Origin of the sequence: uncultured Senegalimassilia sp., assembly GCF_934636665.1 — a bacterium.
GTDB lineage: Bacteria > Actinomycetota > Coriobacteriia > Coriobacteriales > Eggerthellaceae > Senegalimassilia.
The window spans coordinates 1-57,545 of record NZ_CAKUAT010000003.1 but is presented as its reverse complement, the minus strand read 5'-3'; the positions used below and the strand labels follow the sequence as shown (position 1 = coordinate 57,545).

The 57,545-nt window shown below is 62.3% G+C and carries 49 protein-coding genes and 1 riboswitch (1 of these 50 running past the window's edge); of the genes, 23 read left to right on the top strand and 26 right to left on the bottom strand.

The features are described 5' to 3' along the window. The 5 genes from Q0G75_RS01665 to Q0G75_RS01645 form a co-directional block, all read left to right on the top strand. A protein-coding gene (locus tag Q0G75_RS01665) for a LysE family transporter (RefSeq protein WP_294414855.1) crosses the window boundary here: on the top strand, nucleotides 1-275 show its end. The gene continues 340 nt to the left of window position 1, outside the view; only the last 275 of its 615 coding nucleotides appear in the window; its start codon lies off the left edge, out of view; it ends in the stop codon at nucleotides 273-275. Between the two features lie 651 nt (nucleotides 276-926). Then, complete coding sequence (locus Q0G75_RS01660; protein WP_294414856.1) at nucleotides 927-1,154, top strand: hypothetical protein; 228 nt, start codon at nucleotides 927-929, stop codon at nucleotides 1,152-1,154. A gap of 302 nt (nucleotides 1,155-1,456) precedes the next feature. Further along, the gene (locus Q0G75_RS01655; RefSeq protein WP_294414857.1) at nucleotides 1,457-1,915 is read left to right on the top strand and encodes a hypothetical protein; all 459 of its coding nucleotides are present in this window, start codon (nucleotides 1,457-1,459) and stop codon (nucleotides 1,913-1,915) included. A gap of 162 nt (nucleotides 1,916-2,077) precedes the next feature. Continuing rightward, nucleotides 2,078-2,833 (top strand): metallophosphoesterase, encoded by a 756-nt coding sequence (locus Q0G75_RS01650; RefSeq protein ID WP_294414858.1) that lies wholly within the window; start codon nucleotides 2,078-2,080, stop codon nucleotides 2,831-2,833. Nucleotides 2,834-2,876: 43 nt separating this feature from the next. Then, a complete protein-coding gene (locus tag Q0G75_RS01645; protein WP_294414859.1) occupies nucleotides 2,877-3,035 on the top strand; it encodes a LuxR C-terminal-related transcriptional regulator in 159 nt (52 codons plus the stop codon). A gap of 398 nt (nucleotides 3,036-3,433) precedes the next feature. Here Q0G75_RS01645 and Q0G75_RS01640 read toward each other — a convergent pair whose 3' ends face one another. Next, nucleotides 3,434-4,420 (bottom strand): DUF5692 family protein, encoded by a 987-nt coding sequence (locus Q0G75_RS01640; protein WP_294414860.1) that lies wholly within the window; start codon nucleotides 4,418-4,420, stop codon nucleotides 3,434-3,436. A 126-nt stretch (nucleotides 4,421-4,546) separates the two neighbouring features. Next, nucleotides 4,547-5,134 carry a TetR/AcrR family transcriptional regulator gene (locus tag Q0G75_RS01635; RefSeq protein WP_294414861.1) on the bottom strand — a complete coding sequence of 196 codons (588 nt, stop codon included), beginning with the start codon at nucleotides 5,132-5,134 and terminating at the stop codon, nucleotides 4,547-4,549. 302 nt (nucleotides 5,135-5,436) lie between these two features. Here Q0G75_RS01635 and Q0G75_RS01630 point away from each other — a divergent pair, with 302 nt between their 5' ends. The 5 genes from Q0G75_RS01630 (at nucleotide 5,437) to Q0G75_RS01610 (ending at nucleotide 10,326) form a co-directional block, all read left to right on the top strand. Beyond that, nucleotides 5,437-6,018, top strand: a complete 582-nt coding sequence (locus Q0G75_RS01630; protein WP_294414862.1) for a cytochrome c3 family protein — start codon at nucleotides 5,437-5,439, stop codon at nucleotides 6,016-6,018. Nucleotides 6,019-6,072: 54 nt separating this feature from the next. Next, nucleotides 6,073-6,564: an FMN-binding protein gene (locus Q0G75_RS01625; RefSeq protein ID WP_294414863.1), complete on the top strand. Its 492-nt coding sequence runs from the start codon at nucleotides 6,073-6,075 to the stop codon at nucleotides 6,562-6,564. A 14-nt stretch (nucleotides 6,565-6,578) separates the two neighbouring features. Next, nucleotides 6,579-8,426 carry an FAD-dependent oxidoreductase gene (locus Q0G75_RS01620; RefSeq protein ID WP_294414865.1) on the top strand — a complete coding sequence of 616 codons (1,848 nt, stop codon included), beginning with the start codon at nucleotides 6,579-6,581 and terminating at the stop codon, nucleotides 8,424-8,426. Nucleotides 8,427-8,444: 18 nt separating this feature from the next. Further along, nucleotides 8,445-9,152 carry a hypothetical protein gene (locus Q0G75_RS01615; protein ID WP_294414867.1) on the top strand — a complete coding sequence of 236 codons (708 nt, stop codon included), beginning with the start codon at nucleotides 8,445-8,447 and terminating at the stop codon, nucleotides 9,150-9,152. 250 nt (nucleotides 9,153-9,402) lie between these two features. Further along, nucleotides 9,403-10,326: an FAD:protein FMN transferase gene (locus tag Q0G75_RS01610; protein WP_294414868.1), complete on the top strand. Its 924-nt coding sequence runs from the start codon at nucleotides 9,403-9,405 to the stop codon at nucleotides 10,324-10,326. Here Q0G75_RS01610 and Q0G75_RS01605 read toward each other — a convergent pair. The 5 genes from Q0G75_RS01605 to Q0G75_RS01585 all read right to left on the bottom strand — a co-directional run bounded on the left by Q0G75_RS01605 (nucleotide 10,323) and on the right by Q0G75_RS01585 (nucleotide 15,434). Continuing rightward, the gene (locus tag Q0G75_RS01605) at nucleotides 10,323-10,997 is read right to left on the bottom strand and encodes a DUF3800 domain-containing protein (protein ID WP_294414871.1); all 675 of its coding nucleotides are present in this window, start codon (nucleotides 10,995-10,997) and stop codon (nucleotides 10,323-10,325) included. The two genes, Q0G75_RS01610 and Q0G75_RS01605, sit on opposite strands and share 4 nt — an antisense overlap. 208 nt (nucleotides 10,998-11,205) lie before the next feature. Continuing rightward, entirely contained in the window at nucleotides 11,206-11,448 is a 243-nt protein-coding gene (locus Q0G75_RS01600; RefSeq protein ID WP_294414873.1) for a hypothetical protein, read from the bottom strand. Then, a complete protein-coding gene (locus Q0G75_RS01595) occupies nucleotides 11,441-12,757 on the bottom strand; it encodes a DNA repair protein (RefSeq protein ID WP_294414874.1) in 1,317 nt (438 codons plus the stop codon). Before Q0G75_RS01595 ends, Q0G75_RS01600 begins: the two co-directional genes overlap by 8 nt. 183 nt (nucleotides 12,758-12,940) lie before the next feature. Continuing rightward, nucleotides 12,941-14,938, bottom strand: a complete 1,998-nt coding sequence (locus tag Q0G75_RS01590; RefSeq protein ID WP_294414876.1) for a 5'-nucleotidase C-terminal domain-containing protein — start codon at nucleotides 14,936-14,938, stop codon at nucleotides 12,941-12,943. A gap of 73 nt (nucleotides 14,939-15,011) precedes the next feature. Beyond that, on the bottom strand, nucleotides 15,012-15,434 hold the full coding sequence (locus Q0G75_RS01585) for a peptide deformylase (RefSeq protein ID WP_042435881.1): 423 nt from the start codon (nucleotides 15,432-15,434) through the stop codon (nucleotides 15,012-15,014). A gap of 124 nt (nucleotides 15,435-15,558) precedes the next feature. Here Q0G75_RS01585 and Q0G75_RS01580 point away from each other — a divergent pair, with 124 nt between their 5' ends. The 3 genes from Q0G75_RS01580 (at nucleotide 15,559) to Q0G75_RS01570 (ending at nucleotide 19,407) form a co-directional block, all read left to right on the top strand. After that, the gene (locus tag Q0G75_RS01580; RefSeq protein ID WP_294414878.1) at nucleotides 15,559-16,539 is read left to right on the top strand and encodes a DMT family transporter; all 981 of its coding nucleotides are present in this window, start codon (nucleotides 15,559-15,561) and stop codon (nucleotides 16,537-16,539) included. Between the two features lie 194 nt (nucleotides 16,540-16,733). After that, nucleotides 16,734-18,053, top strand: coding sequence for a dicarboxylate/amino acid:cation symporter (locus tag Q0G75_RS01575; protein WP_294414880.1), 1,320 nt, complete (start codon nucleotides 16,734-16,736; stop codon nucleotides 18,051-18,053). A gap of 169 nt (nucleotides 18,054-18,222) precedes the next feature. After that, entirely contained in the window at nucleotides 18,223-19,407 is a 1,185-nt protein-coding gene (locus Q0G75_RS01570; protein ID WP_294414882.1) for an MFS transporter, read from the top strand. 110 nt (nucleotides 19,408-19,517) lie between these two features. Here the strand turns inward: Q0G75_RS01570 and Q0G75_RS01565 are convergent, their stop codons facing one another. The 5 genes from Q0G75_RS01565 to Q0G75_RS01545 all read right to left on the bottom strand — a co-directional run bounded on the left by Q0G75_RS01565 (nucleotide 19,518) and on the right by Q0G75_RS01545 (nucleotide 26,337). After that, nucleotides 19,518-21,116 (bottom strand): LuxR C-terminal-related transcriptional regulator, encoded by a 1,599-nt coding sequence (locus Q0G75_RS01565; protein WP_294414883.1) that lies wholly within the window; start codon nucleotides 21,114-21,116, stop codon nucleotides 19,518-19,520. A gap of 218 nt (nucleotides 21,117-21,334) precedes the next feature. Beyond that, complete coding sequence (locus Q0G75_RS01560) at nucleotides 21,335-22,822, bottom strand: flavocytochrome c (RefSeq protein WP_294414884.1); 1,488 nt, start codon at nucleotides 22,820-22,822, stop codon at nucleotides 21,335-21,337. A 16-nt stretch (nucleotides 22,823-22,838) separates the two neighbouring features. Then, nucleotides 22,839-23,456 carry a cytochrome c3 family protein gene (locus Q0G75_RS01555; protein ID WP_294414885.1) on the bottom strand — a complete coding sequence of 206 codons (618 nt, stop codon included), beginning with the start codon at nucleotides 23,454-23,456 and terminating at the stop codon, nucleotides 22,839-22,841. A gap of 135 nt (nucleotides 23,457-23,591) precedes the next feature. After that, nucleotides 23,592-24,386: an HAD family hydrolase gene (locus tag Q0G75_RS01550; RefSeq protein ID WP_294414886.1), complete on the bottom strand. Its 795-nt coding sequence runs from the start codon at nucleotides 24,384-24,386 to the stop codon at nucleotides 23,592-23,594. A gap of 166 nt (nucleotides 24,387-24,552) precedes the next feature. Then, nucleotides 24,553-26,337, bottom strand: a complete 1,785-nt coding sequence (locus Q0G75_RS01545) for a PLP-dependent aminotransferase family protein (RefSeq protein WP_294414887.1) — start codon at nucleotides 26,335-26,337, stop codon at nucleotides 24,553-24,555. A gap of 254 nt (nucleotides 26,338-26,591) precedes the next feature. Between Q0G75_RS01545 and Q0G75_RS01540 the strand changes: the two genes are divergently transcribed. Further along, nucleotides 26,592-27,392 (top strand): SDR family oxidoreductase, encoded by an 801-nt coding sequence (locus Q0G75_RS01540; protein ID WP_294379844.1) that lies wholly within the window; start codon nucleotides 26,592-26,594, stop codon nucleotides 27,390-27,392. 168 nt (nucleotides 27,393-27,560) lie between these two features. On the opposite strand, the gene Q0G75_RS01535 is transcribed toward Q0G75_RS01540, so the two are convergent. Both Q0G75_RS01535 and Q0G75_RS01530 read right to left on the bottom strand, forming a co-directional pair. Next, entirely contained in the window at nucleotides 27,561-29,384 is a 1,824-nt protein-coding gene (locus tag Q0G75_RS01535) for an ABC-F family ATP-binding cassette domain-containing protein (RefSeq protein ID WP_294414889.1), read from the bottom strand. Between the two features lie 244 nt (nucleotides 29,385-29,628). Beyond that, complete coding sequence (locus Q0G75_RS01530; RefSeq protein ID WP_294414890.1) at nucleotides 29,629-31,533, bottom strand: hypothetical protein; 1,905 nt, start codon at nucleotides 31,531-31,533, stop codon at nucleotides 29,629-29,631. 144 nt (nucleotides 31,534-31,677) lie between these two features. On the opposite strand from Q0G75_RS01530, the gene Q0G75_RS01525 reads away from it, so the two are divergent. Beyond that, nucleotides 31,678-32,556, top strand: a complete 879-nt coding sequence (locus Q0G75_RS01525) for a ChbG/HpnK family deacetylase (protein ID WP_294414891.1) — start codon at nucleotides 31,678-31,680, stop codon at nucleotides 32,554-32,556. 139 nt (nucleotides 32,557-32,695) lie between these two features. Continuing rightward, entirely contained in the window at nucleotides 32,696-34,306 is a 1,611-nt protein-coding gene (locus tag Q0G75_RS01520; protein WP_294379840.1) for a peptide chain release factor 3, read from the top strand. On the opposite strand, the gene Q0G75_RS01515 is transcribed toward Q0G75_RS01520, so the two are convergent. The 5 genes from Q0G75_RS01515 to Q0G75_RS01495 form a co-directional block, all read right to left on the bottom strand. Next, nucleotides 34,303-35,256: a Sir2 silent information regulator family NAD-dependent deacetylase gene (locus Q0G75_RS01515; RefSeq protein ID WP_294414892.1), complete on the bottom strand. Its 954-nt coding sequence runs from the start codon at nucleotides 35,254-35,256 to the stop codon at nucleotides 34,303-34,305. The two genes, Q0G75_RS01520 and Q0G75_RS01515, sit on opposite strands and share 4 nt — an antisense overlap. After that, nucleotides 35,253-35,378 carry a hypothetical protein gene (locus Q0G75_RS01510; RefSeq protein ID WP_294414893.1) on the bottom strand — a complete coding sequence of 42 codons (126 nt, stop codon included), beginning with the start codon at nucleotides 35,376-35,378 and terminating at the stop codon, nucleotides 35,253-35,255. Before Q0G75_RS01510 ends, Q0G75_RS01515 begins: the two co-directional genes overlap by 4 nt. A gap of 1 nt (nucleotide 35,379) precedes the next feature. After that, nucleotides 35,380-36,510, bottom strand: coding sequence for a radical SAM/SPASM domain protein, ACGX system (gene acgM, locus Q0G75_RS01505; protein WP_294414894.1), 1,131 nt, complete (start codon nucleotides 36,508-36,510; stop codon nucleotides 35,380-35,382). A gap of 141 nt (nucleotides 36,511-36,651) precedes the next feature. Next, nucleotides 36,652-37,278, bottom strand: coding sequence for a 4Fe-4S binding protein (locus Q0G75_RS01500; RefSeq protein WP_294414895.1), 627 nt, complete (start codon nucleotides 37,276-37,278; stop codon nucleotides 36,652-36,654). 221 nt (nucleotides 37,279-37,499) lie between these two features. Further along, entirely contained in the window at nucleotides 37,500-37,697 is a 198-nt protein-coding gene (locus Q0G75_RS01495; protein WP_294414896.1) for a hypothetical protein, read from the bottom strand. Nucleotides 37,698-37,844: 147 nt separating this feature from the next. Between Q0G75_RS01495 and Q0G75_RS01490 the strand changes: the two genes are divergently transcribed. The 4 genes from Q0G75_RS01490 to Q0G75_RS01480 all read left to right on the top strand — a co-directional run bounded on the left by Q0G75_RS01490 (nucleotide 37,845) and on the right by Q0G75_RS01480 (nucleotide 40,583). Continuing rightward, on the top strand, nucleotides 37,845-38,177 hold the full coding sequence (locus Q0G75_RS01490; protein WP_294414898.1) for a helix-turn-helix domain-containing protein: 333 nt from the start codon (nucleotides 37,845-37,847) through the stop codon (nucleotides 38,175-38,177). Continuing rightward, nucleotides 38,081-38,470, top strand: coding sequence for an LOG family protein (locus tag Q0G75_RS09330; protein ID WP_365910491.1), 390 nt, complete (start codon nucleotides 38,081-38,083; stop codon nucleotides 38,468-38,470). Before Q0G75_RS01490 ends, Q0G75_RS09330 begins: the two co-directional genes overlap by 97 nt. Nucleotides 38,471-38,508: 38 nt before the next feature. Continuing rightward, nucleotides 38,509-39,495 (top strand): DMT family transporter, encoded by a 987-nt coding sequence (locus Q0G75_RS01485; protein ID WP_294414899.1) that lies wholly within the window; start codon nucleotides 38,509-38,511, stop codon nucleotides 39,493-39,495. Between the two features lie 311 nt (nucleotides 39,496-39,806). Then, nucleotides 39,807-40,583, top strand: a complete 777-nt coding sequence (locus Q0G75_RS01480; RefSeq protein ID WP_294414900.1) for an arginine deiminase family protein — start codon at nucleotides 39,807-39,809, stop codon at nucleotides 40,581-40,583. Nucleotides 40,584-40,827: 244 nt separating this feature from the next. Here the strand turns inward: Q0G75_RS01480 and Q0G75_RS01475 are convergent, their stop codons facing one another. After that, nucleotides 40,828-41,160, bottom strand: a complete 333-nt coding sequence (locus Q0G75_RS01475) for a helix-turn-helix domain-containing protein (protein ID WP_294414901.1) — start codon at nucleotides 41,158-41,160, stop codon at nucleotides 40,828-40,830. A gap of 131 nt (nucleotides 41,161-41,291) precedes the next feature. Beyond that, a riboswitch (cyclic di-GMP riboswitch) is annotated at nucleotides 41,292-41,365 on the bottom strand. A 670-nt stretch (nucleotides 41,366-42,035) separates the two neighbouring features. Here Q0G75_RS01475 and Q0G75_RS01470 point away from each other — a divergent pair. The 3 genes from Q0G75_RS01470 to nifJ all read left to right on the top strand — a co-directional run bounded on the left by Q0G75_RS01470 (nucleotide 42,036) and on the right by nifJ (nucleotide 49,628). Then, nucleotides 42,036-43,451 (top strand): alpha-isopropylmalate synthase regulatory domain-containing protein, encoded by a 1,416-nt coding sequence (locus Q0G75_RS01470; RefSeq protein WP_294414902.1) that lies wholly within the window; start codon nucleotides 42,036-42,038, stop codon nucleotides 43,449-43,451. Continuing rightward, entirely contained in the window at nucleotides 43,451-45,943 is a 2,493-nt protein-coding gene (locus Q0G75_RS01465) for an AMP-binding protein (protein WP_294414904.1), read from the top strand. Before Q0G75_RS01470 ends, Q0G75_RS01465 begins: the two co-directional genes overlap by 1 nt. Nucleotides 45,944-46,031: 88 nt before the next feature. Further along, nucleotides 46,032-49,628: a pyruvate:ferredoxin (flavodoxin) oxidoreductase gene (gene nifJ, locus Q0G75_RS01460; RefSeq protein ID WP_294414905.1), complete on the top strand. Its 3,597-nt coding sequence runs from the start codon at nucleotides 46,032-46,034 to the stop codon at nucleotides 49,626-49,628. A gap of 268 nt (nucleotides 49,629-49,896) precedes the next feature. Here nifJ and Q0G75_RS01455 read toward each other — a convergent pair whose 3' ends face one another. From Q0G75_RS01455 to Q0G75_RS01430, 6 genes are all read right to left on the bottom strand, one after another. Beyond that, the gene (locus Q0G75_RS01455) at nucleotides 49,897-51,654 is read right to left on the bottom strand and encodes an ATP-binding protein (RefSeq protein WP_294414906.1); all 1,758 of its coding nucleotides are present in this window, start codon (nucleotides 51,652-51,654) and stop codon (nucleotides 49,897-49,899) included. Between the two features lie 102 nt (nucleotides 51,655-51,756). Next, nucleotides 51,757-51,987: a MarR family winged helix-turn-helix transcriptional regulator gene (locus Q0G75_RS01450; RefSeq protein ID WP_294414909.1), complete on the bottom strand. Its 231-nt coding sequence runs from the start codon at nucleotides 51,985-51,987 to the stop codon at nucleotides 51,757-51,759. A gap of 508 nt (nucleotides 51,988-52,495) precedes the next feature. After that, entirely contained in the window at nucleotides 52,496-54,442 is a 1,947-nt protein-coding gene (locus Q0G75_RS01445; protein WP_294414910.1) for a hypothetical protein, read from the bottom strand. 340 nt (nucleotides 54,443-54,782) lie between these two features. Next, entirely contained in the window at nucleotides 54,783-55,826 is a 1,044-nt protein-coding gene (locus Q0G75_RS01440) for an aldose 1-epimerase family protein (RefSeq protein WP_294414911.1), read from the bottom strand. Between the two features lie 221 nt (nucleotides 55,827-56,047). Further along, on the bottom strand, nucleotides 56,048-57,031 hold the full coding sequence (locus Q0G75_RS01435; protein ID WP_294414912.1) for a TlpA disulfide reductase family protein: 984 nt from the start codon (nucleotides 57,029-57,031) through the stop codon (nucleotides 56,048-56,050). A gap of 31 nt (nucleotides 57,032-57,062) precedes the next feature. Next, nucleotides 57,063-57,545, bottom strand: a 483-nt coding sequence (locus tag Q0G75_RS01430) for a 4Fe-4S binding protein (RefSeq protein WP_294417694.1), incomplete at its 5' end; no start/stop codon positions are given.

Sequence of the window (57,545 nt, the reverse complement as noted above, 5' to 3'; positions counted from 1 at the left end):
CATCGTTTGTGGTGACGTGGCTGAACCCCCAGGCCATCGTCGACGGAACCATCATGCTAGGCGCGTTCAGAGCAACGCTTCCCCCAGGTAGCGACCCGTTCTTCATCGCAGGCTTCGCAACCGCCAGCTTCGTCTGGTTCAACGCCCTGGCCCTCGTGTTCAACCGGCTGGCCGGCAAGATCAACGTGCGCGCTCTCACGTGGGTTAATCGCGTCTGCGGCATCGTGATCACCCTCTACGGCCTAAAACTACTCAGCACCCTGGTGCAGTTGTAAGCGAAAGATCCGGCGAAACAACTATCCGCAAAACCGCGTGTCAACCCGGCTAAGCAAAAGCAAAAGCGATAGAGCCGGTAAAACGCATCCGACGTTTAGGCGGGTGCGCCCGGCATCTGGGCGTGTCGACCGTGCGAATCATGACGCTTGGCAAGGGCCTGACCGCATCCGGAACGTCCATGATGCCCTTGTGACGATGCGAGCCATGGCGTTCGGCAAGGGTTAAATCAAGTTGCTGCAAAAAAGCGCGAGTGCATGCCCTGAGGCCTGATGCAGCGACCCGGCAAGACTTCTAACGAGAACAAATACCGATAGCAACGCCAAAACCGCCAAAATAGCCTGCGCGGCATAGCTAGCACTCCGCATACCCGGTAGCGCCCGCAAATTCACGCGCACTCGCGCAATTTTTGGCAGCAACTCTCGGGAACCCTGCCAGTCCCGCATCGCGCAAGGGCGGGGGGCGCGAAAACCCGGCACCAGCCCCTAAAACCCTGCCGGATTCGCTTTGCGCAAGGATCGCAATAGTGAGTAAGCAAGCAATCGCCGAGTAGCGCACAACCAACAGGTTGCGTTACTCGGCCTAGCGTGATACCATCCCATCAGCGGTTGCTCGTTCGAGCTTCGAGCAGCATCTACTCGCAAGGAGGAGCCATGATCACGCTAAACGCTATTGAGCAGAACACGTACCAGCAACTACGATTGGCTATTTGCAACTTGCCGCAAGGCAGCACTTTCCAGGTTCGAGACATCTTTCGCAACCACCTCGGCCAACCAACTAGCCCGCGCATCGCTCGCAGATTGCGCGAAGATGTCGCCGCCGGCGCGGTCCGGCTTCAGCCGCTAGGGCAACGAAGCAGCGAAGGGTACCTCGTCCCATAGCCACATCTCGTAGGACGTCGCGCTGCGTCCTGGCGGCCCGACATGCTGTGTGTCCGGTGTGCCTGAAGCTTACCGCATCGCTGCCGCGAGCACAGAGCCAGCACCCAGCCTCATCCTTGCCGCGAGTGCCTGTCCGCCGCTCGGCAGGTCACCCACCTCTGTCGCAAGCGTCGACCCCCCGCACCCGCAGGCGCCGATCGCTGGCGCGCTTCAAAACGCTACCGCCTGCACAGCACCCCGTCACGTGGCTGCCAGTCGCCGCAAGCTCAATCCGCCCAACTACCAACGCAAAAAGGACCATCATGCAAATCAACATCGCGTTAACCGACAACAACTCCGAACAGGCGGAAACCCTCAGAAGCCAGTGGTATCCCTCCGCCAGCTCCCAGCAAATCCGGGACTCTTTCATCTTCAACGAAGTGGTCGATCGTTTCCAGGGGGACCCTGTCGAAGTCTTGGACGATTATTTCCGAAACGACGACGACTCCCGCACGGCCCAGCGGCGAATCACGCTAAGGCAGGACACGAACGAACGCTTGAGGACCATCGCGTCGGTGGCGAACAAACCCATAGCCGCCACGCTGCGAGCGCTCATTGCGCACGCGATCGACGACCTTGCCGTCGGCGACGCAAAGGAGCGGGTTGGAGCGCAGGCAGACGCCGCGCAACTCCAGTTGCTCAACGAGAAGATCGCCCAGCTGGAAAAGCAGCTTGAAGCCTGCAGCAAGACTTTGGAAGACATCAAGCTGCTCGCAAAGTAACGGCAAATGCGATCCCGCTAGCTGCGCCGTGGCATCGAAGTGCTCGCATGTCGCAAACTCGCCGAACGCGAATTCCCGCATCAAACGCGCAATCTGCATGCACCTGGCCAATAACGCACGTTAGCGCTCGTGCCAACCAAAACCGCAAACCCAGGAGGACCCATGATCTACGCCATGAGCGACATACACGGCTGCCTTGCGCCCCTGAACGCGGCGCTTGAAACGGTGGACCTGCGCGACGGCCGCTCCAAGCTCATCCTGCTCGGCGACTATTGCGACCGCGGCCCCGACAGCCTTCAGGTCTACGAAAGGATCATGCGCCTGCAGGAAGAACATCCTGGGCAGGTGGTGGCGCTGCGCGGAAACCACGAGGAGATGCTCCTTGAATACTGCGACATGGTTGCGGACCCCGATTATGCTCGCGCGTGGATGCTGGCCGACTCTGGGCTCGCAACAACCAAGAGCTTCCTCGGCGCCAAAGCGTTTCAGCAGGTCGTCCATATGCTGAAGCTCAGGCGCTTCGAGGACGCGTACCGATTCTCCGTCGAGCGGATGAAGGCCGACCACGCGAACGTCCTGTCGTGGATTCGCGGCCTGCCGTACTATTACGAAACGCCCACCCAGGTGTTCGTGCACGCCGGAATCGACGAAGACGCCGGCGACCTCTGGAGGATCGGAACCCCGGAAGAATACTTCACCGCGATGATGCCCGATTACGTGGGCCGGCATTTCGACCTGGACGTCATCGCCGGGCACATCACCACCGAAACCATCTCGGGAATACCCGGCTACCGCGGAATCTGGCACGACGGCGCCTCTCATTACTACATCGACGGCAACGTCGTGGATAACGGCCGTGTCCTCGTGTTGCGATACGACGAGGCAACTGGTAAGTACAGCGGCGAAGGGCTGGAGTGACGCAGCTCGCCGCCAACCATTGTCGTCACCCAGCTACCTGGTTTTGCCGCAGTTTGGACGCAAGGGACGCACGAAGTCCTACATCGCCGAGACGCTGTACCTCACGGAGAACACGGTGCGCAGCCACGCGAAACACCTCTACACCAAGCTGGACGTGCACAACAAGCAGGAGTTCATGGACCGGGTGGTGCGTAAACGGTAGTATGCCGCAGGTGAGTTTTGGCACGATTTCGAGCTTTCCGAATCGGCTGCAACGTCAGACGCTACGGAAAATGCGGAATCGTGCCAAGGTGGCACGAAATGCAAGATTCCGGATACGGGAAGTCGGAAATCGTGCCGCCCTAGGCGCTCAAGCGCGTAGGGATTGTGGCTTCTACCCGGTAAGCAAGGCATCGACGGCCAGCAAAGCGCCTGGTAGTCAGCAAGGCATCGATGACCAGCAAAGCGCCTGGCGGCATCTTGCTTTCGCGACCTTGCGCTCGATCGCGCAACGGGGCGCCCGTAGGGAGTAAAAGGTAACGAAAAGCCCAGCCTGCGTTTGCGGGCTGGGCGTTTACGTTTAGGGTATATACGATTCGCGCGTTACTTGCAGCAGGGCGTTTATGCAGCCACGTCCTCGCGGCGAGCCATGGCGCGCTCGTAGTCCTTCGTGCCTACGAACACCTCGTGCTTGTAGGGGTTCACGCCCAGCTTCTTGGCGCGGTAGGCCACGTAGCCCACGGCGGCCACGTTCGCGGCCAGCGCCAGCACGCTGATGACCAGGTTCACGTCGGGGTTGTTCACCGATTGCACGGCGAAGATGGAGTCGTTGGCGAACATGGGCACCACCTGGCAGAACATGCACCACAGGCTCAGCGTGTAGGCGCGGTTCTGGATCCAGCCGCCCTTGTTCCACAGCATGCCGGCCACGGTGGGGGCAAGAAGCAGCGCCAGGCCGCAGTACCAGGAGTGCGTGGGCAGGCAGTTGTAGGTGTAGCAGAAGTTCCAGATGTCGTAGGAGATGATGAACACCCACGTCATGTCGGGCCACAGCATGTCCTGCTTCTTCTTGGACGTGTAGATGCCCCACCAGCCGGTCATGACGAAGATGTTCAGGAGGCCGGCAATGCCGTTGAACACGTTGTGCCAGCCGCCGTACAGGGTGACGCCCTCGGAGGACACCCAGGTGGTGCCGAACGCGCGCACGGCGCTCTCGAAGTCGCTGACCACGGCGATCAGGATGTTGATGGCCACGATCACGAACGGGAAGCACTTGAACCAGTCGGCGTTGCCCAGCTTGCCCCAGTGATACTTCAAGATCATGAAGCCGATGCATCCGGCGGTTGCCGCGTAGAGCTTCGCGTAGTGGAACCAGCTGTTCATGTACAGGTACGTCGGGTTGTTCAGCGCCCAGTCGGCACCGGTGGCCGCGCCGGCGTAGATGGCGATGAAGTAGCCGGTCAGGATGGCGGGGATCACCAGGAAGCAGGTAATGCCGCCGGCCTTCGTGCGGCGTGCGACCTCGTTGAACCCGATGAGCGCGAGAAACACCACCACCCATCCGATCCACTGGTAGACGGCGGTGTCGCCGTAGACTTGGAACAACATGATGACCTCCCTTGAGTCGATACGCTCTCGCATCCGGCGTTTCGGGCGCACAATGCCCGGGGCCGCTTGCGATGCCATTTTCACCAGGCGTTTTGCCTGGTTGTTCCCTGTGTTAGTTGGTAACCGTTAACCGTTTTGCACCGGTTTTCGCTTGGTTTCACGCTCCATGTGGAGCGTTTGCGCGATGATGTCGCGCAGCACCTCATCGGGTGCGTCGCGGTGCGTTCGCACGTAGCCGCAGATGCCCATGATCAATATGTAGAACGTCTCGTAGACGTGGTCGATGTCGATGGGGTGGTTCTGCGCGTAGTCCTGCACGGTGGTTTCCACGAAGTAGGCGGCCATGCGGTCGGCTACGCGGTTGATGAACTCCAGGTACAGCGACGCGTTCTCGTGCGTGTCGAGCGCGCGGCGGAAGCTCGAGTGCTCGAAGACGCCCACGCGCATGACGGTGACCACGCCCGCCAGGCTGCCCTCGATATCGCCCGGGGTGCGCTGCTCGTTCCACAGCTGCAGCGACTCGATGTAGTCGTTCACGAAGTCGTCGATGACCGCGGAGGTGACCTCCTGCTTGTCGCGGAAGTAGTGGTAGAACAGCGATCGCGCCACGCCGCAGCGCTCGCTGATGTCCTTCACCGTCGTGGCGGACAGGCCCTGCTCCTCGTAGAGCTGCCGCGCCGCATCGACGATCTGCTGCCGCCTTTCGTCGCTCATCCGTGCCACCTCCCCTTGGTGCCCGTTTGCTGCGTTGCGCGCCGTGCGTATTGCGTTCCCGGGTGCGCAACCGCCGCCTGCGGGCGTTTCCCCAGGTGCGAGCTTTGCTTTCCCCTGGCGCGCGTCGCGTTCCCCATTCCCCTTAGGTACTTGCGATGGTCATAGGATACGGGGCGCGTTGACGCAGCGTCAATGAACACATTTGCAGATTCGTCAAACATTTGATGGAGAAATCTTGCTACGATGCGGCCATCACGTTCACGAGTGCAACGAAAAGCATGCAACTGTGAAAGGAGGGCGTGATGGAAACGAACGAACAGGCGAAAGCGAAGGGTGGCAAGCGCCGCCGGGCTCCCATCGTGTGCGCGGTGGTTGCCGTGGTGCTCGTGTGCGCCGGCGGCGGATTCTACGTCTGGCACAACCAGCCCAGTTTCTGCAATGCCGTCTGCCACGAGCCCATGGACTACTACGTGGACGGCTACTACGGCGAGGGCGACACGTCCCACGCGCAGCTGGCCGTGGCGCATCAGCAGGAGGGCGTCACGTGCCTGCAGTGCCACGAGGCAACGCTTGAGGCCCAGGTCAACGAGGGAATGGCATGGGTTTCCGGGTCGTTTGAGACGAACGCCGACGGCAGCCTGGCCCCGCAGCTGATCACCGCGGACAAGCAGCAGTGCGCCACCGCCGGGTGCCACGACTGGAACGACGTGGTCGCCGCCACCGAGAACTGGGGCGGTCAGGCGGGCGTGAACCCGCACAGGTCGCACCAGGGCGAGGCCATCGATTGCAGCAACTGCCACAGCGTGCACGGCCAGTCGGTCATGTACTGCAACACGTGCCATAGCTGGGAGGTGCCGGAAGGCTGGAGCAGCCCGGCCAAGTAGCGCAGATCCGCTTGCCGTATTCGGGCAAGCCGGTTTCGGAAAGGAAGGACCGACATGAGGAAGACGACAGCAGCGGCCTGCGGCGCGACGGCGCTTGTGCTGGGGCTTTCGGGTTGCGGCGCATCGTTCGAGGGTTCGGGGTCCAAAGACGCCGCAAGCGCCGAGCAGCTGGCCATGCACGCCGACGATCCGTGGGACGCGGTAGTGCAGATCGACCCGGTCAAGAAGTGCGACACGCCGTTGCGCGATGGGGTGTACACGGGCACGGGCAAGGCCATGGCCGGCAACGTGACCGTCACGCTTCTGGTCGACGACAACCGCATCACGTGCCTGGAAACCACCCAGGACGGCGAGACGCAAAGCGTCGGAGGCTTCGAGGCGGTGCGCGACGGCACCTTCGCCAAGATGATCGAGGCCGCGCAGGGCTCGGATATCGACACCGTCAGCGGGGCCACCATCACCACCGCGGGCGTGAAGCAGGCGGTCGACGACGCCTTGGGTCAGGCGGCCGAAACGTCCGCTGACCAGGCGAAATCGAGCAACTAGCGAAAGGGGAGGACATGAGCAAGCACGATAGCGAAGCGCGCGGCATCACGCGCCGTGGCTTTCTCAGCGCCGCCTGCGCCGTAGTGGGCGGCACGGCGGCGACGGCGGCCATGCCTGCGGCTGCGCTGGCTGTGGAGCAGGGCGTCATCGGCGATTGGGCGGCAGACGGCTCGAAGAGCGTTGCCGTGCCCGACAGCGCTGCCACCAACGCCAACGGCGCGGACGGCACGTACCGCGAGCACAACGCCGCGGCGTTCCCGGCCAACGACGCCACGCCCATCGCCCCGCGCGCGGTCCCCGAGACGTGGGACTACGAGTGCGACGTGTGCGTGGTGGGCGCTGGCGGCGGCGGGTTGAACGCGGCCGCGCGAGCCGCCGAGCTGGGCGCCGACGTCATCTGCGTGGAGGCGCTGGGCCTGCACGGCGGCAACGCGCAATCCGCGGGCATGTGCGGCATCCTGGGCGGGTTCTCCGGCCAGGACAAGAAGCACTTCGCCTTCCCCAGCTACCCCTTCGACGCGCAGGCGCTGACCGATTGGGCCATGGACGAGTACCATTACGCGGCCGACCCGAAGCTAATCTACAAGATCGCCAGCGAAGGCGGCAAAAGCCTGGACTGGATGGCCGACTGCGGCGTGCGCTGGCGTTTGGGCGAGGTGCCGGTGTACGTGGCGCCGAAGAACTCCACGCTCGACCATCACGTGCTGAAGATGAAGGACGCCACCGACGCCATGTTCGCCTTCGGGCAGAGAAGCGGCGTGCGCTATAAGTTCCAGTGCCCGGCCACGGCGCTCGTGCGCGACGATTCGGGGCGCATCGTGGGCCTGGTGGCGCGCGAGGATTTCGACCATGAGGTGTACATCCACGCCAAGGGCGCCGTCATCCTGACGGCCGGCGGCTTCTGCAACAACAAGGCGCTGCTGGAGAAGTACATCCCCACGGCGGCCATGGGCTGCGCGTCAAGCTACCTGGTGGGCGGCGAGACGGGCGAGTGCTTCCGCATGGGCCTGGGCGCGGGCGCCGACGTGTCGGGCTTCAACAGCTCGGCCAGCTTCGATGGCGGCGTTGATTGGCAGGCGGAAGGCGGCCAGTGGGCGCGTTTCCTGTACGACGGCATGACGCAGCTTTCGCGCCAGCCGTGGCTGACCATCGACCGTTGCGGCAACCGCCTTCGCTACATGGACAGCCGCGTGGCCGAGGACGGCGCGAACGCCATCTACGCCCTGGGTGACCTGGCAACCATCCAGATGACGCCTCCGGGGCATCGCAGCTACATCATCTTCGACGCCGATTACGAAGATCACCTGGCGGGGTTCGCGCAGGAGCATTGCCGCAAGCTGATCACGCCCGACCTGGAACAGATCGACAAGGTGCCCGAGCATTACCGCGACTGGCACCACGGCGTGCAGGACGCCATCGACGCCGACGTGCTCAAGCGCCGCGACACGCTCGAGGAGCTTGAGGCCGACCTGGGCTTCGCGCCCGGCGTGCTCACCGAGGCGGTGGCGAAGTGGAACGAGTGCTGCGAGCGCGGCGAGGACGACTTCATGTACCCCATGCCGCCCGAGTGGCTGCACGCCATCACCAAGCCGCCGTTCTACGGCTGCCGCATCGGCGGCAACCTGTACGGCACGAAGGCCGGCCTGCTGATCAACGACCAGATGCAGGTCATGGGCACGGATGGCCTGGTCATCCCCGGTTTGTACGCGGGCTGGCACACCGCCGGCGGCGCGTGCGGCGAGAACAGCTACATCGGCGACCCCATCTTGGGCTCGCTCATGGGCGATGTGGGACTGGCGTTTTGCGGCGGGTACCTGTGCGGCACCTCGGCCGTCGAGCACGAATTGCAAGGCGCGAAGTAGGGAAGGGGCGTGACGGAAATGAAGGATTCCATGCGCACGATGGCGCGACCGTACGCCATCTTGTTCGCCATCGCGCTGGTGGTGGCGGTGCTTGCCCGCATCGGGCTTGCGGTGATGGACGGCGCCGGGTGGCTGGCGTACGACTACATCTCGGCGTCGGGCGTGCCCATGCTCGACGTGATCTGCTCGATCTTGACCGGCTCGGCGTTCGTGGCATTCATGTTCGCGGCGGCGCTCACGCTGATGGTGTCGGCTGCCGGCGCGGTGCTGCAGGCGGCGCTGTTCGCGAAGGGCGTCGAGGGCGCCGGCAAGCCGGCGGCGGCGTTTCTGTGGGGCTGGGCCGCGGCGGCGGTGTCGCTGGTGTGCCTGCTGGTGGTTGCTAGCGGTATTTTGAGCGGCGTGCAGGTGGGCTCCATGAGCAGCAAGCTGCCGGGTGCGGGTGCGCTCGTGCTGGCGGCGGTGTGCTTCACGGCGTTTTTGGGCACGCTTCTGGGTGCGTCGTCGCAGGTCATATGCGCATGCATCTCGCGTGCCGGCGGGCGTGCGAGCTGGAACCTGGTGGGCGCGGCGGCTGCGTGCGGCACCGTGGTCATGGTGCTGACGGTGCTCACGTTTGCGGCCATCAACACGGCCAGCCCGAACATAGCGGCCGTAGGCGGCCTGCTGGCAGTGGACTGCGTCGTGAACGTGGCGCTGCTGCTGGCGGCGGGCAAGTTCACGAAGTAGGGAAGAAGCGCGAGGGGGGCTTTTGCGGGAGCGCAAAAGCCCCTTTTCGGCGTTGTATAGATGGTTTGGTTGATCGCGGGGCGGGTTTGCGCCGCTTGCGCAAACCCGCCCCGCGATCAACGTGCGAGAAATGACCTACTTGCGCAACCCCCACAGCCCGCACAACTGTAGGGTTTGTATAGCTGGCACCCAGCTATACGCGGCGGGTGATTGCTGGTTTGCGAATCGAAATCTTGGGAGGAGGCGTGTTGTGCGCGAGCTTGGTTCCGTGACGTTTCGGGCGTTTGATACCGTGTGCGCCGTGTCGGCCGATGTCGATGTGGTTGCGTTGCGCGAGGTTGAGGTCCTTTGCGCACGATATGAGCTGCTGCTGAGCCGCTTCAACCCGGAAAGCCGCCTGTTCGCGCTCAACGCCGCTGCGGGTGAATGGGTCGACGTGGGCGAGGAGCTTGCTAGTGTTTTGCGTGCTGCGCTGGGATATTGCGAGCGCACGGGCGGGCTGTTCGACATCACTATGGGAAGCGTGTGCCGCCTATGGGATTTCAAGCGCGGGGTCGTGCCGGACGATGCCGCCATCGCCGAGGCGCTTGCACATGTTGACTGGCGCAGCGTGCAGGTCGAAGGAACGCAGGCGCGCATCACCGACCCGCGGGCAATGGTCGATTTGGGCGGCATGGCGAAGGGATATATCGCAGATAGGGTGATTGACCTGCTGAAATGCCACGGCGCAACCAGCGGTGTGATCAACCTGGGCGGCAACGTGGCCTGCTTGGGCAGCAAGCCCGACGGCAGCGCATGGAACGTAGGCCTGCGCGCGCCCGTCCCTTCGGGCGGCAGCTTGCAAGCCGCATCGTTCGCCAGCGTTTCCGTATGCGGGAAATCGGTAGTGACCAGCGGCGTCTACGAGCGCGCCTTCGTACGCAACGGCCGCGTGCTCCACCACATCCTGGACCCTCGAACGGGCAAACCAGCGGAAACGGATGTGTTGTCCGCAACCGTCATAGCCGACAAATCAATCGACGCCGACGGCTACACCACCGCACTCATCGTCATGGGTGCCGACGAAGCCCTAACCTTCGCCGAACAAACCCCCGGCATAGAAGCCATCCTCCTAACCACCAACGCCCGCCTACTAAAAACCACCGGCATAACCACTGAAGGTACGGGGCATTAGCTAAGCCGTTTACGCTTGATTGCTTTCATATAGTTGTTCTTAAACGCATGAGCATTGCCGAACATTTTTATATCGGTACGCGATGCTTCCTTGTTGCGATACTTTTCCGCCGTTAGCTCCAGCGTGCACAGCATGTCGGCAGCTTGCGCAAGCATGAAATCGGCAGCATTGGTTTTACGAAACAAGATGCTTTCTTTCGAGAGGGCATATTCGACGGCACCGCGCAGCGCGTGCGCGACGATTTCCTGCCCGTTGTCGTAGTAGATTTTCACCTTGTCGTATGACTGGAAAAACTCTAGGTTATCGAAGAGCAGGGTAATGATGTCACGCTTCATTTTTGTGGCAAGCTGAGCGCTGTCGCCAACTTCTTTACGCTTATACAAGAACGTCTGGTATGTGATGGGGAGTTTTTGGACGCTGATGAAGAACAAGGTAAGGTACGACTTCCTTGTTTCGAAGTCCATGTACTCGAAATCGTCGTGCCCAGTCATAATAGGGCCAGCGTGAAAAGGCACTTCGTCAAGGCCGCGATCAGCAAGACCTTTACGATGCCTGGTCAAATGCTCTTCTAGGTTAAATGACTGGTCGTGAAAGACAAGCGTGAGTACGTAGTATTTCGAATGGCCGTCTTGTCCGCCAGATTCATCGACAAAGATACTGATTTCGCGCAATGCCCCCTCCTAAATATAAAAAATGCGGGAGGACACCCCCCCGCTACTTGGAGGAAACATCAAGCGATGTCTCCGATATCTTTTTATCATGCCAGCCATGCTCTTGTCTAGGCTGTTTTATAGATTCATGTGCGCTGTATCGCAATCCCCTCAATAAGTCTTGCATGAGGCGTTTCATCACCGCAAGCTTACGAATGGCATATTCAAATCAGTTCTTGCCGTTCTCGACTTCGGCGATTACTTCTTCGTAGCCTTTTAGCGCTGCGAAGGGCATGAACTGGCTGCCGCGGTCGGGCGAGGGGACCGACACGCGCACGCCGTCGGCGGCTACGCGTTGCGCTATGCGGTCGAGCACTTGCGCGCGGTATTCGCGCTCGTCGGCCGACAGGCCCGGCCACACATCCGGCGTGGGCAGACCGGCAGCAACACGCGCCTGATCAGGGCTAAGCACGATGCCCGCCTACTTGGTTGTTTCGCTCCATGGCGTTCGCCTCTTCCTTCAAACTTGTAGCTTTCAGCAGCGCGTTCGCGCCGAACCGTTTGCGTACGTCCACCATGGCCCGCGACAGGGCGGCTTGCTTGCGCTCGTTCGCGGCGTCGTCGAACAGCGTGGGCTGCACCTGCTCGGCGGGCATCAAATCCGCCAGCGCTATGTTCACGCGGCGGATGGAAAGCCCCGGCGTCACGCGGGCGCGGTAGATCTCCAGCACGGCGTCGGTCAGCGCGTCCGCGGCGTTGGTAGGTTTGGGCAGCTTCGCCGACCCGCCCGCTCCGGCGGCCGCGGCGCCGAACGGCCCGCATTTCTCCCACGACTGGTGGGGGAAATTGCTGGCCGAGTACCCCACGTATACGCTTGCCACCTGGGCGCATAGCCCTTTCTCTACCAGTTCGAGCGCGCTGCTCAGCACCATCTCGCGCAGCAGCGTTTCCGCCTCGCGGCAGCTGTAGTCGCGCATGAGCACCTGCCCGTTGGTCAGCGAATGGCCGCGCGGACGATAGCTGCGCGCCTGCTCGACGGTGCACGCCTCCAGGCCCCACGCGTGGTCGATAAGGTATTCGGCGTTTTTGCCGAACTCGCGGCGCAGCACCTTGGGGTTGACGGCGCAAACCCCCGCAAGGTCGTACGCGCCGTGCTTGGCCAGGCGGCGGGCGATGCCCGGGCCGATGCCCCAGATGTCGGTGATCGGGCGGTGGAACCAGATCTCGCGCTTGAACGATTCGCCGTCAAGCTGGCCGATGCCGTCGCTGGCGTGCTTCGCGCAAATGTCGAGCGCCACCTTGGCCTGGAACATGTTCGGCCCGATGCCGGCCGTGGCGGTGACGCCGGAAACCTCGAAGGCGCGCCGCATCAGGCGTTTTGCGAACGTGCGCGCATTGGTGCGGTAGAGGCGCAGGTAGGGCGCGGCGTCGATGAAGCACTCGTCGATGGAGTACACTTGCAGGTCCTGTGGGCTGACAAGCTCAAGATAGCTGCCCACGATTTCGCCGCTGACCTGCATGTATCGTTTCATGCGGGGGACGGCGGTCAGGTACTCGATGCCCGGCGGGATGTCGCGCACGCGGCAACGGTTGCGCACGCCGGCGGCCTTCATGGCGGGCGTGATGGCAAGGCAAATGGTGTTCGCGGAGCGGTCGGGGTCGGCCACCACCAGGTTGGAGGTGAACGGGTCAAGGCCGCGATCGGCGCATTCCACGCTGGCGTAGAACGACTTCAAGTCGATGCATATAACGCAACCCGAGGTTTTGCGCAAATCCGTCACCCGCCAATCCTTTCCGTTTCTCCATCGTTTGTTCGCTAGCAATTTTCGAACGCGCGTCATTTTTGCAGCTTCGCTACGGCATCACAAGCGCCGCGATAGGGGACGGAGCGCAAAAGCGCGAGAACGAAAGCAGGCCGAAAGGAGAGCGCCCCTCGACCCGCGAGCATTTAGACGAGCTTGTGGCTATGCGCGCTCGTCCTTGGTTTCCGCGTGGGCGGTGGCGAAAGCGGCTGCTCCGACTGCTGCTGCGGTAGCAACGGCTGCGGAGGCTGCCTTCAGGGCGCCGTCATCGCCGGTCGGGGCAAGGGGCTTGGGGTCGCTCGCGTTGTTCGCCGGTGGCTGCGTTTCGGGCTGCTCGGGACCGGGGTCCGGCTTGCGACCGGGGTCCGGATCGGGATCGGGCCCAATCTGCGTCGCGATGCGCCCCTGACCTGCGGCGCCTGCATATTGCTGCCCGATAACGCCGCTCAGGTTCAGCTGCACGTATTCCATAAGGGCGTCGTTGTCCAAACCCAGCAGCGTGACCGGGTTCTTGCACAGCATGCTGTACGAACCGCCGCCTTCCACCAGGTAGTACGAGTGGCACACCAGCGTATACGCCGCTTGCGGGTCGATAGCCTTGCCGTGTAGCTTCGCTCTGCGTACGCGGCGTTCCTTTGCGTCATCTATGCCGACGAACGTGCTGCCCGAGCGCAAAACGGGCGAGTCGATGTCGGTGCGGATGACGAATTCCAGCCCCTCCGAAACCTGGAGGAAGTCGCCGTTGGACTCGGGCAAGCTGCTGGCCGAAAGCTCAAGCGCATCAAGCAGGTCCTGGCCCGAAACGCTGGTGTAGCAAAGCTGGTTATTGAAGGGGTTCACGTTGATGAGGTCGCCCTTCGTCACGTTGCCGCGGTTGAGGTTTGCGCGAACGCCGCCGCCGTTGACGAATGCGATGTCTGCCATGACACCCGCGTTCGTCGCATAATAAAGGTACGCGTCGGTCACGAAGTCGCCAAGGTTCGTTTCGTGCGAACGTACGGCCCAGGTGTAGTCATCGTCCTCGAACGCGTATAGGTCAACCTCAGACGCGCCGATCACGGTTCCCGTTTGAGCTTCGACATCCGCGACCTTCTCGTTGATGGTCGCCTGCACGCCGGCATCGCGCCCGAACGTCGCCTCCTGCACGTATGCGGGATCGTCGCTTTTGCGGGCCTCGCGCAAAAGCGTTGCCTCGAAGGCGGGCGTGCTGGCGGAGATGGCGCCGCTGTCCGGGTTGATGACGACCTGGCCCACGCTGGAGAACTGCGTGCCCGTTTGCGTGATGATGACGTTTTTGCCCTCGGCATCTTGCTTGACCTGCACATATTCCTGATGCGAATGGCCGTCGATGATCACGTCGATATCGCGGCAGCGCTTCGCCAACGCATCGGAGCGCCAGATGTCGGGCGACCCATCCTGGCCAAGGTGCGCCAGCAGCACAACGTAATCGGCACCTGCTGCGCGTGCTTGGTCCACGGCGTTTTGCACCGCCGCGGCAAGCGCTGCGCCGGTATCGTCCTCGCAAAAGCCGTATACGCACGTATGGTCGTCGTCGCTTCGCCAGAACGATTTCGGCGACGAGGCCGTCAGCGTCGCCGGCGTGGTAACCCCTACGAACGCCACGTGCGCGGTACCGCCACCGGCAAGCGGATAAGCCCGAATGGCGTACGGGGCGAACATGAGCGTGGGCACCTCGGGGCGCTTGTCGGTGAAATTGCAGCTCAGGTATGTGGCGCTTGCGCTTCCTACCAGGTGATTGAACTGCGCCATCCCGTAATCGAACTCATGGTTTCCGGGAATCACGTAGTCGTATCCCGTGGCGTTCATGATGTCGACGAGCGCCTGACCCTGCGTCAGCGTGCCCATGACGTTGCCCTGCACGGCATCGCCGGCATCCACAAGCGTGACGTTTCCGCTGCCGAAAACACCTTTGCGGTCGGCAACATAGCTTGCCAGCGCCGAATACCCTAGCGGCGCCGCTCCCGTTTCGTCGGCTTCGCCAACGGCGCAGTGGACGTCGTTGGTGTGCAGGATGACGATGGCGCTGCCCGCCTGCGCATCATCGGCGAACGCGCGACGCGGCAACCCGAACATGGCGCTGCCAAGAGCGAAGGCGGTTGCACCGGCAAGGAACTGACGGCGGGAAAGCTCGTTGCTCATAAGGGTGCTCCAATCTGAAAAACCACGCAAAAGAAAACGAGCCGAAGGGGAGTGCCCTTCGGCTCGTAAGCGCTTAGATGAACTTGCCCTTGCCATGGTCGGCCATGTGCTGGATCAACTGCGCGACCCAGCCGCGGAAGTCGCCCTTGCGGGGGACCAGCTTGCCGTCCACCAGCTCCTCATAGGAGACCTTGATGCGGTCGTAGCGGGTGACCGTGACGGGCTCCTCGTGGGTGAAGCAGCCTTCGACCTGCTTGCTTGCAGCCAAGCCCAGCTTGATGACGGGGTTGAACATGACGTGCTGCTTGTCCTTTTCGTCAACGTAGGCGAACAGGTTGTGCGTCACGCCGATCTGGTTGGCGTGCAGGCAGGCCGCCTCGTCGAGCGACGCCATGGTGTCCAGCAGATCCTGCGCCACCTGGGCATCCTCGGCCGTTGCCTTCTCGCAGGGAGTGGACAGCACCGCTTCGTCGTGAACCAGTTCCTTGATAGCCATAAGACTTCCTTCGCTTCGACGCCGGCGCAAAACACGTGCGGAATGCACGAGCCGACGTATTGCTCTACAATCGCTTTCAACATTTTAACGCATACGATGACGCACATCAGGGAGGGTTTAGGTTATGGCGAAAACGGACGCGCAGCTTGCCGATGGGCAGGCGGCAAACGCCGCACGGCGCCGCACGTTCTGGGTCGGTATCGTCTGCGCGCTTGCGGGTGCCGGGCTATGGGGCGTGTCGGGCGCGTGCGCGCAGCATCTGTTCTCGCATTACGGCATCACTCCCATGTTCGCCACCGCCGTGCGCTCGTTGGTGGCCACGCTGTTCTTCTTCGGCGTGATGGCGACACGCCGCCGCTACATGCTCGAGCTGATCTGGAAGAGCGAGCCGCGCGTGAAGCTGTTCTTCCTGGTGTTCGGCGCTGCGCTGTTCGTCGACCAGTTCGCGTACGCCATGACCATCGCGTTCACCAACGCCGGTACCGCCACGGTGCTGCAGATGCTCAGCACCGTGTTCGTCATGCTGTTCACATGCGTGATGGGGCGGCATTTGCCGAAGGGGAACGAATTCGTGGGCCTGATCTGCGCCTTTGCGGCTACGGTGCTTATTGCCACGCAGGGTGACCTGGGCACGCTGGTGCTGCCGGCGGCCGGCTTGTTCTGGGGCCTTTTGAACGCCGTGTGCGTTGCGATTTACGTGCTGACTCCGCGCGCCGCGGGCTTGTTCGACCGTTTCGGCAGTTTTGCGGCCACGAGCGTCGGCATGCTGGTGACGTGCGTGTGCTCGGGAATCGCGTACGCCATTCAGTTTGCCATGGGCGCGGGAGCTCCTCAGGCGGTTGCGAGCATGGATGTGTTCGGCTGGCTGGTGCTCATCGGAGGCCTGGCGTTTCTGGGGACGTTCGTGTCGTTCGGACTGTATCTGCGCGGCGTGGCGTTCGTGGGCTCGGTCACCGGCAGCTTGCTGGGCGCCGTCGAGCCGATCAGCGCCAGCGTGTGCGCCTGCGTGTTCCTGGGCACGGCGTTTTCCGGCTTCGATTGGGCGGGATTGGTGCTGATGCTGGCCATGCTGGCACTCGTAACGCTGGCCGGGAAGCCAAGATAACATAAGATATATTATCGATAATATAGATTCCTCAACCGCCGTTTTCCCTCGGCAACCGAAAACGATGATTGTTTTGGGCTGATTTCGTAGAGTTTCGGGTACAATGCGCGTTTGTGCCTTATGGCGCTTCAATTGCAGCAGCGCACGCAAGCGTCGGCTGCATAGGAAGGGTTTTTGAGTTAGAGAGGGATCACATGTCCAAGATCAACGACCTTGAGAAAGAGGTCAAAGCAGACGTTAAGGAGGCTACGGAAGCGGTTTCCGCCGAAAACGCCGACAAGCCTTGGTTCAAGCGTCTTTCCCTTACCACGTGGATTTTCATTGCGTTGGCCTTGGGCGTCGTGGCCGGCCTTGCCCTGCAGGGCACCCCTGATATCGCCACCACTTACATCAAGCCCCTGGGCACCATCTTCTTGAACCTCATCAAGATGATCGTGGTGCCGCTGGTCATCTTCTCGATGATCGCCGGCGTCATCAGCTTGTCCGACATCAAGAAGGTCGGCGCCATCGGCGGCAAGACCATCGCGTACTACCTTTGCACCACCGCATGCGCCATCATCATCGGCCTGATCATCGCCAACGTGTTCAACGTCGGCGGCGGCTACACCCTGACCACCGACGAGCTTTCGTATGAGGCAAAGGCCGCTCCTTCCTTTATCGAGACCGTCGTCAACATCTTCCCCAGCAACTTCGTGCAGCCCATGTCCGACGCTAGCATGCTGCAGATCATCGTGATCGCGCTGTTCTTCGGCTTCGGTATCCTGGCCGCCGGCAAGAAGGCGCAGCCTGTCGCCGACTTCGTCAACGGCATGTCCGAAGTGTGCATCAAGATCATGCACATGATCATCTCCATCGCTCCGTTCGGCGTGTTCGGCCTGATCACCCCCGTGGTTGCCACCAACGGCCCCGACATCTTGCTGCCGCTGCTCAAGCTCATCCTGGTTGCCTACCTAGCCATGATCCTGCACATGGTGCTGGTGTACTCCGGCATGGTGAAGGCCATCGCGAAGATGGGCCCGCTGACGTTCTTCAAGGGCCAGTTCCGCGCCATGACGTTCGCCTTCGCATCCGCCTCCTCGGTGGGCACGCTGCCCATTAACATGGAGTGCTCCGAGAAGCTGGGCGTGCGCCGCGAGATCTCCAGCTTCGTGCTGCCGCTGGGCGCCACCATCAACATGGACGGTACCGCCATCTATCAGGGCGTTTGCGCCATCTTCATCGCCCAGGTCTTCGGCATCGACCTGACCCTTGGCCAGCAGTGCGTCATCGTCATGACCGCCGTGCTGTCTTCCATCGGCACCGCCGGCGTCCCCGGTTCCGGCATGATCATGCTGGCCATGGTGCTGCAGTCCGTCGGCCTGCCCGTCGAGGGCATCGCGCTGGTCGCAGGCGTCGACCGCGTGCTCGACATGATGCGCACCGTCGTCAACATCACCGGCGACCAGTCCGCTGCCGTGTGCGTCGACTCCCTGGAGAAGCGCAAGGAGGCCCGCCAGGCCGCCAAGGCTGCGTAAAGCGCACCGAGTCGAACGATCGAATCTTTCGGGATGGTTGCAGAAAATATCTGCTGCCATCCCTTTTCTTTTATGGTAACATCGAACACGCGTTCGTTTCAAGACCAATATGAGCAAGCTTTACCGGTTGGGCTCACTTCAATCAAGAAGGAAGGAGGCAGGCGGGTCCATGGCTACCATGACCGCACATCCATCGCGAAATGGCGATCGGGTTTCAAATTATTTGGCGATGCTCGGGCATGCGTGCTCGGACATCAACCAAGGTGCGCTTTCCGCGGTACTGCCCTTCCTGGTGGTGGACGGGTACTCGTATACGCAAGCCGTTATGCTGGTGTTCGCAGCCAATGTGGTCTCGGCCGTGGTGCAGCCGCTGTTCGGCTGGATAAGCGACCGTCGCGCATGCCCGTGGTTCATGGGGCTCGGGGTGTTGCTGGCCGGTGCGGGCATGGCAGGTATCGGCTGGTCCAGCTCGTATCCGCTTATCGTGGCAAGCGCTCTGGTATGCGGGTTCGGCGTGGCCATGTTCCATGCGGAAGGCGGTCGCATCTCCAACCTGGCAGCCGGTGCGCGCAAGGGCAACGGCATGAGCATCTTCGCCGTCGGCGGCAACGTGGGCTTCTTCATCGGGCCGATTATGGCCGCTGTTTCGCTGTCGTTATTCGGCATGCACGGGCTTGCCGTGTTTCTCGTGCCCACGATGTTGTGCGCGGCGGCGCTCTTCTTGCACAACGGCCGCTTCAAAGCGCTCAACGCCGTCGCTGTGTCCGATGCGGCGGTCATGGAGCGTCCCGAACGTTGGGGATTGTTCGGGCTGATCATGGTCACGCTGTCGCTTCGATCCGTCCTCAGCTACGGCTTCATGGCCTTCATCCCGCTGTTCCTTATGAACGTGCTCGGGCAAACCGAGGCGGCAAGCTCGTTGGCAATCTCGCTGTTCTCCGTTGCCGGCATGGTAGGCACCGCGCTTTCCGGCCGCACCTCCGAAGCAATCGGCGCGCACAGGCTCACCATTGCCTGCTTAACCGTTACCGCTCTCGCCGGGGCCGCGTTCGCGCTGAACGGCTCCTCGGTCGGGCTGGCATTGGCGCTGACCGCGGTGTTGGCCATCGGGGTTGACCTGTTCTACCCTTCCGCGGTTGCCGTGGGTATGGGGTATGTGCCGCAGCATCTGGGCATGGCGTCTGGCTTGACGTACGGCGTGGCCATCTGCCTTGGAGGCGTGGCGGAGCCGTTCCTAGGCATGGCCGGCGACGCTTTCGGGCTCACGCCCGTCATGCTCACGCTTGCCGCCATTGCCCTTGCGGTTGCACTGCTGTCCATCGTCATCAAGAAGCTTGACGGCGCGCAGGCTTGATCGGGGCATCGCCCGCGTTCTCGGGCCGGCTGTCGGCAGTCCAATTCGGTTGGGCTGCGATGCTGCTCTTTGTGTGGTGCAGCAGCGGCCAACTTGTTTGCCAAACGCTTCTAGCTGGTCTCGCTCAACACATCGAGCAATTCTTGTTTGGAGTGGATGCAAAGCTTCGAGTACACATTGCGCGTATAGCTTTTCACGGTGTTTTCCGAGAGGTGGAGTTCTTGGCTGATAAACGCCTTGCTACGTCCTTGCGCCAAATACCAGACCATATCGGTTTCTCGATCGGTCAAATCGAAACGCGCTTGCAGCGCAGAGCAGCGAGCGCGCAGACCATCCTCGAACGTCGTGCCCTCAACATCAACATCGTGGACATCTTGCTCGTTGGGCGTTTCCTCGGGCGCAGCGGCAACCGACATCGGCTGCATCTCTCCGGAGATGCAGTGCCCAGGCGCAGCTTCCGCCACCACGGTGCGTTCCAAAGCATCCTTGCGCGCATCGGGCGTGCCGAAGGTGGCGAAGAATCGCCGTGCTTTCGGCTGGCTGCCCCGCAACATCACAGCCATGCTCAGCGCAAGCAGGCACACCAATGCGGCTATGACGAGCATCGACTGCCCAAGTTGGGGCCCAAACAGGAAAATCAGGTAGCGGCCAGCTTCGCGCGGAAGCAAATGGGTCGCCCAAACGGCGGCGAGAACCAGATACGACGGAATGGAGCTATGACGGCAATAATCATATACGCCATACCACAACAGCCCGATCATGAACGTATTCGATACGGTGATGAGCATCGCCCCGAATTGTGCCTGGTCAAGGGATACGATAAGCAGCACGCCGGTGACCATGAGGGCAACCTCGAGCCACCACATCGCCCCGAAGCTCAAACCACGGCCCCGCACGAGCACCCACCAGATGATGCCGGTGCACAGCGCTGCCACGGCGATCTGGTGAGCAAGTTGGAACGAAGGCGCCAAAACGATGGAAGTGCCCTCCGGGAACCCGCGCGCCACGCCAAGCGCGAAATCAAGCAACGCAATGGCGATAAGGATTCGCAGGGAAAGCGTTTTGCTCTCGTGGTCGTAGACGCGGTCGCGTTTCGGTTCGGGAATGACGTTCTCCCGCGCATCGAGCGTGTCCATAGCTTGTTTGAACAACACGAACGACAGCGTAGGCATGAACAAACCGATGGCAAACACGGCAGGCAACGGCAAGAATCCTAGAACGAAGCCCAAAAGCGCGCTGATTCCCAGGCATGCGAACGAGTAGATAAGCGCCTCGCCCTCGTCCAAGCGGTCGAAGAACGTGATCCACATGCCGCCGCCCCACACGATGCCCAATCCTGCAAGCATGGATGCGGGAATGCCGATCGGCAACGTCGGATATTCTATTTGCACAAGCAAAAGCGCAGGCGCCAGCGTCATCGCCGTCATCGATAGCACGTCAAGAGCCCTTCGGGCGCGCCCGCTCAGCGGGATACGGGAGAACACGAGCATGAGGACGAAGATGAGGGCGACGCGCGTCATGTTGCCGATAATGGTGACGGCGCCCGAATCGGTTGCCGTATACCGATCGTACAGACAGCATTGCGTCCATACGCGAATGGCGATCAAGCCCATGAAGCAGGCGGCGAACCTCGGCCCATACGTGGACCTGAACTCTTGCCAGCTTGTCGTATGAACGCGCCGTGCGGCCATGGAAATCTCGTCGTTCATGCGCCCCTCCCTCTTTCAAGCGCATAATTATAGCAAGCGTACTTGTCGGATCGATGCAAGCACGTTGTCGTATTGGCGATGCAGGCGATCCTCAACGTTTCCCACCTCCGAAGCAAAGCCTCGCGCAAGCCCCGCATCGTCCACTGGCTGATTACGCGCAAAAGCCGGAAGAGCGATTGCGCTTCCGGCTTTTTTGCATACACGCTCAACGTCTTCTATTATGCGAAAACGTATGCGCACGCGGTTTCCTGCGCCTGACGGCCGTTGACGTTGATGTCGCACACAGCGTTGCCGCCAAGACGGTTGCCGCCATGGATGCCGCCGGTAACCTCGCCAGCGGCGAACAGGCCCGGGATCACGTTGCCATCGGCGTCGAGTACCTCGGCTGCGGCGTTCACGCGAAGGCCGCCCATGCAATGATGCACGCCCGGTGCGACGGGAAGCGCATAGTACGGCGCCTTTTCCAGGGGGTTCAGGCTCTTCGTGCGCCCCATGGGGTCGTCCACGCCGTTGGCGATGTTGTCGTTGTACGACGTCACCGTGGTCACGAACGCATCGACCGGCACGCCCATCTTCTGCGCCAGCTCCTCGAAGGTGTTGGCCACGTGGATAAGCCCGCGCGAAACGAACTTCTCCTCAACCGACAGGTTGTTGTCGTGCACCGACTGGTCGAACACGGCGAACGCGCCGCGCCCGGGCTGCGCCCATTCCGCTTCGGACACGCGGTCGCGCGTGAGCAGCTCGTTGGTGAAGCGCACGCCGTTGGTGTTCACCAAAATGGCGCCGTCGCCGCGGATGTTCTCGGACAGCAGGGTTGCGGTGGTCTGCTCGACGGTCGGATGCACCTGGATCTGGTCGATATCGACGGTGTCGGCGCCCACGGCCTGGGAGAACAAGATGCCGTCGCCCTGCGTTCCCGGCTGGTTGGTGGTCACGGCGTCGCGAAGCTCGGGACGATACTGCGCCAGCATCTCGCTGTTGGCGCCGAAGCCGCCCGTTGCCACGATGAGCGCACGGCAGCGATACTCGATGGGCAGGCCGTTGGGGTCGGTGGCACGGACTCCCGCCACCTTGCCGTCGTCCATGACGATCTCCTCGACCTTCGTGTTGCACACGGCGGACACGCCGCGCTGACGGCATTGCTCGGTCATGCCCTTCACGATGTACTTGCCAACGGCCTCGCCCGACTCGGGGCGATGGATGCGCTTGACCGACGCACCGCCCGACGTGCCAAGCTTCGACAGCGTGATCCCCATGGAATCAAGCCAGTCGATAGCGTCGCTTGAGCCGGCGCACATGTGGCGGATGAGCTCCATGTTGCCCTTCTCATGACCGCCCGCGTAAGTATCGGAGGACATGAGATCGACGCTGTCCTCGATGCCGGCGGCCTTCTGGAACTTCGTGCAGCATGCGTTCATACCGCCCTCGGCGAAGCAGGTGTTGCCGCCTGCTACCGGCATCTTCTCCAAAAGCAGCACTTTTGCGCCCTGATCGACCGCACCCACGGCCGCAGCCATGCCTGCGCCGCCTGCGCCTACCACGACGATGTCGTACTCTCCGCCGTCGATGGTGTTCTTCGCAGCTTCCGCCTCAAGGGTTCGCGGAGTGCCGCAGCCCGTCAGGCCCATCGCCATCGCCCCCATGCCGAAGGTCAGCGCGCCCGTAAGGAAGCCGCGACGGGAAACATCGTTGCCTTTGACGTTCATAATCGTTCCCCCTTCCCTATTTCTTCTCGCGATACGGGATGCTATCCCAGCCCTCGGGCACATCCTCGGCAGCCTGGTAATGGCACTCCGAGCAGGTGATGACGGACTGGCTGTGCATCTTGTGGCAGTCGCCGCAGTCGGTGACGCCATGCTCGCTGAAGTCGTGCGGATTCCAGGCCATCCACTCGGTCTTCTTCTTAAGCTTGTCAAGGTCCATGTTGTGGCACGATTCATTAAGGCAGAACTCCTGGGTGGCGAACTCGCCGCTGCGGCTCACCAGATGCTGCGTGTCCTCATCGAACGTGTAGTCGCCGGTCACCCAGTGCATACCCTCGACAACCTGCTCGTCGATCTTCGGCTCGTGACACGTCAGGCAGTCCTTGCCCGCCTTCATGTGCGCGTTGGCAAGCATAGTCCCGTCGGTGTTGTAATAGCTTTCCACATACGCGTTCATGGGCGTGTGGCAGATGCTGTTGCAGAAGCTGGGCTGGTTATGCCAGACCGTGAACCCTCCTACTGCCGCAACCGCCACGGCTGCTACCACGCACACCGTGGCAATGGTGCGATTTCGCTTGTTCCGCGCGAACCTGCCCGTGTGCTCGCTTTCGCTCATAAGGTCCTCCTGTTCCTTCATGTGCTTCTCATTCGCCGCTGAAGCGCGACGCTCGACAAGCAGGATAGTAGGAGGAAACCCTTTGGTGCTGCACATCCGAAAAGGGTGGTTTAAGCCTGTGACCAGGGTGGTTTTCGAAGGGTGTGCGAAATGCCGCTACTTCCCCATCATGCTGAGCAGGGCTTCCAGCTCGCGTTGGACGGCGTGCTCGGTGTTGGGGCCGATGACCTTGGTGGAGATCTCTTTGATGGCGGAGCGGGCGTTGCCCATGGCGATGCTCGTGCCGACCATGCGCATGATCTCGTAGTCGTTCATGGAGTCGCCAAACGCCACCACTTCCTCGGCGCGGGCGTGGCGCGCGGCCATCACCTGTTTGATACCCGTGGCCTTGCTCACGCCGCGCTGCATAACGTCGATCCACTTGCGGCCGGACGGCGCGAACACGAAGTCCTCGCCCATCTCACGTTCTAGGATGTAGGCCATGTCCATAACGGCGTCGTCCACGTAGATGGAGGCTTTGATGATGCTGGTGTCGGGGCACGGCAGGTCGCGCACACGTAGCGGATTCGGCAGGTTTTTGTCCAGCTCGCGCTCGAAGCGCTCCTCGTCGTCAAGCAGATAGGAGATCTTGCGGTCGTACACCACCAGGTGCAAGCCGTCGAACAGGTCGACCACGTCCTTGAGCCTGCGCAGCGCAGCGTGGCTGTACACCTCGCGGTCCACAAGCTGACCTGCAACCACCACCTGCGCGCCGTTGGAGGCGACAAAGTCCATTTCGCCGCTCACGGGGGCGAACAGCTCCTGCAGCGTGTCGAAGCGCCTGCCCGAGGACGCCACGAAGCCGATGCCCGCGGTTTTCAGGCGCTTGATCAGGTCGAACGTCTCTGGCGGCACATTGCCTTCGCCGTCCAGAAGCGTGCCGTCCATATCCGATGCGATGAGTTTGATCATGCTTGCCTCCTTCGCCGCAGCGCCCCATGCGCCGCGCGTTCATTCCGTATCCTTCGCTTCGCCGCCATTGTACGGCGGGCTTCGCAAGCGAAAATGCTGGCCACGAAACCTGCGCAGGATGCTTACCCGTCGTTGACGGGACGTTGAGGGGCTGTTGATGGAGGCGCTATTCGCACTCCGGGAATACGCATGCTAGGCGGCGCACCGTTTCCGACAGCCGATCCGGCTCGATGCCGGCGTAGTTCAGCACCAGCGCGGTTTCGCCGTTCGAATACTTCTCAAAACGCTTCGTTGTGCGCTCGCTCAACCCGTCGCCGTCGCGCAGCAGGTAGTCGTTAAACAGCGAGATGTTAAGCCCTTGCTCCGCGCCGCGCTGTCTGACCTGGTCGTGCGTAAGGCTGGTGCGCACGTACAGCAAGAAGTGCGTGCCCGCGTTTCGCTCCTCCACGTGCGAGATTTCCGCCAGCGGCGATTGCGCGATCTCGCGCAAAACCGCCTCACGTTGGCGACGATAGAAGTTGCGCGTGCGATTGATGTGCCGCTCAAGGTGACCCTCGTCGATAAAGCGCGCCAGCGCGTACTGCTCGAAGCTGGAAACCGTGCACGAATAGAAGCTCATGGTGTCCACGTAGCGCGCCAGCAGCTTCGGCGGCAGCACCATGTAGCTGATACGCAGGCTGGGCACCATGGTCTTGGAGAAGGCGTTCAGGTAAATCACCTTGTCAGACGCATCGTCGGCGAACAGCGGCATGATCAAGCGTCCGCTGTAACGGAACTCGCTGTCGTAGTCGTCCTCGATGATGTAGCGCTTGCGCGCGCGGTTCGCCCACTCGAACAGCTCCAAGCGCCGCTTGATGGGCATGACGATGCCCGTGGGGAAATGATTGGCCGGCGAAACGTGCACCACATCGGCGCCCGATTCCTCAAGCTCGTCGACCAGCAGACCCGATTCGTCAATGGGAACCGGCCGCCAGGGGTTGCCGAACGCCTTGGAGATGGCGGCGAACTTGCGATAGCCGGGGTTTTCCATGGCGAATGTGGTGGTTGGACCGAGCATTTGCAGCAGGCGGCCGTACAGGTACTCGCTGCCCGCGCCGATGATGATGCAATCGGGCGAAACGTCCATGCCGCGCGTGCGCCGCAGGTACGACGCGATGGCGCGGCGCAGCTCGGGCAGGCCGTTGAACGGAATCGATCGCAGCAGGTTATCGCTCGGAAGCGAAAGCGCCTCGCGCATGTAGCGCCCCCACACCGTAGCCGGGAACAGCGACACGCTCGTACGGTTGGCCTTCAAGTCCACGAAGTATTCCGGGTCGCGAGCGCGCTCGATCGCCTGGGGGGTTTCGCCGGTGAAAACCGCGGAGGAGCCGGTGATGAGATTATTCGAGTTGGCGTTCGTAGCTGCAGCCTTGCGGGAATCACTTGCGTCATTGACGCCAGCGACATATGCAGAACCTCCGGCAACGCCGGAGCCGCCAGCGGAATCCGTGGGGCCTTCGGTAGCTCCACGATGCCCGCCATCGCGCCCAGCAAAAGCGGATCCCATCGCTCTGTCCCGAGCACCATACTCAGCAAAAATGCTCCCCACCGTCGTGTCGTAAGCGTCCCTTCCAGCGCCAAAAGCATTGTTGTCTTCGCTATTTAAATCTTTGACCTGGGGTGTAACCGGTTTACACCGGAACTCCGATACATCTTCCACGAAATAGCCGCGGCGCTGCTCGGTGCGTACGAACCCTTCCGTGATCAGCTGATCGTAGGCGGCCGTAACCGTTGCCACGCCGATGTCGAGGTGCTGGGCAAGGTTGCGCTTGGACGGTAGCTTCGTTCCGCAGGGGATTCGACCGCGCGCGATGTCCTCGCGAATGGACTGGTATAGGAATTCGTAAAGCGAACTGGTGCCGCGCGAGCGCAAATCGTACGTAAGCATACCTGCGTGCTGAGATGCCGACATGGGCTAATCCTTTCGCGTACGGCCCCAAAAGCGCGTTTTTCGGTGCGCTTGCAGCGGGAACGGCCGGTTTAAGCGGTTGAACGAACTGGTGCAACTGGTCTATCTGGTACGTAAAACTATCACTGTTTTGGTTCTTTTGACCAAACCAAATAGCGATTACACTTATCTCGCTCATTAAATCAGGCCGCAACGATTCCTTGGCCGTTGTGGCCATTTTCATCTTCGCCAAGGGCACACGAAGACGGGAGACGAACATGGGTTACTTCACCGGCAAAACCATCATCATCACCGGAGCAGGCTTTGCGGCGCTGAAGGACGGTTCCGCGGGCTCCATCGGGTTCGGCATCGCCACCGCCTTCGCCAAAGAGGGCGCAAACCTTGCCATCACCGGCCGTAACGTGAAAAAGCTCGAAGCCGCCAAGGAGCGCCTTGAGGGCGAGTTCGGCATCCGCGTGCTGCCCATCCAGGCCGACGTGAACGCTCAGGCCGATAACCAGGCCGTCGTGCAAGCCGCCGTCGACCAGGTCATGGCCGAGTTTGGGCGCATCGACGCGCTGGTGAACAACGCACAGGCCTCCGCTTCCGGCGTCACCATCGCCGACCACACCACCGCCCAGTTCGACTTGGCGCTGTATTCCGGCCTGTACGCGGCCTTCTACTACATGCAGGCGTGCTATCCGTATCTGAAGGAGACGAAGGGCTCCGTGGTGAACTTCGCCAGCGGCGCCGGTCTGTTCGGCAACTACGGCCAGTGCGCTTACGCCGCAGCCAAGGAGGGCATCCGCGGTCTGACGCGCGTCGCCGCCACCGAGTGGGGCCCCGACGGCATCAACGCCAACGTGGTCTGCCCGCTGGCTTGGACCGCTGCGCTTGAGAATTTCAAGGAGCAGTACCCCGAGGCCTACGAGGCCAACGTGCACATGCCTCCGATGGGTCACTACGGCAATGTCGAGACTGAAATCGGTCGCGCCGTCGTGCAGCTGTGCGGTCCCGACTTCAAGTTCATGAGCGGCGAGACCATCACGCTGGAAGGCGGCATGGGCCTGCGCCCGTAACTCACCAGGTTACACGGCCAAATCTGCTACCTACTTCTTATGATTCTGTCCGGATTCCTCCGGTGGAATATCGAAAGCGCCTCGGGCATCTGCGGTCCGAGGCGCTTTTGCGTGTTGTTGTGCTTCAAGGCGCGAACAGGGGACGGAGGTGCGTTCATGCGCTGCTCTCTACTCCCCTAGCGCCTCCGCGGCTTCGAGCCATTGCTCGTCGAGCTCGTCGATTTGAGCTTGGAAGTCGTCGATCTGCTGCTGGAACTTGCCAAGGGCCTCGAAATCCGATGGGTCGGCGGCGGCCATGTCGGCTTGGGCCTGCTCGATCTTGCCGCGCAGCGTGTTCGTCTTGTTCTCGCAGCTGCGCATGCGCTTCTTCAGCTCGCGGATCTCGCCGCCGGACAGCTGCGGGCCATCGCCGGCAGCAGCATCCTTTGCGCTCTCGCCTGCCGCCGCACCTTGCGGCGCCTTGGCATGCACCACCGGCTTCGGTGCGCGCGCCGACATCTCCAGATACTCCTCAACGCCGCGCGGCAAATGGCGGATATGCCCATCTACCAGGGCGAACTGGTGATCGGTGACGCGCTCCATCAGGAAACGGTCGTGCGTGACCAAAAGCAGCGTGCCCGGCCATGCGTCCAGCAGCTCCTCGATGGCGGCCAGCATGTCGGTGTCCATGTCGTTGCCCGGCTCGTCCAGGATGAGCACGTTGGGCTCGTCAAGCAAGATGAGCATAAGGGCCAGACGGCGCTTTTGACCGCCGGACAGGTCGCACACTGGCTCGTTAAGGTCGGCGCGCGAGAAGCCCAGCTTCTCCAGCAGCTGCGCAGGCGTCATCTCCTTGCCGTCGAGCATCATGCGGCGCGTGTAGTTGCTGATCACCTGGCGAACGCGGTCGTCGCCGAAGCGGGTGAGGTTGTCCAGATGCTGCGACAGCACCGCAAACTTCACCGTTTTGCCGATCTTCACGAAGCCCGACGTGGGTGCCTGCACGCCCTGGATCACCTTCAAAAGCGTGGTTTTGCCCACGCCGTTGGCGCCGACGATGCCGTAGCGGTCGCCAGGCCCGATAATCCAGTCGACGCCGTCGAGCACGGGCGCGGGCTTGCCGTCGAAGCGCACCGTGACGTTCTTCAGCTCAACCACTTGCTTGCCCAGGCGTGCCATGGCCATGCGTTTGAGCTCCAGCTCGTTACGCAGCGGTGGCACGTCGGCGATCAGCTCGTGCGCGGCGTCCACGCGGAACTTCGGCTTCGTGCCGCGAGCCTTCGGGCCGCGTGCCAGCCAGGCAAGCTCGCGGCGCAGGGCGTTCTGCCGCTTCTCCTCGGCCAGGGCCGCCAAGCGATCGCGCTCGACGCGCTGCAGGATATACGCGGAGAAGCCGCCCTCGAACGGCTCGACCACGCGGTCGTGCACCTCCCACATGCGCGTGCACACCTCGTCCAAGAACCAGCGGTCGTGCGTGACCACCAGCAACGCGCCCTGACCGGCGCGCCAGCGGTTCTTCAGATGGTTCGCCAGCCAGGTGATGGCGCGAACATCCAGGTGGTTGGTGGGTTCGTCAAGCGCCAAGATGTCCCAGTCGCCGATGAGCAGGCGCACCAGGTCGACGCGGCGGCGCTGGCCGCCGGAAAGCGTGCCCACCTTCGCGTCCCAGGGGATGTCGCTGGCAAGGCCCGCGATGATGTCGCGGATGCGCGCATCGCCGGCCCATTCGTACTCGGGGATGTCGCCCACCACGGCGCGCTCGACGGTGTCGTCGTCATTGAGCTTGTCGAACTGCCCCAGCACGCCCACGCGCACGGCGCCGTTGCGCAGCACACGGCCCTCGTCGGGCTCGAGCATGCCCGCCATCACCGACAGCAGCGTGGACTTGCCGTCGCCGTTGCGGCCCACAATGCCGATGCGATCGCCCTCATCAACGCCCAGCGACACGCTTTCGAACACCGTTTTCGTGGGGAAATCCACGCGCACTTTCTCGCAGCCCAGCATAAACGCCATAGATACCAACTTCCTTGCATATATAAGCGCCTTGGTAGCGACCGCGCCGAAACGAAAGCGCGAACTCAGCCAAGGACCTGCATCGATTCCAGCACACCATGATAACAAATGGCCGGTCTACTATCGCCTAAGGCCCGCAGCGCCCCAACTTCGCCACACCGAAGGCGTTTTCCGCCGATTTTGGCGAAAACAGGGACTTAACTACATCTTGTCGATATGCCTGAAACTTTGCGGCACTACCCGCCTACGACTTGGTCATCACCGCGATGGTCATCCAGGTGCGTTCGTAGGGACGATAGTAGGTGTGATATTCCACCAGGTTGAAGCCGTCTTTTTGGCTGAGATCGGAAATGTCGCGAGGCAGGCTGTCGTTTTGCGCCTGACCCAGGCAAATGAACGTGCCATGGAAGTTGTCGAAGATGATCTCCCAGCTCATCTTGCTCACGAGCGTGGGCGAGTACGCCATGTACGCGCGGTCCCAGTTGCCCTTCTGCCAATCCATATAGGTTTGCGGGATGTCGGGGCACATGACCGACGTGACGCCCATATAGCCGATATCGGTGGAAACCACCAGGGGCGACTGGCCGCCGTTCTCGTCTGCCACGCGGTCGACCGACTCGCGGAACTGCTGCACGGGAACGTTGTTGGCCGGGTCATAGTCGTCGCGCACGAGCAGGGCCTGATTCATCACGGAAGCGGCCAGCGTGACGGCAACCACGCCTGCCACGAGCGGTTTCGTCTGCACATGCGATAGCACCGCCGCAATTGCGAACAGCAGCGGGCCGATGGCTACGAACAAGTAGCGGTAATACAAGATCATGGAGTTCATGACCATGGAGGCCGTCCAGGAAATGGCGAACACGCCGAAGTACACCACCAGTGCCGCAACCACCGGCGCGATAGGGTCGGAAACGAGCCACGCGTAAAAACGCTTCAAACGTAGATGCTTTATGGCGCGAGCAGCCGTGTTTGCGGCAGGGCCGGCAGATGCACCTTCGGCAAAGCCTGCGGAGGCTCCCACGGCTGAGCCCGCGGCTGAGCCCGCAGCCGATTTCGCACCCGCGGCTCCGCCAGCACGCTGCGCCTTCGCCGCCGCGATCTGCTGCTTGCGCGCTGCGCGATGCAGCCCGATGCGCCATGTGGCCCAACGCGCGGCCCACGCGATCAGAAACGCCAGCACCACCACGGCGGCATAGCCGATGCCCTGCACGATCATCTGCGGCACCACGCCGTAGCTGCCGCGCGCGGCAAACGACAAGGGGCTCGTCAAGAACGCGTACGTTGCCAGCTCGATATACGTAGTCGGGAACACGATCTTCGCCCAATAGGTGCCGCCCACGACGCCCATCTGGCTGGTCACGGCGGTGATAATCCACGGCAGGTACAGCGCCACTTGCACGACGCAGCCGATAATCAGCACGCGTAGCGGTGCGCCTGCGCGAACGGCCTGTTCAGGCAGCGGATGAGGGCCGCCCTTGCGATGCCGCCAGGCACGCGCGCCAAGGGCGAACAGCAGCACGACGTTGATCATGAACGCCGACATGGCGCCGAAATAATGCAGATACGCGCACGCCAAGCTGGAAGCGAAGCATGCGATCCACCAGCGTCGCGGCGTGCCCACCCAGCACTTCAGCCCCCGAGCGGCCTCCGCGATCCGCGTCGGCGGCGTGGCAAGCTGCGTCCCGATGATGCGCATAGCGTAGATGAAGCACAGCATCACGGCGAACGTGGCCCATGAGTACATGCGGACCTCAACGGCCATCAGCGAGATATAAGGCGTGAACAGGGCGAAGAAGCTGAACAGCACGCCGGTCGCCCAGCCGGCATCGCGGCGGACGTGCGTGTAGCCCAGCACCGCCATGGCGATGGCGCCCGTCACGGTGAACAGGCGATATATGGTGATGTTCTGCCCGAACACCAGGTTCAGCACGTGCAGCGCCCAGTAAATCAGCACGGGATGCACGTCTCCGGAGCTGTAATACCAGATGTCGGCGAAACTGTGGTTTGCAATGCCTACCGAATAGCTTTCGTCAAACCACACGTTGCCGTGGAACGCGTCGGTGAGCAGGAAGGCGGCACCTGCGACAAGCAGGAGGATATGGAACGCGCTTGATGATAAACGTACGTGCGCGCCGCGTGAGAGCTTCATGTTGTTTGCCTTCGCCTAGAAACCTGTCATAATGCGCTGCTAGTCTAACATTGCATACACAAGCGGGAATAACCTGCGTAGAAAAACCCCGGGGCTACCCTAGGGTTTTCATAACCACAGGTAGAAAAGGTAAGAGGGGCGAATATGAGCGTCACGTTCCATGCGGACGACTACGGCATCACCGAACAGCAGGCCGCCGAAATCCTCAAGCTGTCGCAGGTTTGCGGCGGCCAGGGTGCGCTGTCTTCGGTCAGCATCTTCGCGAACAGTCCCGCCTTCGAGGCGGCCGCCGAGATGGCGCGGCCCTATGTGGAATCCGGCAAGCTTGCCATGGCGCTGCACCTGAACCTGGTCGAGGGCCGCCCGTGCGCACCGGTTGCGGAAGTGCCCCTGCTGGTGAACCAGCGCGGCACGTTCGCCAACGACTTCGTCGGTCTTCTGAAGCTGTCGATGGGTGCGCAGCGCTGGGCCTTCCGTCAGCAGCTTCAACGCGAGTGCGTCGCGCAGATCCAGCGCTACCTGACCGCGTTTCCCCAGATGAAGCGTGCGATGCGCATGGATAGCCATCAGCATACGCACGCGGTGCCGGCCGTGTTCGACGCGCTTTCCCAGGCCGTGGCTGAGCTGGGCGTCACAGTCACGCACCTGCGCTGCCCTATCGAGCCCCTGGCACCGCACCGTGCTGCCGGCAGCAACATGCCTCCCGTCAACCTGGCGAAGGACGCGCTCATCACCTGGTTGTGGCGCAAAAACCGCAGTAAAGTGCCCGCAGCCTGCGAGGTCCCGCTGTTCTGCGGCGTGGTGCTCTCGGGCGCTATGGACACGGTGGATTGGCCGCTTCTGGATGCGTTCGAAAGCCTGGCGGCCGATCGCGGCAAGAACGTCCAGGTGCTGTTCCACCCGGTCAGCGTGCCGATCAAGCAATGCCTCGACCCGCAAAACGCCCCCTTCGCCGCAGCCTGCGCATCCGAGGCCCGTGACCGCGAAGCCGAGCGCCTGCGCTACCTGGCTAAGGCTCGCTAAACGGGGCCGCCTGGGGATTCCGCGGAATCGCTTCCCCGCTTCCCTGTTCGCCGCTATACTAATTTAGTTACGCTCAAACCACATCGGCTGGTCGCGCGTCGCCTGGCGCGTCATCGGCCGTTTTGCGGAAAGGAACCCCATGCCAACGCTGGCAGAACACATCGCGTCGCGTCGCACGTTCGCGATCATCTCGCACCCCGACGCGGGCAAAACCACGCTGACGGAGAAGCTGCTGCTGTATTCAGGCAGCATCCAGACCGCCGGCTCGGTCAAGGGAAAGGCAAGCTCGAAGCACGCCGTTTCCGACTGGATGGACATCGAGAAGGAGCGCGGCATCTCCGTCACCTCCTCCGTGCTGCAGTTCGAACACGACGGCTGCTGCGTCAACATCCTTGACACCCCCGGTCACCAGGACTTTTCCGAGGACACGTACCGCACGCTCATGGCCGCCGACGCCGCCGTCATGGTCATCGACGCCGCCAAGGGCGTCGAGGCGCAGACGAAGAAGCTGTTCAAGGTGTGCACGCTGCGCCACATCCCCATCTTCACGTTCGTGAACAAGATGGACCGCGAAAGCCGCGACCCGTTCGAGCTTATGGAAGAGATCGAAACGGTGCTCGGCATCGGCACCTACCCCATGAACTGGCCCATCGGCAACGGCCGCACGTTCCGCGGCGTGTTCGACCGTCAAACGCGCAACGTCATCGCCTTCGACGGCGAAGGCCGCGGCAACTCCTCCAAGAAGGTCGCCGAGATCGAGGCCGAGCTGGGAGACGCCGCCCTTGACGAGCTCATCGGCGCCGACAACCACCAGAACCTCATGGACGACATCGAGCTGCTCGATGGCGCCGCCGACGAGTTCGACCTTGACGCGGTGCGCGCAGGCAAGCTGTCGCCGGTGTTCTTCGGCTCGGCGCTCACCAACTTCGGCGTGGAGCCGTTTCTGAAGGAGTTCCTGCGCCTGGCTCCCGCGCCGCTGCCTTACACCGACACCCTTTCGGGCGATCTGGTCGATCCGCAGCGCAAGGAGTTCGCGGGCTTCGTGTTCAAGATCCAGGCGAACATGGACAAGAACCACCGCGACCGCATCGCGTTCGTGCGCATCTGCTCGGGCAAGTTCGAGCGCGGCATGGAGGCGTTCCACGTGCAGGGCGGCAAGAAGCTGAAGCTGGCAACGGGCACGTCGCTTATGGCCGATGACCGCGCAACGGTGGACGAGGCGTACGCCGGCGACATCGTCGGCCTGTTCGACCCCGGCATCTTCAGCATCGGCGACACGGTGTGCAAGGGGGAACACGTGCAGTTCCCGCCCATCCCCACGTTCTCGCCGGAGCATTTCGCGCGTATCACGCAGGTGAACACGCTCAAGCGCAAGCAGTTCGTGAAGGGCATGCATGAGCTGGCCCAGGAAGGCGCCGTGCAGATCTTCCGCGAGCCCGGCTTCGGCATGGAAAGCGTCATCTGCGGCGTCGTCGGCGTGCTGCAGCTCGACGTGCTTGAAACGCGCCTGAAGAACGAATACGGCGTGGAAGTGCGTCGCCAGGGCATGCCCTACACCGACATCCGCTGGATTGCCAACGACCTCAACGAGCTGGACACCTCGCGCCTGAACATCACGCGCGACACCAAGCTGGTCGAGGATATGCGCGGCGGCAGGCTGCTGCTGTTCACGAACTCCTGGAACGTGAACTGGGCCATCGACCACAACCCCGACCTGAAGCTCTCCGAGGTCGGCAACGTTAACTTCTAGGAAGCGTTTTCCCTGGTAAAGGGATAATTTGCGAAGGCGCCGAAGTGCTTGGGCTTCGGCGCCGGCTTGCCCGCTAACGCCGCTTCAAGCTGCGTTAGCGTTTCAGCCAAGTCGGCGTTCACGCAGATGGAGCGTTCGGCGATCTCCTTCGGAGCCACCGCCTCCCCCATGTTCAAGCAGGCATACGTGGCCTGCGGGTTTTCCAGCGTGGCCCGCCAAAACGGGTACTTGATGATCACGGGCGTGTTATATCCCACGCCGAGCTCAAGGTAAAGAACGCGCATGCCCCTATGGCGGCGCTCGAAGTCGCGATAACGCGCTGCCGCCGCAAACCAGCCCTCGTCTTGCACGAACGTGTCGTCGGCGCGCAGGTTCATGGACATCTCGGCGCCGCAGCGCGGGCAACGCGGGATCAGCTTGCTGGGAATGCGCATATCGCGCTGCTGCTCGAACATGGCGCGAACGGCATCTTCGTTATCGAACGTTTCGCGGCAACAAGGTTTGCTGCACTGGAACAACCCGTAATCCCCCTGCGTGTAGAACAGGCGCTGCTTGTCGAAACCAGCCAGTTGGAACTGATGGTCCACATTGGTGGTCAGCACGAAATAGTCGCGCCCCGCAAGCAGCTCGCGTAACTGAGCGTACAACGGGTTCGCGCCCATATCGTAACGGTTTACCATAACGTAGCGGCTCCAAAACGCCCACCGCTCCTCGGGCGTGGCGTAAGGGTAGAAGCCTCCCGAATACATATCAGTGAAGCCGTATCGTTCGCGAAAATCGGCGAAGTGCCGTTCGAAGCGAGGACCTGAATACGTGAACCCCGCCGCTGTGGACAACCCAGCACCCGCACCTACCAGCACGGCATCGGCATTATCGAGCGCTTCGGCCAGGCGCTCGATTTCGCGCGTTTCGACATCCTTTTCCGGCGCATGGCCGCAGCCCAGTATCATCTTCGAACCTTCCTGCTCATCTTGCCTGTCGCCTGCATGATCAGCTTCGTGTCTTTTCCCGGCACCTGCTGCGCGGCGTGCTTAGGCGTGGCGAAACGTTGCACCGTTGAACCGATCAGCATGCTAATCGACTTCCTTCCAACATTGCGGGTCGGGCGCGTACATGTTGCCGGTGTAGCCGGCGGCTACCGCCGGACAGCCGCGACACCATCCCGCCAGCTCGCAGCGACTGCACTTCTCGAACTTTGAGAACTCGCGATGCGCTTCCATGTTCTGCCCCATGAACAGGTCGTACATGCTCTCATCGTGCACGTTGCCGATCTTGCTCTCCATGCGACGGCACGCATACACGTCGCCGGTCGGCAGCACGGTCATGTGCGCGATGCCGCAATGGCAGCCGTCATAGACCTTGTCGCATTGCGCACCTTCCGGGATGCGGAAGCGGCCCTGCTCCCAATCGAGCAGCGTCCACAGGTGGTCCTTCTTCTGGAACGTGGTCTTGCACCCCGCATCCGTAAGCGCGTCGATGCGCTCCTGGCAGGCCACGAGCAGCGCACGATACTCGAGCGGCTCCATATGGAACTCCTCAAGGCGCTGCCCCGTTGTTGGGCAGTAACGCCCGAAGGCGAACACATCAGCCTCGATACGGGCGGCAAGGTCGATCATGTCGGGAAGTTCGGCGGCGTTCATGCTGCTCACGGTGCTCATAAGCGCCAGCCACATGCCAGATCGCTTGATGCAGGCCGCCGCGCGCAGCGTGTCGTCGAAGCTGCCCGGTTTGCGGAACAGATCGTGGGTTGCGGCGTTCGAGCCGTCAAGGCTCAGCTGATACTTGCGGCAACCAAGCTCGCGCATGCGACAGCACACCTCGTCGGTCAGATGGAACGGGTTGCCCATGATGCACCACATAGCGCCGCGCGCATGCAGCTCCTCAGCCAAACGCCAGAATTCGCGATGGAGGATCGGGTCGCCACCGGTGATGTAGAAGTACGGCTGACGGCCCATGCGCTCGCACAGGTCATAGCAGCTGTCCAGCACATGCAGCATGTCGTCCCAGGTCATGGACTTGCACGCCATGCGCGCGTCTTCGCTGAACAGATAACAGTGCTTGCAGCGCTGGTCGCACTCGTCGGTGATATGCCATTGGAAGGCGAATGTGGGACGCAGGTCCTGCGCGATTCGCACATTGCGGTCACCGGTTGTCACCGGCTTCGATCCTTGCTCGTCCTGCTCGGGTTTCTGATCATGTTGCATGGCTATGCTGCTCCTTTCCATTCGTGTTCGCGTTCCCTGAAACGCGGTTTGACCGTATGCCGGATTCGTCTCGTGCACGGTCGGCTCCCAGGCCGGGCGGCGCATCCGTCGCGGCGGCATATCGCCAAGCCCGCGGTCGGCCTACTCCCCTACGCGTTCGATGGCGTCAACGGGGCAAGCCTCGAAACAAGCGCCGCAATGCAGGCAGTTCTGCGCGCGGATGCGGAACGGCTCGCCGGCTTCGCCTTCCTCGATGACGCCCTGCGGGCACACGCCCAGGCACGTCCCGCAGCCGATGCACGCGTCGGTGATCCGATATCCATGCACCGCCGCCGGCTCGCCGTCAAGGCGGTATGTTTCGCGGAAGATCGGATGGACGCCCAGGTTGAAGTACTCGATGGACACATCGCGAATTTCGAAGATCACATTGATATCACGCGTTTGACCAGGGTAAACGTTTGCCAGATAAGGCTGCTCGGCGTAAATGAGGTCGCGAATGCGCAGCCCTTCGTCACCTGCCACCTCGATGGCGGTGCCGGAAAGCCGCAGCATCTCGTTGAAGCGCGTGCGGCCCACCGCCTGCACGCGCCCGTCGCAGGCAAGCTCGCGGGCGAAGGGCTTGCCGCGCGAGGTGAGGAAGTACACCGCATCGGGTTCATAATGCAGTGCGCTAATGCAGCGCACCTGGGGAGACCCGTCTTCGGCCACGTTCGCAAAATCGAGCGTGCCGATGAGCTTGAGCTTCTCAAGACAGGTTTGCAGGTTCATGATCTGGCCTTTCGACGGGGATTGCAGGGTGGTTGGCAACAAAGTCCACGTGCGGGCCTGCTGCGGTCCGGTCAATGGGCCCGGCCAGTCCGCGCATTTTGCGTTGCGCGGACAGGCCGGGCTGATCGCCGACCGAAAGCACTCGCGCACCGGGGCGCGGGCGGAGCGGTTGGACCTCGCCCGTGCCCCGTGCAGCTGTGATTCAGCAGAACCCGATTGCGCTATTCGGGATCCTTCGTGCCGCAAGCCGGGGCCGGGTCGGCAGAGCCGCAAGCCGGCGCGGGATCAGCAGAACCGCAAGCGGGAGCCGGGTCGGCAGAGCCGCACGCGGGCGCGGGATCGGCAGAACCGCAGGCAGGGGCGGCCTTGGGATCGGTGGTGCCGCAAGCGCCGGAGACGACGTTGTCCAGATTGCTCATTTTCTTCTCCTTCTGATTCGTGACGCCTCCTTGGCGGGCGTCTATAATGATTGTCCAAAACAGTCGTCGAATCCGGAAGTAGCCACTAATCTATTAGGTACCAACCTTTATGTAAGTAGGCTCTGACCTGCGCGAAAGGAAGCATCAGTGCTCACCAAGGAAGAACTGCCGCCGTGTCCCGTTGCCACGACGCTCATGCTCATCAGCAACAAATGGAAGATATTCGTCATCCAGCAGCTCATGGACAAACCGTTCCGCTTCAGCGAGCTGCGCCGCGCCATTCCCGGCATCAGCGAGAAGGTGCTCACGGACAACCTGCGCGCGCTGGAGAAGGACGGCCTTGTCACGCGCACGGTATTCCCCGAGATTCCGCCCCATACCGAATACGCCCTGAGCGAGCTGGGCGAGACCATGCGCCCCATCATCGACAGCATGGCAACCTGGGGCACCGGCTACCAGGAGATCGTTCGCGCGCAATAGCCGCGCCGCGCACGCCGCTTCACCAACGAAAACGCCGAATCAACGCGATGCCCCGTGCCATGCCTGGGGACACGGGGACATTGGAGGAGGTATGGGAGGTCATTTCCCTCATAGCCCTTGCACAGTTGGACGCGCCGTGCATACTGTTCAATTTGAACGGTTTCTATGATGACCTGCGCGCGCTTCTCAACCGAATGAGCGATATGGGGTTCTCCTCGCCGCGCAGGCAGCGGGGCATCCATTTCACAAGCTCGCTTGACAAGGTGGCCCACATCCTAGCTCCGTTGCATTAGCAGTATCGTTTTCCGAGTTGCCAGGAGCGTGAGCGATCATGAGCGTCCCCGACAAGCAGTACCCGCTGAACGTATACCGCCTCATTCTCATGACGGCGGCCGCGGTTTGGGGCCTGGGCTTCGTTATCGGCAAAAGCGCCATCGCTACCGTGGGCGCCACGTGGTTCACCTCCATCCGCTTCCTCGGAGCGGGCATCGTGCTGGTCATCCTCTTGTTTCCCCACCTCAAGCGCAATTTCTGCCGCAAAACGCTGAAGGCGGGCCTGATCATCGGCGTGGCTACGTTCGTGGGCTTCTGGACGCAGTTTCTGGGCTTGGGCCTGACCACGCCATCGAAGAACGCCTTTTTGAGCGCGTGCTATTGCCTGACCGTGCCGTTTATCTGGTGGGTGGTCTCCCGCCGTCGTCCGCCTGCGAAAACCCTTATCGCTGCGGCCATCTGCACCGTCGGCATCGGGCTGGTGTCGCTGACCGAGGGCTTCTCCATCAGCTTAGGCGACGGCGTCAGCATCGCATCGGCGTTCCTCTACGGCGCCGAGATCGTGATCATCGGCCTGGTCATGCGCGACAACGACGTCCTGACCATCACCGTCATCCAGCAATTCACCGCGGGCATCTTGGCCCTGCTACTTGCCCTGGTCACGCAACCCATGCCCACGGCGGCGCAGGTGATCACGCCCGAGTTCATCGGTGCCATGACCTACGTGGCCATGCTCTCGGCGGCCTTCGGCGCCGTGGCGCAGAACACGGCGCAGGCCCACCTGTCGCCCTCCGAGGCGGGCCTGCTCTGCTCGCTTGAAAGCGTGTTCTGCGCCCTGTTCAGCGTGGCGTTCTTCGGCGAGGTGCTCACCGCCCGCATGGCGGTGGGCTTCGCGTTCATCTTCGCCGCCATCGTGGCAACCCAGCTCGGCGACAAGGGCGGCGAAGCGGCCGTGGCAAACTCCGCTGCCGGTGAATCTTCAAGCGGCGAAAGCCCCACATCGGGAAAGCCCGCCAAGCGAAACCGCGGCCGAATCGCCCGCTGACCTGCGGGTATCGCAGCGGCTTAACCGCTTTCGCCAGCTAGGCCGGCGGGTTCGGACCTATGACGCCACGTCCGCTCGAACCCAGCCGATGGCATTTCGGCCCCGCGCCGGCGAGCTCGCCGGGGTCAAACGCGCCTGCCCCATACCCCCGACAGTAAGTCCACCGCGGGCAACACTTTGTTTCCGGCTCGTTTCTTCAGCTTCCGGGCTATAATGCCCAAGGAAGCAGCTATCTTATATCCCTACGAACGTGCCGCGCGACAAGCAGCTGCGATGCGCGCCGGCAACCATGCACCCAAGGAGAGAGAAGCATGACGAAGTTCAACCATGTCATCATCCGCCGCCCTGGTAAGTCGCTGTGCGACGGCATCACCAGCGCACCCGAGTTGGGTCAGCCCATCTACGAGCGCGCCATCGAGGAGCACTACGACTACGAGCATGCCCTCGAGCAGTGCGGCGTCGACGTCACCGTCCTGCCTGCCCTCGAGCAGTTCCCGGACAGCTGCTTCGTCGAGGACCCGGCCGTCATCACCCGCTGCGGCGCCATCATCACCAACCCCGGCGCAGACAGCCGCAACGGCGAGAAGGACGAGATCGAGCCCGTGGTCCGTCGCTTCTTCGACGACGAGCACGTCAAGCATATCGTCGCCCCCGGCACCCTTGATGGCGGCGACGTCATGATGGTGGGCGACCACTTCTACGTGGGCCGCTCCGCCCGCACCAACGAAGAGGGCATCCGCCAGTTCTGCGAAATCCTGGCCGGTTGGGGCCTGGAGGGCTCCGAGGTCCCGCTGGAGGAGGTCCTGCACCTCAAGACCGGCGTGAACTACATCGAGGACAACAACATGCTGGTGTCCGGCGAGTTCATCGACAAGCCCGACTTCGCCAAGTACAACAAGGTCATCGTGCCCGAGGACGAGGCCTACGGCGCGAACTGCATCTGGGTCAACGGCACCGTCATCGTGGCCGAGGGCTACCCCACCGTGCTCAAGGCCGTTCAGGACCTGGGCTACAAGACCCTGGTGGTGGACACCTCCGAGTACCGCAAGATCGACGGCGGCCTGTCCTGCCTCAGCCTGCGCTTCTAACACACGCTTAAAATGCCCGACCCCGAAAACCCAAGTGTTTCGCGGGGTCGGCAACCGGAAAGGCCCGCGGGCGCTCGGGAAACCAAGCAAACCCGCGGGTCTTTCCATATTCGGGAAACCGAATCGTAAAACACGAAGAGCCTGATTCCAGACGGAATCAGGCTCTTCGCTTTCAGGCGCGGAACCTTCCGCAAACCCCACTACATTTGAAGCTACGTCGCAATGCGCCCTGTCTGCTAGGGCTTTACCCAGCGATCGCCTGCGCGGGAGCGTCCTTAGGCTCCGGCGTGGGCACGTGGTAGGTGTTGCTCAGGCGCATGCCGTTTTCCGCATAGCGGGCAACCGAGATGATGAAGCCTTCCTTGCGCAGGCGCAGGATGGCGCGGTCGACGGTCTTCAGGCTAACCTGCAGCGCTTCTGCGATATCGCGCTTAGACTCGGAGCAGCCCGCCGCGCCGTACGAGGCAATGAAGCCCAGGATGAGCAGCTGCGAGTTCGTCAGCGTGCGCTTTCCGTCCGCAAGCGTGATGTCGTCATCGATTTCGGTTGTGGTCTCAGCGGTCATCTCAGTCATCATAGTCCTTCTCCATAGGTTCGCGTTCCAATGCTTATGACCCCCGCTCGCCAGCAACGCAAAGCGAGCAAAACCTGCAAGCTGAACTGGAGAAATAAAAAGCAGCCAGCTGCAGTAGCTCCCCGAAAGGGAAACTGTGCAACTGGCTGCCATTTCAGGCCCTATAGCTTTGCGTCATCACCTTTCGATGATTTTGCCGACATGAAAAATATCACGCGGCAAACCGAATGTCAAGGGGTGTCCGCCCCTCCCCATGGCAGGCCCCCTACCACGGGCTGCATCGAGTCACACAGAGACGATGGCGATTCACGAGTATAAGCTCCCTAAAACCAAAAGGGCCAAATCAACGCCGCTTTTCGAAGATGGAAGCGCAAAACCGGCGAATACACCACGGGGCAAACTCTCGCCAAAACCCGTTGCGTCGGCAGCCCTACAACCTATCAGCATCGCGGCCTCGCCACCACCGGCTTTCCCTCGGATCAGCGACGCTCCTTGGGCCTTTCGCCCCTTCCGCTCGCATCGCCGCCCCGGCCTCGGGTCCTTCGCTCTTTCCCCCGGATCAGCGACGCAGCTTCACGTCCTTCGGACTTTCCATCCAGGTCAGCGCTGCTGCCTCGCGACTCCCGCCTTCCGCCCTTCCCCACCCCGCGCACCCACACTATCTGTAATCTGTGGATTCCCGTTCCGCATCGGCCGTCACCGTGGTTGTGACTATTCAATATTTTCCGGCAATACGGCGTTTGTGCAGCTTAATCGGTTATAAGTTAATATACCCTATCAGATTAGTACTTGGTAGGCGTACGGCCACCTGTAGGTGCTGCGGTGAAGCTGTTCGCAGCGCTTTTCAAGAACACGTTCGCATAGGTCAGGAGTCACACATGAGAGACATACGTGTCAGCGACATCACGATGAGGGAGGCAATCGCCTCCAAGGCGCTTTCCCTATCCTTCAAGGAAAAGCTAGAAATCGTGAAGATCCTAGACCGTATCGGCGTGGGCTCCATCGAGGTGGAGGGCATCGAATCCTCCAAGGTAGACAGCTTGCGAATCAAGTCGATCGCCTCCCTGGTGAAGAACAGCACGCTCGCCGTGCCGGTGAAAATGGACGAGGACAGCATCCAGGCCGTCTGGAACGCCGCGAAGGGCGCGAAGCACGTCCGTCTGCAGGTGGAAGCGGCTGTTAGCCCCTCCTGCATGGAGTACATCCAGCGCAAGAAGGCCGACACGCTGATCGCCGACGCCGCCGAGGCGGTGGCGAAGTGCGCCCAGCTCACCGACGACGTCGAGTTCGTGGCCATCGACGCCACCCGCACCGACGTGGCCTACCTGGCCCGCGTCATCGACGCCGTGGTCGCCGCCGGCGCCAAGACGGTCACCGTCTGCGACGCAGCCGGCTCCATGCTCCCCGAGGAGTTCGCCCAGTTCATCGCCGACCTGTACCAGGCCGCGCCCCAGCTCAAGGACATCGACCTGGGCATCTCGTGCTGCAACAACCTTAATATGGCCGACGCCTGCGCCGTGGCCGGCGTCATGGCCGGAGCCTCCATCGTCAAGGCCACGTCCTACCCCATGGGCGTCGTCGCGCTCGACAACGTGGCCCGTATCCTTGCTGCCAAGGCCGACGCCCTGGGCGCCCAGAGCAAGGTGCGCGTGACCGAGCTCAAGCGCGCCATGAACCAGATCTCCCGCCTGTGCTGCGACGACCGCTCCAAGGCGTCCATGTTCACCGGCACCGTCTCCGAGGCCGTCGAAGGCGTGGTGCTCACCGCCGGCGACGACCAGGCAACCGTGATGCAGTACGTCGAGCGTCTGGGCTACAGCCTGTCCGACGAGGACGCCGAGGCCGTGTTCGAGGCCTTCAAGAAGATCGCCGCCAGCAAGGAGCGTGTAAGCGCCACCGAGCTGGACGCCATCGTGGCCTCCGCCGCGCTGCAGGTGCCCCCCACCTACACCCTGGACGGCTACGTCATCAACTCCGGCCTGAGCTTCAAGGCCACCTCGCACATCTCGCTGCGTAAGAACGGCGAGCTCATCGAGGCGGTGTCCCTGGGCGACGGTCCCATCGACTCCTCGTTCAAGTCCATCGAATCGGTCGTGGGCAAGCACTACGAGCTTGACGACTTCAGCATCCAGGCCGTCACCGAGGGCCGCGAGGCCATGGGCGAGTCGGTCGTGAAGCTGATCGCCGACGGCAAGGTGTATTCCGGCCGCGGCATCTCCACCGACATCGTCGAGTCCAGCATCCGCGCGTACATCAACGCGCTCAACAAGATCGCCTACGAGGAGCAGAACTAATGAAGCTTTCCTTTTCCACCCGCGGCTGGGCCGACCACTCCTGGGACGAGCTGGTAAGCACCGCCCTTGAAATGGATTTCTCGGGCATCGAGATCCACAACCCCATCACCAACGCGGCGTTCACCGGCAAGGGCGGCCCGCTTGACCGCTATAACACGCAGGCGACCGCCCGCGCCCTGCGCGACAAGGGCCTTTCCATCCCCGCGTTCGACTCCTCGGTCGACATCTCGGCAGGCGAGCAGCAGGTTCAGGACGCGAAAGACCTCATCGACCTGGCCCAGGCCGCAAGTGTGGACATGGTGTGCGTGGTCGTCCAGCACGACGACGAGGACGCCATCCACGCCGCGCTTTCCCAGCTGGTCCCCTACGCCGAGGAGCACGGCGTGGTGCTGCTGATCGAATCCAGCGGCATCTTCTCCAGCACCTCGCGCCTGACCGGCATCATGGACCGCTACGCCAGCGACTACCTGGGCGCGCTGTGGGACGTCCACAACGTCTACCGCGTGGGCGGCGAAAGCCCGGCGACCACCATCAAGAACCTGGGCGCCTACGTCAAGCACGTGCACATGCGCGACTCCGACGACGACGGCTCCTTCAACCTGGTGGGCGAAGGCACCCTTCCCATCGACGAAGTGGTGCGCGCGCTGTCCTCCATCGACTACGACGGCTTCGTGTCGCTGGAATGGGATCCCGCATGGATGGCAGACCTCACCGACATGGAGGTCATCTTCCCCCACTACGTAAACTACATGGAGCAGTTCGAGGACACCCGCGGCAAGCGCCGCACGCTCTACCTCAACCACGACGGCACCGGCGAGTACGTGTGGAAGAAGGACGAGCTCATCGACCTGACCTTCCCGCAAGTGCTCGACAAGATGGTCGAATGCTTCCCTGACCAGTACTGCTTCAAGTACACCACGCTTGACTACACGCGCACCTACGAGGAGTTCCGCGACGACGTGGACACCTTCGCCCGCGCGCTCGTGTCGATGGGCGTCAAGCCCGGAAGCAAGGTTGCCATCTGGGCCACCAACGTGCCTGCCTGGTACATCACGTTCTGGGCCGCCACGAAGATCGGCGCTGTGCTGGTCACGGTGAACACCGCGTACAAGGTCCACGAGGCCGAGTACCTGCTGCGCCAGTCCGACACGCACACGCTGGTCATGATCGACAGCGCGCTGGACTCCAACTACCGCCAGATCATCAACGACCTGTGCCCGGAAATCGCCGACACCAAGCCCGGCGACCAGCTGCACTGCAAGCGCCTGCCTTTCCTGCGCAACGTCATCACCGTCGGCTTCGACATGCCCGGCTGCCTGAACTTCGAGCAGGCAATGGAGCGCTCCGAGCTGGTGCCGCTTGAGAAGGTCCAGCGCATGGCCGCCGAGGTCCGCCCCGACGACGTGTGCAACATGCAGTACACCTCGGGCACCACGGGCTTCCCCAAGGGCGTCATGCTCACGCATCGCAACGTGGTCAACGACGGCAAGTGCATCGGCGACCGCATGGGCCTGTCCACCGCGGACCGCTTCATGATCCACGTGCCCATGTTCCACTGCTTCGGCATGACGCTGTCCATGACGTCGTCCATGACCCACGGCGCCACCATGTGCCCCATGCCCTACTTCAGCGCGAAGGCGTCGCTGCACTGCATCACGCAGGAAAAGGTCACCGCGTTCAACGGCGTGCCCACCATGTTCATCGCCATGTTCAACCACGCCGACTACCGCAAGACCGACTTCAGCCACATGCGCACCGGCATCATGGCCGGCGCCGGCTGCCCGCCCGAGCTCATGAAGCGCGCCGCACAGCCCGACGAGATGAACATGACCGGCATCGTGTCGGTGTACGGCCAGACCGAATCGGCCCCGGGTTCCACCATGAGCGCCTGGACCGACCCGCTCGACCTGCGCACCGAGACCGTCGGCTACGCGTTCCCGCACGTGCAGTGCAAGATCATCGACCCTGAAACCGGCGAGGAGCTGCCCGACGGCCAGATCGGCGAGTTCTGCTCGCGCGGCTACAACATCATGAAGGGCTACTACAAGATGCCCGACGCCACCTTCAAGACGGTTGACGAGAACGGCTGGCTGCACTCCGGCGACCTGCTCATGCGCGACGAGCGCGGCTGCTTCGTGGCCACCGGCCGCCTGAAGGACATGATCATCCGCGGCGGCGAGAACGTCTACCCGAAGGAGATCGAGGACTTCGTCATCACGCACCCCAAGGTCAGCGACTGCCAGGTGGTGGGCGTGCCGGACGCGAAGTACGGCGAGGAGGCCATGGCCTGCATCATCCTCAAAGACGGCGAGACCATGACCGAGCCCGAGATCCGCGAGTTCATGATGAGCAACATCGCGCGTCACAAGGTGCCCCGCTACATCAAGTTCGTGGAGTCCTACCCCATGAACGCCGCCGGCAAGATCCTCAAGTACAAGATGAGGGAAGCCGCCGTCGAGGAGCTGGGCCTTCAGAACCTGGTGAAGAAGTAGCAGCTTCCATACACCGACATTTCGCGGGGGCCGTTTAGCGCGCCCCCGCTCGCGTTTTCAAACCATCGTTGCGGAGAGGGGCTTCACAATGAGCAACTATGTAACCGTCGACGGCAACCAGGCTGCGGCCCACGTTGCCTACGACTTCACCGAGGTGGCGGCCATCTACCCCATCACGCCGTCCTCGCCCATGGCCGAGCACACCGACCGCTGGAGCGCGCAGGGCCGCCTGAACATGTTCGGCCAGCGCGTGCAGCTGACCGAGATGCAGTCCGAGGCCGGCGCCATCGCCGCCATCCACGGCGTGCTGCAGGCCGGCGGCCTGGGCACCAGCTTCACGTCCAGCCAGGGCCTCATGCTCATGGTGCCCGTGCTCTACCGCATCGCCGGCGAGCGCCTGCCAGGCGTCCTGCACGTGGCAAGCCGCACCGTGGGCACCCACGCCATGAGCATCTTCGGCGACCACTCCGACGTCATGGCGTGCCGCGACACCGGCTTCGCCCAGCTCAGCTCGGGAAGCGTTCAGGAGGCCGCCGACATGGCCGCCGTGGCGCACCTTGCCGCCGTGAAGGGAAGCATCCCGTTCATGCACTTCTTCGACGGCTTCCGCACCTCCCACGAGCTGTCGCGCATCGACATGCCCGACACCAAGGAGCTGACCGCGCTCATGGATACGGAAGCGCTCGACCGCTTCCGTGCGCGCGCCCTGAACCCCGAGCACCCCATGCTGCGTGCCACCGTGCAAAACGGCGACGTGTACTTCCAGGTGCGCGAGGCGAACAACGCCGCGTACGACCAGCTGGCCGACGTGGTCGAGGACGTCATGGCCCAGGTTGCCGGCGTGACCGGCCGCGAGTACCACGTGTTCGACTACTACGGCGCCGCCGACGCCACCGACGTGGTGGTGGCCATGGGCAGCGTGTCGGGAACCGCGCAGGAGGCGTGCGACTACCTGAACGCCCGCGCGCAGGCCGACGGCACGGGCAAGCGCTACGGTTTTCTGCAGGTGCACCTGTACCGCCCCTTCTCGGCGAAGCACTTCCTGGGCGCCCTGCCCGAAACCGTGCAGCGCATCGCGGTGCTCGACCGCTGCAAGTGCATGGGCTCGGCGGGCGAGCCGCTGTTCCTGGACGTTTCCAGCGTCATCGCCAACAGCGACCGTGCCGGCAAGGTGACCGTCATCGGCGGCCGCTACGGCCTGTCGTCCAAGGACACCGACACCGCCCAGATCGTGGCCGTGTTCGACAACCTTGCCGCGGCCGAGCCCAAGCGCGGCTTCACCATCGGCATCACCGACGACGTGACGAACCTGTCGCTTCCCGTGCGCCCGCTCGACGACTTCGAGGACGGCGACACCTACAGCTGCAAGTTCTGGGGCCTGGGCGGCGACGGCACCGTGGGCGCGAACCACAACACCATCCGCATCCTGGGCGACTGCGCCGACATGTACGCGCAGGCATACTTCGAGTACGACTCCAAGAAGTCCTTCGGCGTGACCAAGTCCCACCTGCGCCTTTCGAAGAAGCCCATCCGCAGCACTTACTACGTGAAGCGCGCGGACTTCGTGGCCTGCCACAACCAAAGCTACGTGCGCCAGTACGACATGGTGCAGGAAGTGAAGCCCGGCGGCACCTTCCTGCTCAACACCAGCTGGACGCCCGAGGGGCTTGACGCCAACCTGCCCGGCAAGATGAAGCGCTACATCGCGCAAAACGGCATCCGCCTGTTCACCGTGGACGCGGTGGAGGTTGCGCAGCGCGTGGGCCTGGGAAGCCACATCAACACCGTGCTGCAGGCGGCGTTCTTCCAGATCGCGGGCCTGATGCCCGTCGAGGAGGCGCTCGACTACATGAAGGACGCGGCCCGCAAGTCCTACGCGCGCAAGGGCGACGCCGTGGTGGCCAAGAACGTTGCCGCCATCGAAGAGGGCGCGCAGAAGTGCGTGGAAGTTGCCGTGCCCGCCAGCTGGGCGGACGCCCCGCTCGACGAGAACGCCGCCGAGGCCGACGTGCCCGCGGTGGTCGAGAACATCCTGCGCCCCGTCAACGCGCAGAAGGGCGACGACCTGCCCGTCAGCGCCTTCGCCGGCTACGAGGACGGCGTCATCGACATGGGCCTGACCGCCTACGAGAAGCGCGGCATCGCCGTGAAGACGCCCGCGTGGAACGCCGAGACGTGCATCCAGTGCAACCGCTGCGCCTTCGTGTGCCCCCATGCCGCCATCCGCCCCTACCTGCTCGATCAGGACGAGGCGCAAAACGCCCCCGAAGGGTTCGCGACGGTCGCGCTCAAGGGCGGCAAGAACCTGCCCGAGGGCACGCGCTACGCCATCCAGGTCAGCCAGTTCGACTGCACCAGCTGCGGCAGCTGCGCCGACGTGTGCCCGGCGGGCGCGCTGGACATGCAGCCGGCCCAGCTCACCGACCAGGCCCGCAAGCTGTGGGACTACGGCCTGACCATCTCCGACAAGGACGGCGCGTTCGACCCCTACACCGTGAAGGGCTCGCAGTTCAAGCAGCCGCTGCTGGAGTTCTCCGCAGCCTGCGCGGGCTGCGGCGAGACGCCCTACGCCAAGCTGCTCACTCAGCTGTTCGGCGACCGCGTGTACTGGGCGAACGCCACGGGCTGCTCACAGGCCTGGGGCTCGCCGTTCCCCGGCATCCCCTACACGGTGAACAAGCGCGGCTTCGGCCCCGCCTGGACCAACAGCCTGTTCGAGAACAACGCCGAGCTTTCGCTGGGCCTGTTCCTGGGCTCCGTGCAGCAGCGCGCGGTGGAGAAGGCGCGCGTGGAGAAGCTGTCCTGCGCCCTGACGCACGGGCTGGAGAAGCCAAAGGCCGACGCGGGCGACACGCCCGACGCCGCCGTCATGAACGCCATGAAGGCCGCCTGCGAGGACTACCTTGCCGCGTTCGACGACTTCGACGCATCGCGCAAGGCCGCAGATGCCCTGGTGGCATGCGCGCAGGTTTCCATGGACAAGCTGACCAACAGCGCCAAGGAAGTGTGCCAGGAGGTGCTCAAGTTCAAGGACCAGCTGGCGAAGAAGACGTTCTGGATGTTCGGCGGCGACGGCTGGGCCTACGACATCGGCTTCGGCGGCCTGGACCATGTGGTGGCCAGCGGCGCCAACGTCAACGTGCTGGTGGTGGACACCGAGGTGTACTCCAACACCGGCGGCCAGAGCTCCAAGGCAACGCCCGCGGGCGCCGTGGCGCAGTTCGCGGCCAGCGGCAAGAAGACCGGCAAGAAGGACCTGGGCGCCATCCTCATGAGCTACGGCAACGTCTACGTGGCGCAGGTGGCCATGGGCGCCAACTACAACCAGCTGGTCAAGGTGCTGAAAGAAGCCGAGGAGTACGAAGGTCCGTCCGTGATCATCGCCTACGCGCCTTGCACCTCGCACGGCCTGAAATGCGGCATGCACGACGTCCAGGGCGAGATGAAGCGAGCGGTGGAAAGCGGTTACTGGTCGCTGTACCACTACGACCCGCGCAAGGAGAACCCCATGACGCTGGACTCCAAGGAGCCCACCATGGACTACCTGGACTTCGTAGCCGGCGAGAACCGCTTCGCCTCGCTGACCAAGTCGTTCCCCGAAGAGGCCGAAAGGCTCTTCGAGCAGGGCAAAGAGGACGCCCTACGCCGCTTCGACCACTACCGCCGCATGGCGCAGGAGCAGTAAGCGGACGAAGGTTTTTCACGCAAGGAAAGCGCCGGGGAAGCCCCGGCGCTTTGCGGCAGCCGAAACTGTCAACACGGTTTAGTTACCGGATTCGCGTTGGATTTCAGAAGCCGCTTGGAAGATGGAGCGTGCGTCCACGCTGCGAAACCTCTTATACAAGGAAGGCCCGCGAGCGCTCGGGAAACCGAGCAGGCTCGCGGGCCTTTTTGCGGCTACCGCTTGTTTCGGCAGGCTGACGCAGTTGCTTAGCTCTATCTTCGAATGTCGCTTACGCCCCCGCAATCACCTTCGCTATGACGAGATCCGCCTTCGCCGTGTCGATTGGCTTGGCTAGGTGGGCGTTCATTCCGGCTTCCAGGCATTCTTGCACATCCTCTTGGAAGGCGTTGCCCGTCATCGCGATGATGGGGATGCTTGTCGCATCAGGACGATCGAGAGCGCGTATTGCCCTGGTAGCTGCCAAACCGTCCATCTTCGGCATCACCACGTCCATAAGGATGACATCGAAGGTTCCAACTGGGTTTGCGGCGAACGCCTCGACCGCTTGCGCGCCGTCGCCGGCGATCGACACGTACGCACCATCGCCCTCCAGAATCGTCGCAGCGATCTCGGCGTTTAGGTCGTTGTCCTCAACCAGCAGCAATCGACGGCCTTTCAAGACAGATTCATTCGCCGCCTGCTCGGTTTCACGCGGGGCCGGAGCCGGATCGAACGGGATGGAGATCACGAACGTGGACCCTTCGCCCAGCTCGCTGGAGATATCGATGGAGCCGCCCATCAGCTCGATGAGCTGCTTGACGATGGGCATGCCCAAACCGGTGCCGCCAACGGCGCCCGCCACGCTCGATTCGCGCGCAAAAGGCTCGAAAACGCGCTTCAAGAACTCCGGGCTCATGCCGATGCCGGTATCGGTGATCTCCCAACGGAGCAAAACCTTGCCATCGGGCAGCTCGCTTGAAGTTACATGCGTTATCACTTTGCCGCCGGGGCGGTTGTACTTGATGCAGTTGCTGTAGATGTTCAGGAAGATCTGGCGCAGGTACAGCTCGCTGCCAAAGACATACCGGTACGCGATGCTGTCCTTCTCCTGGCGGCCCTCCATGATCACGCCCGCCTCGGCGGCGAGCAGCTGCATGATGTCGTCGACATCGGCCTGCAAATGCGCAAAGTCGACAGGCTCGCGCACAAGGGCAAGCTCGCCCTCGCCGAGTTTGCTAGCCTGAAGTGTGTCATCGATAAGGGAAAGCAGGTGCCTGGCCGCCGTCCTCATCTTGCCGTGGTTCTCCTCCACCAGGACCTTGTCGTCACGGTTGCGCTCGCATAGCTCCAAAAGCCCCAGGATGCAGTTCAAGGGGGTCCTCATGTCATGGCTCATTCGGTGAAGGAAGTCGGTCTTCACCTTGTTTGCGCGGTCCGCGCGCTCTAGGGCCTGCTCAAGAGCCTGCTGCTGGCGCGCCTGGTTCTTCACCGCATCGTCGATGTCCACGAACACGCCCATGCACGAGCACGCGATGCCCTGCTCGTCGCGCTGGAACTTCGCAGCGGCACGGACCCACATGCGCTTGCCGTCCTTGCGCCGCACGCAGTAGTTGACGTCATACGGACCGCCCTCCGTTGCGGCGATGCGGAACTCGTTGTTGATGCGGGCAAGGTCATCGGGAGCGATGAATCTGTCGGAGTTCTCGCCGTTTTCGGGGAAGTCGTCCCCGCTTTCGAAGCCGAGTACGCGGCGGCACTCGTCGGAGAACCAGAATCCCGTGGGGTTGCCTTCGTCATCGAAGTCAGCGGTCCAGCAGGCGGCGTGCAAAAGATCGCGAGCATCGGCCGCTTCCCGATCGAAAGCGCGCTCGGCAAGGGCACGCTGCTTCTGCTTGATTTCGCATTCCGCCTCGGCGAGCGCGTGCTGGGTACGGTGCAGCTCTTCCATGAGCAGCCGCTCGCGTTCTGCATGGTCCGTAACGTCAGCGAAGTCGAAACGAGACGGGGTATCCCCCTTTCTCGATCCGGCTTTCAGATCGTCGTTCATGTTCGCTCCCCCCAACCCTCGGCCGATACGCCCACTTCCGTATGGCCATAACGAAAAGCCGCCGACGCGCTGAGCCGTCGGCGGCTTGAGAACAACTGCAATCTATTGCTTCGAACCAGCTCCGATGAAATACACGTTGCCGAGCTGAGAGCCGTTTTCGTCGAAACGCGCTGTCGCGACGATCAGCCCGTCGTCGCGCATGCGACGCACGGCGCGATCGACCGTCTTCGGGCACACGCCGAGCTTTTCCGCGATGGCGTTTTTGGTGTCGGAACAACCCTGCGAGCCGCACGATGCGATGTAGCCGAGAATCCTCAATTGCGAATTGGTCAACTCCACGCTTCGTTGCCGCTGAGCTGGTTCCGCTGCGGTTTGACTCATGGCAATCCCCCCACTTTTCTGAAAACCGACGGAAACAGTCGCCCAAAATCTAGCTTGGGGTACTTTAGCGCAACGATATCACGTGCGTCAAGCGATTTGTGTCACCCCCTGTTCAACCGCTCTATATTGATTCGTTTCGTGCGGCTATAATCGGTTTATATGGGCTTATAAGCCAGTGGGCTGAAAATGAAACGCAACAACTATCATAATTCCGTGGCATTTGGGGGCCGGGGGAATCTAAGGTGCGAGCGCCCGAAACGCGAGCGCCGCCGCGACCTTCATCGCGGCGGCGTTCTTGGTTGACGAACTCGGAAAGCCAATGGTCATGCCAAGCCCCTTATAGGGCACCTACTCGATCCCAAGCGCTTCGAACAGGTGCGCTCGTCTCAGACATCGAGAGGAAAAACCGAATCCCGAGCGAACACGAGGGCGGTGCGAACATCGCTGAAGCCTCAGCTCTTTAGTGGTTGCGGCGCCTTGCGGCCGCCACGGCCGTGGCGGCGGTTGCCCCGGCGATGCCCAGAGCCGCTGCCATCAAAGCTGCATCATCGCCTGTTGCGGCAAGGTTGCCCGCGACGGGCTTGGCTGCCGCGGCCTTGGTCGTCGGCACCTTGATGACGTCGTCGGCGTTGGTCGTGCCGTCGTTGTTGTCACCGGGCTGCACCTGCGCCGGAGCCGCTGTCCCTTCCGGCGTGAAGGTCAGATCAGTGCTCAGCCACAGGGTGTAGATCATGCCGCTTTCGGGATCGACCTCGCTTGCTTCTCCTACCTGGTAGCCGCATGCCGCGCCGTTGATCATCAGCTTGGCGTCGGGCGCGAAGTAGAAGCCGCGCGCCGGCTTAAGGTACACGCCATAGCGATACGTCACGCCAGGCTTAAAGGCGTCGATGTGGTTCGTGATGTTCTGGTCCCAGAACTCAACGGAGTTCACTTCGCTGCCGTCGCTGCCCGTCCAGTACTCGCACTGGAAGATGGCATTCGAGCCTTCCGGGGTGCTTGCCGTGAAAACCGGCTTGTCGCCCGCCTTGAAGGTGGTGGTGGCGCCGTTGATCTCGATAAGGTCGATGGCCTGCATTTCCACGATCGGCTGCTCGCACAGCATATTCGCCGCGTTCGGCGCAAACACGCCCTCGACGGTCTTGATGGTGTTGCTCGCCCAATTGCCATTGACGTTCACGTTGTAGTCATCGGCCAGGGTATTGCCGTCCTTGAGCCGCAGCTCGACGGAGTACATGTAGAACTTGCCCTCTTCGAACTGGTCGATCTTCTTCATGCCCGGCGTGTACTTGCCGGGGTCGGAGTACCAGAAGGCTACGGGCGTGAGCTCGCTGGGGTCGCTGCCGTCCATTTCCTCCCAGCATTCGTAGGCAATCTCGTACTTGTCGGCATCGGCGACGGGGATCGTCGCGGTCGCACGCGGAGCCTCGCCAGGTGCATAGTCGGTCTTGACGTTGTTGACGTCCAAATTCTCAAGGGCTTTCTTTTCCGCCGCAACGAGCGTGATTTCGCTGTTGATGCTGTAGCGGAGGTAGTAGTTGTCCCTGGTTTCGTTAATGATGACCGAGCCCGGCTTGAAGATGTCATCAGGGTCGCCGATGAGGATGCCGCCTTCATAGTCGGTGCTGACGTAGGTCAGGGTCGCATTGACCAGAAGGTCATCGCTGCGCGTAAGGCGATACGAACCGCTAGCGGCGCCGCCCGTGAAGGACAGCGTCAACCTCATGTGATTGCCAACGGGTTCGAAGCGAGCCGTCACGTCAGCCATGGATTCATCCAGAACTTCGACAAGGCTGCCCGAGGCGGCATCGGCTCTGTAGTACTTGACCTCGGTGATTACGCTGCGCGGCTCTTCGGGTATGCCTCCCTCCACATCGGGGAAGTCGAAGGTGTAGGACTGTCCCTTCACGAGCGTGACGTTGCTCGGAAGCACGCAGTCCGTGTAGTGGTCGACCACGGTCGTGTTGACCTTGATGCCGCCGCCCTCCGTCACGTCGGTGACGCCACGAGCCTGCATGGCGTCCGCCGACAGAGCTACAGCGTTACCGTCGGAGTCGTTTTGCCCTGCGGCGGCATTTGTCGGCGCGGCGACGTTATCGGCAGCGTCGTTCGCCGTTGCTGCCGGCGCGGCGGGCTGAGCCTGCTGGTCGGCCGGGGCGCTATCGGGCGCAGGCGCGGAAGCGGCCGGCGCAGCTGGCGCAGGCGTCGCGTTTGCCGCAGGCGCGGTTTCCGCCGCGGGCGTTGCCTGGGCTGCCGGCGCCGCGACCGCAGCAGCGTCGCCTGCTGCGGCGTCCTGGTCCGCCGCCTCGGCGGCAAGGGAAGCGGCGGGCATGAACAGCTGGCCCGCGATGAGCGCGCTCACTCCGACGCAGGCGATCTTAGTGCCCGTACGGTGCTCCGCTCCGTTCATCGGCGAGCAATCCTTCGCGTGCCGTGCTCGTTGTTCAACGTTTCGTTTGCGCATAGCTGCCTCCTTGGCCAAAAGCTGGTTTCCATGGAGACACATTGCGCCGCATTATTCTTATTGCCTAGGTTCGCATATACGAATCCCTGCTCCCACCTGGGGTTTTATGCGGACGAGATTCCCTCCCTTATCGAAGGGACGGTTTGCCGATTGGCACGCGAAATGTAATTCAGATTCTGCAGCGAGCTACGCTGCTACACGGTGAGTTCTGCATAAGATGCTTATGAGTATGATACTCGTGAGCATCTTATATAAGCAGCCGACTGAACCTTGATGCGCGGACCAGCTAGAACAGCGTGAGGTGGGACGTGCGCTCGTTGGTTTCGCCTGGGGCTAGCAGCGTCATGCCGGCTTTGTGTTCGAAGACGTCGTCCTCGTCATGCGCGGTGGTGTGCCCCGACCACGGCTCAAGCGCCACGAACGGCGCCTCGTTGGCCGCGGACCATACGCCGATATAGGGAAAGCCCGGGAATTCGACGCGCACGCCGTGCCCGCTTTTCGTGCCCAGCAGCGTGAGCACGCTATCGGGAACGTCCGTGAACATGAGCGCATCATGAGCAAACGACGCGTGCGTGAGCTCCACGGTATCCGAACCTTGCGGGCATTCGAACGCGTTATCCCAGCTCATAAGCCCATCTTCGCCGATCACCGGCAGCGTGCAGCTCCAGGGGCGAGCGAACTTGAGCACGTAATCCTCGAAGGTTTCGGCGGCCGCAGCGGAAAGCGGCACACAGGCAGCGTCCGAACTCCCATGCGCTTCGCCTGCAGTAGCGCACGTTTCGCTAGCGGAAGCGGCCGCTTCGGCGCATGTTTCGCCCGATTCCCCGCTCGCTTCCCCTTCGCCCGCATGCGCATCCTGCGGCGATGCACCGACGGGCACGTTGAACGCCGGATGCCCGCCTACGCAAAACGGAAGCGTCACATCGCCGGTGTTCGTCACGCGAAACGTTTGGGAAAGCGTGGCCTCGCCCGTGATGGCGTAGGTCATGTTCAGCTTGAAGCTATACGGATACGCGGCGCGCGTCTCGACCGAATCGCACAGCTCGAAGGTGACCGACGATCCATCAGCGGCGCGGTCGACCACCGCATGCTCGTAGTTGCGCGCGATGCCGTGGCGCCCCATTACGCACGGCCCCTGCGCCGATTCCGCACGCCCGTCGCGCAACGACCCCACAATCGGGAACAAAACCGGCGCCCGCCTGGCCCAAAACCGCGGATCGCCCTGCCATAGATACTCGCGACCATCCAACTGCAGGCTGAGCAGCTGTGCTCCCATGGGGTCGACGGCGGCGCTCAGGCGCCCATGGCGAAGGGAAACGGGTTCGGGCATGGCGGGATCCTTTCTATCGATATCGCTTGCTATCCTACCCGCAAAAAGCGGCGCCCGCATGATATACGGGCGCCGCCATCAAGTTTGCGCATCGCGCTTCCTTACGCAGGTCGAGGCCGATGCCCAGCGCCCGTGGTACCGCATGGAAAGCTATCACGCCCGAAGACCAGCGTTGCCCACATGCCGCAAACCCTTGCCGAGCACTGCGTAACCGCCCCGCTTTATCGTCCGCTGTTCGCAATCGCCTCGTCGATCAGCGCGTCGAGCTTCTTCGCTTGCTCGCCGGACGTGATCGCACCCACGATGGGCTGCCCTACGATGTTGCCGTTGCTATCGACCACGTAGGTAGTCGGATACGAGTACAGCTTGGAAGTGAACTTGCCGGCTTCGCTATCCGACCCGAACCAGATGTTCTTATAGGACACGCCCTTTTTCTCCAAGATGCTCTTCGCCTCGGAAATCGCAGCTTTGTCGCCGTCAAGGGTAAAGGAATTGACGCCTACGACCGCGCCGCCCTTGTCCGCCAGCTTCTGGTTAAGGGCTTCCAATTCCCCAAGCTCGCCCACGCACGGCTTGCAGGTAGTGAACCAGAAGTTGACAACCGTAACGGTGTTGTTCGAGAACAGCTCATCGCTGCTCACGTCGTTACCGTCAAGGTCCTTCCCGTTGAAGCTCGGGAACTTCTCCGTCCCCTCGGCTTTTGCCGTCATGCCCGCGCTCTGGGCGTCAACGCTCTCGCCCTGGCCCGGCGTGCTGCCGCATCCGGGGAATTCCTGCTCCAGAGCCGCAAGCTTGTCCTCGATCCGTTTAATCTGCTCCGCCCCGGTTTTCAGCGTTTCCAGCTCCTGTGCCGTGAACTTATCCTTGGCGCCTTCAAGCGTAGCTAGAAGGAAGTCGCCATAGTTGCTGCCATCCTCGATCATCGGGCTTTCCTTGCTTGCCGAAAGGAACAGCTTCTCCCAAAGCTGCGAATCGGCCGAAAGCACTTCGTTTTCCTTCTGCATAAGCTGCTCATACAGCTTCGCCGCCTCATCGGCTCCGCTCGGCTGCGTCTCGATCAACGCAGCAGCATCGGATGTGCCTTCCGGGCGCTCGTCTCCGCCGGCGCCGGCGGAGCAAGCGGCAAGGCCGATCGCCAGCAGGGATGCGGCCAACACCGCCGAGATTTTCAACAGCTTCGCATTCATACTCTTGATCTTCCTCATTTCGATTCCTCCGTTTTTCGATCGATATCCGTCATTCGAACCTATCCGCCTCCGCGGCCTGATGACCGCATGACACGCACATGCCGAAGCGATAGCTGATGGCATCAGCAGGGCAGGCGTTCACGCACATCCCGCAGCGAATGCATTCGGCGTGGTCCGGTGAAGCCGTCACGTCGACATCCATCTTGCAAGTCCTCGCGCACGTACCGCAGGAGATGCATTTGCCCTGATCGACCTTCATTCCCAGCAAGGAAACCTTGTTCGTCAGGGCGTAGAACGCGCCAAGGGGGCAAACCCATTTGCAAAACGGCCGATAGAACAGCACGCTCAGCACAACTACTGCGATCAATACCGCAAGCTTCCACGTGAACAACGTCCCCAACGCCGATCGGATGCCGCTATCGACGAGGGAAAGCGGGATCGCACCCTCGAGAACGCCTTGGGGGCAGATATACTTGCAGAACAGCGGGTCGCCCATGCCGACATCGTTCACGAGCACTGCGGGCAGGAGCAC

Excerpts from the sequence above, each read along its gene's own strand:
- Q0G75_RS01655 (WP_294414857.1), top strand. The coding sequence starts at position 1,457 with ATGCAAATCAACATCGCGTTAACCGACAACAACTCCGAACAGGCGGAA.
- Q0G75_RS01540 (WP_294379844.1), top strand. The coding sequence starts at position 26,592 with ATGGGTTACTTCACCGGCAAAACCATCATCATCACCGGAGCAGGCTTT.
- Q0G75_RS01560 (WP_294414884.1), bottom strand. The coding sequence starts at position 22,822 with ATGAACGTCAAAGGCAACGATGTTTCCCGTCGCGGCTTCCTTACGGGC.
- Q0G75_RS01625 (WP_294414863.1), top strand. The coding sequence starts at position 6,073 with ATGAGGAAGACGACAGCAGCGGCCTGCGGCGCGACGGCGCTTGTGCTG.
- Q0G75_RS01640 (WP_294414860.1), bottom strand. The coding sequence starts at position 4,420 with ATGTTGTTCCAAGTCTACGGCGACACCGCCGTCTACCAGTGGATCGGA.
- Q0G75_RS01465 (WP_294414904.1), top strand. The coding sequence starts at position 43,451 with ATGAAGCTTTCCTTTTCCACCCGCGGCTGGGCCGACCACTCCTGGGAC.
- Q0G75_RS01570 (WP_294414882.1), top strand. The coding sequence starts at position 18,223 with ATGGCTACCATGACCGCACATCCATCGCGAAATGGCGATCGGGTTTCA.
- Q0G75_RS01480 (WP_294414900.1), top strand. The coding sequence starts at position 39,807 with ATGACGAAGTTCAACCATGTCATCATCCGCCGCCCTGGTAAGTCGCTG.
- Q0G75_RS01615 (WP_294414867.1), top strand. The coding sequence starts at position 8,445 with ATGAAGGATTCCATGCGCACGATGGCGCGACCGTACGCCATCTTGTTC.
- Q0G75_RS01435 (WP_294414912.1), bottom strand. The coding sequence starts at position 57,031 with ATGAGGAAGATCAAGAGTATGAATGCGAAGCTGTTGAAAATCTCGGCG.
- Q0G75_RS01590 (WP_294414876.1), bottom strand. The coding sequence starts at position 14,938 with ATGAGCAACGAGCTTTCCCGCCGTCAGTTCCTTGCCGGTGCAACCGCC.
- Q0G75_RS01630 (WP_294414862.1), top strand. The coding sequence starts at position 5,437 with ATGGAAACGAACGAACAGGCGAAAGCGAAGGGTGGCAAGCGCCGCCGG.
- Q0G75_RS01475 (WP_294414901.1), bottom strand. The coding sequence starts at position 41,160 with ATGATGACTGAGATGACCGCTGAGACCACAACCGAAATCGATGACGAC.
- Q0G75_RS01650 (WP_294414858.1), top strand. The coding sequence starts at position 2,078 with ATGATCTACGCCATGAGCGACATACACGGCTGCCTTGCGCCCCTGAAC.
- Q0G75_RS01520 (WP_294379840.1), top strand. The coding sequence starts at position 32,696 with ATGCCAACGCTGGCAGAACACATCGCGTCGCGTCGCACGTTCGCGATC.
- Q0G75_RS01495 (WP_294414896.1), bottom strand. The coding sequence starts at position 37,697 with ATGAGCAATCTGGACAACGTCGTCTCCGGCGCTTGCGGCACCACCGAT.
- Q0G75_RS01485 (WP_294414899.1), top strand. The coding sequence starts at position 38,509 with ATGAGCGTCCCCGACAAGCAGTACCCGCTGAACGTATACCGCCTCATT.
- Q0G75_RS01635 (WP_294414861.1), bottom strand. The coding sequence starts at position 5,134 with ATGAGCGACGAAAGGCGGCAGCAGATCGTCGATGCGGCGCGGCAGCTC.
- Q0G75_RS01550 (WP_294414886.1), bottom strand. The coding sequence starts at position 24,386 with ATGATCAAACTCATCGCATCGGATATGGACGGCACGCTTCTGGACGGC.
- nifJ (WP_294414905.1), top strand. The coding sequence starts at position 46,032 with ATGAGCAACTATGTAACCGTCGACGGCAACCAGGCTGCGGCCCACGTT.
- Q0G75_RS01660 (WP_294414856.1), top strand. The coding sequence starts at position 927 with ATGATCACGCTAAACGCTATTGAGCAGAACACGTACCAGCAACTACGA.
- Q0G75_RS01565 (WP_294414883.1), bottom strand. The coding sequence starts at position 21,116 with ATGAACGACGAGATTTCCATGGCCGCACGGCGCGTTCATACGACAAGC.
- Q0G75_RS01445 (WP_294414910.1), bottom strand. The coding sequence starts at position 54,442 with ATGAACGGAGCGGAGCACCGTACGGGCACTAAGATCGCCTGCGTCGGA.
- Q0G75_RS01620 (WP_294414865.1), top strand. The coding sequence starts at position 6,579 with ATGAGCAAGCACGATAGCGAAGCGCGCGGCATCACGCGCCGTGGCTTT.
- Q0G75_RS01580 (WP_294414878.1), top strand. The coding sequence starts at position 15,559 with ATGGCGAAAACGGACGCGCAGCTTGCCGATGGGCAGGCGGCAAACGCC.
- Q0G75_RS01535 (WP_294414889.1), bottom strand. The coding sequence starts at position 29,384 with ATGGCGTTTATGCTGGGCTGCGAGAAAGTGCGCGTGGATTTCCCCACG.
- Q0G75_RS01455 (WP_294414906.1), bottom strand. The coding sequence starts at position 51,654 with ATGAACGACGATCTGAAAGCCGGATCGAGAAAGGGGGATACCCCGTCT.
- Q0G75_RS01515 (WP_294414892.1), bottom strand. The coding sequence starts at position 35,256 with ATGATACTGGGCTGCGGCCATGCGCCGGAAAAGGATGTCGAAACGCGC.
- Q0G75_RS01545 (WP_294414887.1), bottom strand. The coding sequence starts at position 26,337 with ATGTCGGCATCTCAGCACGCAGGTATGCTTACGTACGATTTGCGCTCG.
- Q0G75_RS01525 (WP_294414891.1), top strand. The coding sequence starts at position 31,678 with ATGAGCGTCACGTTCCATGCGGACGACTACGGCATCACCGAACAGCAG.
- Q0G75_RS01530 (WP_294414890.1), bottom strand. The coding sequence starts at position 31,533 with ATGAAGCTCTCACGCGGCGCGCACGTACGTTTATCATCAAGCGCGTTC.
- Q0G75_RS01500 (WP_294414895.1), bottom strand. The coding sequence starts at position 37,278 with ATGAACCTGCAAACCTGTCTTGAGAAGCTCAAGCTCATCGGCACGCTC.
- Q0G75_RS01510 (WP_294414893.1), bottom strand. The coding sequence starts at position 35,378 with ATGCTGATCGGTTCAACGGTGCAACGTTTCGCCACGCCTAAGCACGCC.
- Q0G75_RS01575 (WP_294414880.1), top strand. The coding sequence starts at position 16,734 with ATGTCCAAGATCAACGACCTTGAGAAAGAGGTCAAAGCAGACGTTAAG.
- Q0G75_RS01470 (WP_294414902.1), top strand. The coding sequence starts at position 42,036 with ATGAGAGACATACGTGTCAGCGACATCACGATGAGGGAGGCAATCGCC.
- Q0G75_RS01585 (WP_042435881.1), bottom strand. The coding sequence starts at position 15,434 with ATGGCTATCAAGGAACTGGTTCACGACGAAGCGGTGCTGTCCACTCCC.
- Q0G75_RS01440 (WP_294414911.1), bottom strand. The coding sequence starts at position 55,826 with ATGCCCGAACCCGTTTCCCTTCGCCATGGGCGCCTGAGCGCCGCCGTC.
- acgM (WP_294414894.1), bottom strand. The coding sequence starts at position 36,510 with ATGCAACATGATCAGAAACCCGAGCAGGACGAGCAAGGATCGAAGCCG.
- Q0G75_RS01555 (WP_294414885.1), bottom strand. The coding sequence starts at position 23,456 with ATGAAGGAACAGGAGGACCTTATGAGCGAAAGCGAGCACACGGGCAGG.